At 49.7% G+C, this 49,958-nt stretch carries 45 protein-coding genes and 2 pseudogenes (1 of these 47 cut by a window edge); 11 read left to right on the top strand and 36 right to left on the bottom strand.

Features of this window, described 5'->3' with window-relative positions:
- Positions 1–75: 75 nt before the first annotated feature.
- From HMPREF2871_RS00585 to HMPREF2871_RS00560, 6 genes are all read right to left on the bottom strand, one after another.
- Positions 76–648: a hypothetical protein gene (locus tag HMPREF2871_RS00585; protein WP_004520009.1), complete on the bottom strand. Its 573-nt coding sequence runs from the start codon at positions 646–648 to the stop codon at positions 76–78.
- A 90-nt stretch (positions 649–738) separates the two neighbouring features.
- Positions 739–1,245, bottom strand: a complete 507-nt coding sequence (locus tag HMPREF2871_RS00580) for a hypothetical protein (RefSeq protein WP_003685697.1) — start codon at positions 1,243–1,245, stop codon at positions 739–741.
- Positions 1,246–1,694: 449 nt separating this feature from the next.
- A complete protein-coding gene (locus tag HMPREF2871_RS00575; protein WP_049344187.1) occupies positions 1,695–3,485 on the bottom strand; it encodes an assimilatory sulfite reductase (NADPH) flavoprotein subunit in 1,791 nt (596 codons plus the stop codon).
- A gap of 190 nt (positions 3,486–3,675) precedes the next feature.
- Positions 3,676–3,999, bottom strand: coding sequence for a DMT family transporter (locus HMPREF2871_RS00570; RefSeq protein ID WP_004520006.1), 324 nt, complete (start codon positions 3,997–3,999; stop codon positions 3,676–3,678).
- A gap of 27 nt (positions 4,000–4,026) precedes the next feature.
- A complete protein-coding gene (locus tag HMPREF2871_RS00565) occupies positions 4,027–4,896 on the bottom strand; it encodes an ABC transporter six-transmembrane domain-containing protein (protein WP_049344189.1) in 870 nt (289 codons plus the stop codon).
- Between the two features lie 11 nt (positions 4,897–4,907).
- Positions 4,908–5,333, bottom strand: coding sequence for a MarR family winged helix-turn-helix transcriptional regulator (locus tag HMPREF2871_RS00560; RefSeq protein ID WP_070647842.1), 426 nt, complete (start codon positions 5,331–5,333; stop codon positions 4,908–4,910).
- A gap of 182 nt (positions 5,334–5,515) precedes the next feature.
- Between HMPREF2871_RS00560 and yddG the strand changes: the two genes are divergently transcribed.
- Both yddG and HMPREF2871_RS00550 read left to right on the top strand, forming a co-directional pair.
- Complete coding sequence (gene yddG, locus HMPREF2871_RS00555; protein ID WP_049344252.1) at positions 5,516–6,430, top strand: aromatic amino acid DMT transporter YddG; 915 nt, start codon at positions 5,516–5,518, stop codon at positions 6,428–6,430.
- Between the two features lie 129 nt (positions 6,431–6,559).
- The gene (locus HMPREF2871_RS00550) at positions 6,560–7,870 is read left to right on the top strand and encodes a sulfate adenylyltransferase subunit 1 (protein WP_049344193.1); all 1,311 of its coding nucleotides are present in this window, start codon (positions 6,560–6,562) and stop codon (positions 7,868–7,870) included.
- Between the two features lie 74 nt (positions 7,871–7,944).
- On the opposite strand, the gene glyA is transcribed toward HMPREF2871_RS00550, so the two are convergent.
- Both glyA and HMPREF2871_RS00540 read right to left on the bottom strand, forming a co-directional pair.
- The gene (gene glyA, locus HMPREF2871_RS00545) at positions 7,945–9,195 is read right to left on the bottom strand and encodes a serine hydroxymethyltransferase (protein WP_004520001.1); all 1,251 of its coding nucleotides are present in this window, start codon (positions 9,193–9,195) and stop codon (positions 7,945–7,947) included.
- A gap of 133 nt (positions 9,196–9,328) precedes the next feature.
- A complete protein-coding gene (locus tag HMPREF2871_RS00540; protein ID WP_039862199.1) occupies positions 9,329–9,703 on the bottom strand; it encodes a hypothetical protein in 375 nt (124 codons plus the stop codon).
- 221 nt (positions 9,704–9,924) lie between these two features.
- Here HMPREF2871_RS00540 and HMPREF2871_RS00535 point away from each other — a divergent pair, with 221 nt between their 5' ends.
- Both HMPREF2871_RS00535 and HMPREF2871_RS00530 read left to right on the top strand, forming a co-directional pair.
- A complete protein-coding gene (locus HMPREF2871_RS00535; RefSeq protein ID WP_003746288.1) occupies positions 9,925–10,143 on the top strand; it encodes an HP1242/YdcH family protein in 219 nt (72 codons plus the stop codon).
- Positions 10,144–10,374: 231 nt separating this feature from the next.
- Positions 10,375–12,576: a FepA family TonB-dependent siderophore receptor gene (locus HMPREF2871_RS00530; RefSeq protein ID WP_049344195.1), complete on the top strand. Its 2,202-nt coding sequence runs from the start codon at positions 10,375–10,377 to the stop codon at positions 12,574–12,576.
- A 180-nt stretch (positions 12,577–12,756) separates the two neighbouring features.
- Here the strand turns inward: HMPREF2871_RS00530 and HMPREF2871_RS00525 are convergent.
- The 4 genes and pseudogenes from HMPREF2871_RS00525 to HMPREF2871_RS11830 form a co-directional block, all read right to left on the bottom strand.
- Positions 12,757–13,418 (bottom strand): annotated as a pseudogene (locus tag HMPREF2871_RS00525) (NAD(P)H-dependent oxidoreductase).
- A gap of 236 nt (positions 13,419–13,654) precedes the next feature.
- The gene (aspA, locus tag HMPREF2871_RS00520; RefSeq protein ID WP_049344197.1) at positions 13,655–15,052 is read right to left on the bottom strand and encodes an aspartate ammonia-lyase; all 1,398 of its coding nucleotides are present in this window, start codon (positions 15,050–15,052) and stop codon (positions 13,655–13,657) included.
- Positions 15,053–15,141: 89 nt separating this feature from the next.
- A complete protein-coding gene (locus HMPREF2871_RS00515; RefSeq protein ID WP_004519993.1) occupies positions 15,142–15,342 on the bottom strand; it encodes a hypothetical protein in 201 nt (66 codons plus the stop codon).
- 191 nt (positions 15,343–15,533) lie between these two features.
- Positions 15,534–15,680, bottom strand: coding sequence for a hypothetical protein (locus HMPREF2871_RS11830; protein WP_049336812.1), 147 nt, complete (start codon positions 15,678–15,680; stop codon positions 15,534–15,536).
- 297 nt (positions 15,681–15,977) lie between these two features.
- Here HMPREF2871_RS11830 and HMPREF2871_RS00510 point away from each other — a divergent pair, with 297 nt between their 5' ends.
- The 3 genes from HMPREF2871_RS00510 (at position 15,978) to HMPREF2871_RS00500 (ending at position 20,940) form a co-directional block, all read left to right on the top strand.
- A complete protein-coding gene (locus tag HMPREF2871_RS00510; RefSeq protein ID WP_004519991.1) occupies positions 15,978–16,670 on the top strand; it encodes a VIT1/CCC1 transporter family protein in 693 nt (230 codons plus the stop codon).
- Positions 16,671–16,801: 131 nt separating this feature from the next.
- Positions 16,802–20,206, top strand: coding sequence for a transcription-repair coupling factor (gene mfd, locus HMPREF2871_RS00505; protein WP_049336826.1), 3,405 nt, complete (start codon positions 16,802–16,804; stop codon positions 20,204–20,206).
- A 269-nt stretch (positions 20,207–20,475) separates the two neighbouring features.
- Positions 20,476–20,940 (top strand): hypothetical protein, encoded by a 465-nt coding sequence (locus HMPREF2871_RS00500; RefSeq protein ID WP_049336811.1) that lies wholly within the window; start codon positions 20,476–20,478, stop codon positions 20,938–20,940.
- A 208-nt stretch (positions 20,941–21,148) separates the two neighbouring features.
- Here HMPREF2871_RS00500 and HMPREF2871_RS00495 read toward each other — a convergent pair whose 3' ends face one another.
- The 13 genes and pseudogenes from HMPREF2871_RS00495 to HMPREF2871_RS00440 form a co-directional block, all read right to left on the bottom strand.
- Positions 21,149–21,451, bottom strand: coding sequence for an ArsR/SmtB family transcription factor (locus tag HMPREF2871_RS00495; protein ID WP_049336810.1), 303 nt, complete (start codon positions 21,449–21,451; stop codon positions 21,149–21,151).
- Positions 21,452–21,530: 79 nt separating this feature from the next.
- Complete coding sequence (locus tag HMPREF2871_RS00490) at positions 21,531–22,052, bottom strand: rhodanese-like domain-containing protein (RefSeq protein WP_049336809.1); 522 nt, start codon at positions 22,050–22,052, stop codon at positions 21,531–21,533.
- 12 nt (positions 22,053–22,064) lie between these two features.
- Positions 22,065–22,259 carry a YgaP family membrane protein gene (locus HMPREF2871_RS00485; protein WP_003746314.1) on the bottom strand — a complete coding sequence of 65 codons (195 nt, stop codon included), beginning with the start codon at positions 22,257–22,259 and terminating at the stop codon, positions 22,065–22,067.
- 445 nt (positions 22,260–22,704) lie between these two features.
- Complete coding sequence (locus HMPREF2871_RS00480) at positions 22,705–24,801, bottom strand: TonB-dependent receptor plug domain-containing protein (protein WP_049344199.1); 2,097 nt, start codon at positions 24,799–24,801, stop codon at positions 22,705–22,707.
- 311 nt (positions 24,802–25,112) lie between these two features.
- The gene (cls, locus tag HMPREF2871_RS00475; protein WP_049344201.1) at positions 25,113–26,606 is read right to left on the bottom strand and encodes a cardiolipin synthase; all 1,494 of its coding nucleotides are present in this window, start codon (positions 26,604–26,606) and stop codon (positions 25,113–25,115) included.
- 144 nt (positions 26,607–26,750) lie between these two features.
- Positions 26,751–27,812: a uroporphyrinogen decarboxylase gene (hemE, locus tag HMPREF2871_RS00470; protein ID WP_049344254.1), complete on the bottom strand. Its 1,062-nt coding sequence runs from the start codon at positions 27,810–27,812 to the stop codon at positions 26,751–26,753.
- A 134-nt stretch (positions 27,813–27,946) separates the two neighbouring features.
- Positions 27,947–29,170, bottom strand: coding sequence for a heme biosynthesis protein HemY (locus HMPREF2871_RS00465; protein WP_049344203.1), 1,224 nt, complete (start codon positions 29,168–29,170; stop codon positions 27,947–27,949).
- Positions 29,167–30,438, bottom strand: a complete 1,272-nt coding sequence (locus HMPREF2871_RS12030) for a uroporphyrinogen-III C-methyltransferase (protein ID WP_239665347.1) — start codon at positions 30,436–30,438, stop codon at positions 29,167–29,169. Before HMPREF2871_RS12030 ends, HMPREF2871_RS00465 begins: the two co-directional genes overlap by 4 nt.
- Positions 30,439–30,597: 159 nt before the next feature.
- A pseudogene (locus HMPREF2871_RS12025) lies at positions 30,598–31,290 on the bottom strand (uroporphyrinogen-III synthase); the annotation flags it as partial.
- A gap of 71 nt (positions 31,291–31,361) precedes the next feature.
- A complete protein-coding gene (locus HMPREF2871_RS00455; RefSeq protein ID WP_003679792.1) occupies positions 31,362–32,138 on the bottom strand; it encodes a ferredoxin--NADP reductase in 777 nt (258 codons plus the stop codon).
- Positions 32,139–32,223: 85 nt separating this feature from the next.
- Positions 32,224–33,990 (bottom strand): lipid A export permease/ATP-binding protein MsbA, encoded by a 1,767-nt coding sequence (gene msbA / locus HMPREF2871_RS00450; protein ID WP_004519977.1) that lies wholly within the window; start codon positions 33,988–33,990, stop codon positions 32,224–32,226.
- A 228-nt stretch (positions 33,991–34,218) separates the two neighbouring features.
- Positions 34,219–35,628, bottom strand: coding sequence for a threonine synthase (thrC, locus tag HMPREF2871_RS00445; protein ID WP_004519976.1), 1,410 nt, complete (start codon positions 35,626–35,628; stop codon positions 34,219–34,221).
- Between the two features lie 86 nt (positions 35,629–35,714).
- Positions 35,715–36,089: a hypothetical protein gene (locus tag HMPREF2871_RS00440; protein ID WP_004519975.1), complete on the bottom strand. Its 375-nt coding sequence runs from the start codon at positions 36,087–36,089 to the stop codon at positions 35,715–35,717.
- Between the two features lie 151 nt (positions 36,090–36,240).
- On the opposite strand from HMPREF2871_RS00440, the gene HMPREF2871_RS00435 reads away from it, so the two are divergent.
- From HMPREF2871_RS00435 to HMPREF2871_RS00420, 4 genes are all read left to right on the top strand, one after another.
- Positions 36,241–37,548, top strand: a complete 1,308-nt coding sequence (locus HMPREF2871_RS00435; RefSeq protein ID WP_049336804.1) for a replication-associated recombination protein A — start codon at positions 36,241–36,243, stop codon at positions 37,546–37,548.
- Between the two features lie 103 nt (positions 37,549–37,651).
- Positions 37,652–38,953 carry a polyamine export protein PaeA gene (locus tag HMPREF2871_RS00430; protein WP_049336803.1) on the top strand — a complete coding sequence of 434 codons (1,302 nt, stop codon included), beginning with the start codon at positions 37,652–37,654 and terminating at the stop codon, positions 38,951–38,953.
- A gap of 59 nt (positions 38,954–39,012) precedes the next feature.
- Complete coding sequence (locus HMPREF2871_RS00425) at positions 39,013–39,816, top strand: RNA ligase family protein (RefSeq protein WP_004519970.1); 804 nt, start codon at positions 39,013–39,015, stop codon at positions 39,814–39,816.
- Positions 39,817–39,848: 32 nt separating this feature from the next.
- Positions 39,849–40,982, top strand: a complete 1,134-nt coding sequence (locus tag HMPREF2871_RS00420; RefSeq protein WP_004519969.1) for an AAA family ATPase — start codon at positions 39,849–39,851, stop codon at positions 40,980–40,982.
- A 98-nt stretch (positions 40,983–41,080) separates the two neighbouring features.
- Here the strand turns inward: HMPREF2871_RS00420 and HMPREF2871_RS00415 are convergent, their stop codons facing one another.
- The 11 genes from HMPREF2871_RS00415 to HMPREF2871_RS00365 all read right to left on the bottom strand — a co-directional run.
- Complete coding sequence (locus HMPREF2871_RS00415; protein ID WP_003746349.1) at positions 41,081–41,386, bottom strand: hypothetical protein; 306 nt, start codon at positions 41,384–41,386, stop codon at positions 41,081–41,083.
- Positions 41,387–41,412: 26 nt separating this feature from the next.
- Positions 41,413–42,303, bottom strand: a complete 891-nt coding sequence (locus tag HMPREF2871_RS00410; RefSeq protein ID WP_036491160.1) for an NAD(+) kinase — start codon at positions 42,301–42,303, stop codon at positions 41,413–41,415.
- A 27-nt stretch (positions 42,304–42,330) separates the two neighbouring features.
- Positions 42,331–42,903 carry a ubiquinone biosynthesis accessory factor UbiJ gene (locus HMPREF2871_RS00405; RefSeq protein WP_004519967.1) on the bottom strand — a complete coding sequence of 191 codons (573 nt, stop codon included), beginning with the start codon at positions 42,901–42,903 and terminating at the stop codon, positions 42,331–42,333.
- A 50-nt stretch (positions 42,904–42,953) separates the two neighbouring features.
- The gene (locus HMPREF2871_RS00400; protein ID WP_049344207.1) at positions 42,954–43,727 is read right to left on the bottom strand and encodes an SDR family oxidoreductase; all 774 of its coding nucleotides are present in this window, start codon (positions 43,725–43,727) and stop codon (positions 42,954–42,956) included.
- Positions 43,728–43,816: 89 nt separating this feature from the next.
- A complete protein-coding gene (locus tag HMPREF2871_RS00395; RefSeq protein WP_036491149.1) occupies positions 43,817–44,458 on the bottom strand; it encodes a TetR/AcrR family transcriptional regulator in 642 nt (213 codons plus the stop codon).
- Between the two features lie 18 nt (positions 44,459–44,476).
- Positions 44,477–45,517 (bottom strand): UDP-N-acetylmuramate dehydrogenase, encoded by a 1,041-nt coding sequence (gene murB / locus HMPREF2871_RS00390; protein ID WP_049344255.1) that lies wholly within the window; start codon positions 45,515–45,517, stop codon positions 44,477–44,479.
- Between the two features lie 47 nt (positions 45,518–45,564).
- Entirely contained in the window at positions 45,565–46,338 is a 774-nt protein-coding gene (locus HMPREF2871_RS00385) for an LEM-3-like GIY-YIG domain-containing protein (RefSeq protein WP_049344209.1), read from the bottom strand.
- Between the two features lie 63 nt (positions 46,339–46,401).
- Positions 46,402–47,781, bottom strand: coding sequence for an MATE family efflux transporter (locus tag HMPREF2871_RS00380; protein WP_049344211.1), 1,380 nt, complete (start codon positions 47,779–47,781; stop codon positions 46,402–46,404).
- Between the two features lie 103 nt (positions 47,782–47,884).
- Complete coding sequence (locus HMPREF2871_RS00375) at positions 47,885–48,322, bottom strand: acyl-CoA thioesterase (RefSeq protein ID WP_049344213.1); 438 nt, start codon at positions 48,320–48,322, stop codon at positions 47,885–47,887.
- A gap of 26 nt (positions 48,323–48,348) precedes the next feature.
- Positions 48,349–49,278 (bottom strand): LpxL/LpxP family acyltransferase, encoded by a 930-nt coding sequence (locus HMPREF2871_RS00370; protein ID WP_049344214.1) that lies wholly within the window; start codon positions 49,276–49,278, stop codon positions 48,349–48,351.
- 4 nt (positions 49,279–49,282) lie between these two features.
- Positions 49,283–49,958, bottom strand: the 3' portion of a protein-coding gene (locus tag HMPREF2871_RS00365; RefSeq protein WP_039862192.1) for a glycosyltransferase family 2 protein. It continues 50 nt past the right edge of the window; 676 of the gene's 726 nt are visible here — the last part of the coding sequence; the start codon falls outside the window, past its right edge — the gene reads right to left on this strand; the stop codon is at positions 49,283–49,285.

Raw genomic sequence — 49,958 nt, 5'->3', positions numbered from 1 at the left:
GCCGTCTGAAAATCAGATTTTCAGACGGCCTTTTATATTGTGCGTATTTATATTAAAGATGGAATATAAACCGAATCAGCGACGGCGGCCAAAGCCCCGACCCATACTTGGGCGGCGGTAGTTGGAAGGCTGACGCGCGGTTTCGCGGTAACGCTGTTGCTGTTGAGCGTTTTGTTGCTGGGCACGCAGGGTGCGCGTATTCAGCTGTTGGCTGGTGCGTCTGTTTGGACGTGCGGTTTGATAATAGTTGGCACGGGCTTGACGTGCAATCGGGCTGTTTTGATTGCTTGCCTGTGTGAATTTGTTGGCCAATGCGTTGCCGATAAATGCACCGGCTGCCGCGCCCACCAAGCTTTGCAGCAGCCAGCTGCCGGTGGATTGGTCGTAGATATATTGTTGGCCGTCTGTACCGGTTACCGGTTGGCCGTTGTTGCCGTTGGCTTGTGCCTCGGCAGGAATGGTGTCTTTCACGGCTTCAGGCGTGAGCTGGTAAACCGTATTGTCTTCTTGTTGGCCGTTTTGTTGTGCCAACTGTTGTTGTAATGCTTCGATTTGTTTTTGTTGCTGCTCAAGCTGCGCTTGGGTATTGTCTTTGCAGGCAGCAAGGGCAAAAGTGGAAAGGGCGGCTAAGGCAATCAGTTTTTTCATTGTTTTTCCTGAGAGAAGTTTGTCTTTGCCGAGATTTCGGCGGAGTGTGTTCGCCTAATATTAAACCATTTCCCTGTTTTTCAAGTAGTTTTACAAAATAATATTGGAAAGTTGCGCTGCAAATGCACGGCTGTTGGCAGCCAGATTGCCCAGTGCGGGCATTTCGTGTTCGGTTTCGATAATCAGCAGGTTGGCAGGGCGGCGGGTGTGCAGGGACATTTGCATTTCAGCGGGAGAGAAGGGCATGTGATGGCGTTTGGCGAAAGCTTCGGCGCGTTTGTTGGCGGTTTTGAGCATAGGCAGCAGGGTAATGTCCAAATGGAAACGGCGTACGCCCAAAACCAAAATACGCGCTGCGAAGAAATCCGCTTCATCAGTAAAAACGTTGGGGCTGCTTTGATTGAAGTCGTGGCGCTCTGCGGCAATCAAGGTCGCGATGGTGCGTACTTGCGGAATCAGGGCTTCGCTGATGAGGCTGTCAGGCGAATCAGGCAAAGTGTGCATGTTGAGCATGCTGTGGTGGCTGTTGCTGTCAACGACCATGCGGCAGGTGTGTAACATTTGTGTTTGGCTGTGGATTTTAGTTGAGGCAGTCATGGCTGTATTCCTTATTTCTTAAAAATGGGTGGATTTAAGCGGCCATGGTGGGTATAAAAAAAGCCGCTCAAATGAGGCGGCTCTAATTTGCGTATTTTCAATTTGGTCTGTTTTAGACAAGCGCAAAAAAGTACCGCACGTTTGTGTGGTACCAATAGAAGAAAGTAGCAGAGCGTTGCGCGGTTTGCATGATGAAAATACGTCTTTAATGTATAAAAGAATGGAACGTAGTTTAAAACAAGAATGCCAGTAATTTCAATATCCAATCGACAAAACCCACCAATAAATCTACAAGTTGTTGTAATCCTTCCAATTTATTTTCTTTCGAGTGAGTCAAATTTGCACAATTATAATGCAAAACCGGGTGAATTGATAACAATCCGAGCAGGCTCTTTAAAAAGGCCGTCTGAAAACTGAATTTCAGACGGCCTTTATTTTTGTTTATCCAATCAATAAATGTCGCGTTGGTAGCGTTTGTCTTCGCGCAGGTCGTTGAGGTAGTCTTCGGCTTCGTCACGGCTGAGTTTGCCTTGGGTTTCGATGACTTCGATCAGGGCGTTTTCGACATCGCGTGCCATGCGTGTAGCGTCGCCGCAGACGTAGATGTGTGCGCCTTGTTGCAGCCAGTTCCAAACTTCGGCGGCGCGTTCGGTGATTTTGTGTTGGACATAGACTTTGTGTTCGCCTTGTCGGCTCCATGCGAGGTCGGCGCGGGTGAGGAGGCCGTCTTTGCGCCAATCGCTCCATTCGAGTTGGTAGAGGAAGTCGTCGGCTAGGCGTTGGTTGCCGAAGAAGAGCCAGTTTTTGCCGCTGTCGCCATTGGCGGCGCGTTGTTGCATGAAGGAGCGGAAGGGGGCAACACCTGTGCCTGCGCCGATCATGATGATGGGTGTATCGCCCTTTTGGGGCAGGCAGAAGTTGGGGTTGGGTTCGACAAAGACACGGATTTCGCTGCCTTCTTCGAGGCGTTCGCCCAAGTAGCCGGAAGCTGCACCGGTGTAGGTGTGGTCGTGGTGGTCGAAACGGACGACGCCGATGGTGAGGTGGACTTCTTCGCCGACTTCATCTTGTGCGGAGGCGATGGAGTAAAGGCGAGGGGTTTGTGGACGGAAGAGGCTGTATAGGGTTTGTGCGTCCAGTGGGTGCGGATAGGCGGCAAGTACGCCTACGGGCGGTGTGGCGGCGAGGTAGGCATCCAGTTGGGCTTTATCTGCAACTATGGTTTTGAGTTCCTCGTTGTTTGTTAATTCGGCGTATTGTTGGACGAATGCCGGTGTGTTTTGGGTGATGTCTGCGGATTCGGTCAGGGCGGTGCGGATGTCGGTTTCGCGGCCGTCTGAAAGTTGGACGGTTTCGTTGCCGTTCAGTTGGTTGAGGTCGAGGATTTCTTGAACGAGGTCGGCGGAATTAAGCGGCCATACGCCGAGCGCGTCGCCTGCCTGATAATACAAACCTGAGCCGCTGAGATCGATTTCGATGTGTTCGACGTCTTTTTCCGCGTCGCGCGAGGTGATTTTTTGGCGCACGGATAGGGTGGCTATGTAGGGGTTTTCTTTGGTGTAGATGGCATCGTTGCTTGGTGTGGCTGAGCTGTTTGGTGCAGCGGTTGTACTTGGACTTGTTGCTTGGGCGGTTAACTCAGCCACTTTGGGTACGACGGCGGCAATCCATGCGTCGGCATCGGCCTGGAATTCTAAGTCGCAAATGCCCAAGTCGTTCAGACGGCCTGCACCCAGTTCGGCAAATTTGGCATCAAAGTCTTTGCCTGCTTGGCAGAAGTTGGGATAGGAGGAATCGCCAAGGCCCAAGACGGCAAAGGTGAGTTTGCTGAGATCAGGTTTCTTTTTGCCGTAGATGAATTTGTACAAGGGTAGGGCTTCTTCGGGCGGTTCGCCTTCGCCTTGGGTGGAGGTAACCAAAAGGACGATGTCTTCGTCGGGCAGGGTTTTGCTTTTGAAATCGCCTGCGCTGCTGAGGCGGGCTTCTACGCCGGCGGCTTGAAGTTTGGCGTGTAGGGATTCGGCAACGCTGCGGGCATTGCCGGTTTGGGAGGCGGAGAGGACTAACACGCGGCGGCTGACTGCCGAAGCGGCCGTTTGCAGGGCAGATGGTTCGGCTACTATACCGGATACGCCTTGGCTTTGCGCCCAGCAATAGCCGGAGAGCCAGGCAAGTTGGGTGGGGGATAGTGTGGAGAGTTGGACGGAGAGTTCGGGGGGAAGCGGATTGGCTTGGCTCATTTGGATTCCTTTATTGGACGGCTATAACCGATTGTTTGAATAATGGACAGTCGCCACTTTAAACAGGCCGTCTGAAAAAAGGAAAGAATGCTTGGTTTTAATTTAAGATGATTTCGTTATATTCGGGAAGGTATTAGGCCGTCTGAGCATACCTGTTCAGACGGCCTTGGATTGGATAGAAACGAGATTTTCAGTTTCCGCTGGAGAGTTTCATCACTACGACGCCGGAGATGATGAGAAATGCGCCAAGCCAGCGGCCGAAGTTGGCAGCATCGTTGAAAAATACAACGCCTACCAAAAAAGCCCCTGCCGCGCCTATGCCTGTCCAGACGGCGTAGGCTGTACCCATCGGAATACTTTTTTGGGCAAGGTAAAGGAAGTATCCGCTGCCGACGATGCAGGCAAGCGCGGCGGCAAAGCCATGCCAGCGGTAGCCTTCCTGTTGTGCCAGCTTCAAGCCCAATGGCCAGCCGATTTCCAGCATACCGGCTAAGATTAAATAAAACCAACTCATAATATGTCCTGATAGTGTGTTAAGGTTTCAGACGGCCTTAGAAAGATTGTTTTCTTCCGAGAGTTCAACGCGTTGTCCGATATCTTTTAGATTGGAGTATTGTTCGACCAAGCGCGGTACATCGTCCAAGCTCATTGCAAACATCCATAAATAAGTGCTGACGGAATAGATATGGCCGGCGCTTCCGTAGCCTTTAAGCGTCATGTGTATAAAGGCGAAGCCGAACAATACGCTCATCGCCATACCGATACTGAGATAGCCTAAGGCTTCGCGGTTGGAAATCAGCACGCGTAGTTTGGCAAACCAGCCATAGTGGCGGTAGAGCTGATGCTCGTTGCCGTCGCGAATAAGGTGGTTGTCGCGTTCAAGCCGGTTGTTTAAACGGAAATATAGGTTTTCGCTGATGGCGGCAAAACGCGGCAGCAACCATAAAAACAGGGCAAGTATCGCGACAGCCAATACGCCCACCCAAAATTCCAGTATCAGCAACATCATACATGCACCGAAGATGGAGACCAGCGAAGTAGCAGCGATGGGCAGGTGTTCTTCAAAAAAACTGACAAACTCACGCGATAGGGCGACGCGTGCGGTAATGGCGGAATGCGGTACTTCTCGTTTGCGCTGTTCCAAGACGACCGGGACGGCGATTTCGGTATAGATTTGGGTAAATGTGCGCGTATCGGCTGCTCGGCGGGCGGCTCCGATTATCCACATTAATAAAACCACCACACCATACAACATTGCCTGCCAGACGTTGCCTTCCATAACGGCATTAATTGCCCAGCCGCCAAACACGGGATATACCAGTAAGAGCAGATTATCCAAGCCGACGAGAGAGAAGGTTGTGATGAGTTTGCGGCGGTGTGTCTGACCGATGTGTTTCAACATTTTCCACATGGTTGCCCTCCTTATTTAGTATTGAGGGTTTGCGCCATTAATTCGGCCAACGCGTCCAAATCGGTAAACAGTCGGGCTGCACGTTTTTCACCGAAGGCGGTAAAAATTCGTTTGCTGAATTCCTGCATGTTTTGCACCAATGGTGCAGCGGATTCTTTGCCTTGCTCGGTCAGCGACAATAAGCGTTCGCGTTTGTCTTGTTCGCTTTCTTGAAATGTCAGCAAGCCTTGTTCCGCCAGCGTTTTGCATGTGCCGGAAACGGTTTGCTTGGGCAGGCTCCATTCTTCGCCTATGTATTTTTGAGTGCGGCTGCCTTCGGTGGCCAAGGTGTAGAGAACGGCGAAGGTATTGTAGTTGGTGTTTTGCTGTTTAATCCATTGGTCAAATGCGCTGTCTATGTGGCTGATACGCATGCCAAGTTGGTCGAGCTGATTCATAAATTGGTCTCAATATTGACTAATTGAATGCGGATTATAGTCATGTTTAGGACTAATTGCAAATAGAGGGCCGTCTGAAACAATCATTTTCAGACGGCCTTGAAACCGTTAAAATAATTAATGTAGAAACGATATATTCAAACTACGATAAATCTAATAAAACCATCTTCAGCACATACGCCATGATTCATTTCTTATCTCAAAACATCTCCTCCAAACAAGCCACTGCCATCGGGTTGCTTGCCGTTGCTTTGTGGAGCTTCGTCATTTCTCTGATACGCTCTTTGAGCCTGCATATGGGGGCAGTGGGCGGCGCGGCAATGATGTACACACTGTCCACCGTATTGATTTGGCTGATTTTCGGCCGACCGCATTTGCGTAATTACAATCGCAGCTATCTGTTTTGGGCGAGCGTGTTTTTTGTTGGCTGCGAACTGTGTTTGTCGCTATCGGTCGGTTTTGCGCAAAACGCGAGACAGGCGGTGGAGATCGGCATGGTCAATTATTTGTGGCCGACGTTTACCATCGTTGGAGCGGTATATTTCAACAAACAGCCGTCAAAATGGTGGATAGTCATCGGCTTTGTGCTGTCGTTTTTAGGGATTGCCACTGTATTGGGCGGCGATGTCGGCTTGTCGATTTCCGGCATCTACCACAATGTCCGCACTAATCCCGGCGGCTACATCATGGCATTTGCGGACGCAGTGTTTTGGGCGGCATATTGCACGCTGACGGCGCGCGTGAAAGCGGAAGGCAGCAGCGTCGGCTTTTTCTTTGCGCTGGTGTCGATACTGTTGTGGATAGAGTATTTTCTCAGCGGCGCGGATACGTTGAGTTTTGATTCCGTATCGCTCGGCTATGCCGTTGCCGCCGCGTCTTGTATGGGCTTGGGCTATGCAGTGTGGAATATCGGTATTTCGCGCGGCAACCTGACCGTATTGGCGGGCGCATCTTATTTCATTCCGGTATTGTCTGCGGTAGTGTCCTCGTTTTTGATCAGCGCGCCTTTGTCCATGACGTTTTGGCAGGGGGCGGGAATGGTGTGTTTAGGATCGATTGTATGTTGGTTGGCGACCCGGAGAAAACAGATGGTGTGAAGCAATATCCCATAGCTTTGCGATATAACGAAAACAGCTTTTTTAACAACCAAACATTCTTTCCCATTTTCAGACGGCCTGTTTAAAGTAGCAGTCAGTTTGAGAAATCACGAGAAATGGGAAAGAATCATGACCGCAGCTTCCGCTCCACTTTTACGCTTCATTACCGCCGGCAGTGTCGATGACGGCAAATCCACCCTCATCGGCCGCCTGCTCTACGACAGCAAAACCCTGCTGACCGACCAGCTTGACAAGCTCAACCGCGCTGCTGAAAACGGCGAAACGCCTGATTTTGCCAGCCTGACAGACGGCCTTGCCGCCGAGCGCGAACAAGGCATTACCATTGACGTGGCCTACCGTTATTTCGCCACGCCCAAACGCAAATTCATCATTGCCGATACGCCGGGACATGAGCAATACACGCGTAATATGGTTACCGGCGCATCGACTGCCGATGCAGCCATTATTTTGGTCGATGCCACGCGCGTCGATTTTTCCGGCAACGAACCTGTCCTCCTTCCGCAAACCAAACGCCACAGCGCGATTCTGAAACTCTTGGGCTGCCCCAACATCATCGTCGCCGTCAACAAACTCGACCTGCTCGACTTTGACGAAGCCAAATATCAAGCCATTACCGAGGCCTACCGCAAACTGGCGGAACAAATCGGCCTCAAAGCACAAATCCACTTCCTGCCCATCAGCGCCTTAAAAGGCGACAATATCGTCAATGCCAGCAGCCAAACCCCATGGTATCAAGGGTTGCCGCTTTTGCCTTTGCTTGAAAGCCTGCCCGTCAACCGTCAAAATGCCGCCGACCAAGCCGCGCACTTTCCCGTACAACGCGTGGCGCGCCAAGACGGCAGCAGCAGTGACGACTTCCGCGGCTATCAAGGCAGATTGGAAGCGGGCCGTCTGAAAGTGGGCGATGAAGTCAAAGTTTTACCCAGCGGCCATGTTGCCAAAGTTGCCGAAATCTATAATGCCAACGGTAAAACCGAATCTGCCGAGGCAGGGGAAGTGTTGACTGTTGTTTTGGATACGGACATCGATATTTCACGCGGCAACAGCATTGTTTCAGCCGACAGCGGCATTGTTCCCGAACAACAATTTCAAGCCGCGCTTTGCTGGTTTGACGATATTCCGCTCAATCTGCGCCGTAAATATTTGCTGAAACACACTACCCAAGCCATGCCCGTAAAAATCAGCGAAATTTCCTATGTTTGGGACGTGAACACCCTCAGCCGTGTCGAATCCGCCGAAACGCTCAAGCTCAACGACATCGGCAGCGTCAGCTTCAAAACCCAGCAGCCGCTTGCTGCTGCCGCATACGAAGACAACCATGCACAAGGCGCGTTTATTTTGATTGACGAAGCCACCAACCATACTGTCGCGGCAGGCATGATACGCAAAGTCAGCAAGGCAAACAGTTTTGAAATTTAAAAGAAAAGTTGCAATAAAAAAAAAGGCCGTCTGAAGTTTCAGACGGCCTGTTATTTTATCCAAGTCGGAAATGCTTATGCGCCGTAAACCGGATATTTATTGCACAAAGCAGTCACTTGTTCGCGGACTTTGGCGAGGTTGGCTTCGTCTTCAGGATTGGCTAATACGTCGGCAACCAAGTTCGCCAATACGCGCGCGTCAGCTTCGTTAAAGCCGCGTGTGGTCATGGCGGCGGAGCCGATGCGGATGCCGGAGGTAACGAATGGTTTTTCCGGATCATTCGGGATGGCGTTTTTGTTGACGGTAATGTGAGCTTTGCCCAAAGCGGCTTCGGCGGCTTTGCCGGTGATTTTCATCGGTTGCAGGTCAACGAGGAAAACGTGGCTTTCAGTACGGCCGGAAACGATGCGCAAACCGCGTTTGACCAACTCTTCCGCCATGGCGGCAGCATTGATTTTCACTTGTTTTGCGTATTGTTTGAACTCAGGTTGCAACGCTTCTTTAAACGCTACGGCTTTGGCAGCGATAACGTGCATCAACGGACCGCCTTGCAGGCTTGGGAAGATGGAAGAGTTCAGCGCTTTTTCGTGGGTATTGTCACGGCACAAAATCACACCGCCGCGAGGACCGCGCAGGGTTTTGTGGGTGGTGGTGGTCACGAAGTCGCAGAATGGCACCGGGTTAGGATATTCGCCGCCGGCAATCAGACCCGCATAGTGCGCCATGTCGACAAAAAGGTATGCGCCGACTTTATCGGCGATTTCGCGGAATTTTGCCCAGTCGATTTGCAACGCGTAGGCAGATGCACCGGCCACAATCATTTTAGGTTTATGTTCAAGAGCCAAGCGTTCCACTTCGGCATAATCGAGAACTTCGTTTTCATCCAAACCATAAGTAATGGCGTTGTAGAGTTTGCCGGAGATGTTAACGCTTGCGCCATGGGTCAAGTGGCCGCCGTGTGCCAGAGACATGCCCAAAATGGTGTCGCCCGGTTTCAAAACTGAAGCATATACGGCTTGGTTGGCTTGCGAGCCGGAGTGCGGTTGGACATTGACATATTCTGCGCCAAACAACTCTTTAGCGCGGTCAATCGCCAATTGTTCGACAATATCAACGTATTCGCAGCCACCGTAGTAGCGTTTGCCAGGATAGCCTTCGGCGTATTTGTTGGTCAATTGCGAACCTTGGGCTTCCATAACGGCACAGCTGACGTAGTTTTCAGAGGCGATTAGCTCGACGTGGTCTTGCTGGCGCTTGTCTTCTTGGGCGATGGCTGCTGCCAAATCGGGGTCATATTGTGCGAGGGTAACGCTTTTTGAAAACATGTTCTCGATTCCTTTGTGATGGGCTGAAAATATGGGATGGAGTGCTGCGGATTGGTTCAAGATGAACTATTTTTCTTGCATTGTCAACAATTGTGTCGGGTGTTTGGTTTCAGACGGCCTGAGATTGAAGGGTTTATTTGAAAATATCATCTTGTTTTAAATGAAAATCCATTTTTTCCAGAAGTGCGACCAAATCGGATTCGGCTTGGGCGGCTTTAAGATTTTTTGCCAGTTCTACCAAGGCTACTGCATTTAATCGTTCTTTCTCCAACCGTAGAGCTTCTTCGCTGAAGATTTTGATATTGTCTGCCGATTCGGCGGCATCTATTTTTTCAAATGGATAAAATGATTCTTCGTGCACGGCCAAGCCGTCGGGCAGGGGCGCGGCATGGTTGAAATCGGCATCATTGACCGGCATCCATGAAGGATGGTTTTCAAGCAGGATAAATTGTCCGTCCATGCCGTTGATATGACGGAATAGGGTGGTTCGGCCATTGTGTAAACGCATAAGCCCGATTGTATGCCCAAGTCGGCAAACCGTCTATAAACCCGTTTCTTTCCATTGGGACGATGGCTGATGGTGATATTATTAATTTTGACATAAAACAGTTTCGGCTTAAAAAAGACTGGATAAAACGCCCGTGTTTGTTATAATGAAGCTAAAGATTAATTCGTCCTAGTTTTTGGCAGCAGTACTTTTTTATTTAATTAACAAGAGAGGAAAACAAAATGTTTCCAGAATATCGCGATCTGATTTCTAAACTGAAACAAGAGGATGCACACTTTGCCCGTTTGTTTGAGGAGCACAACGAGCTGGACGATAAAATTACCGGTTTGGTGAATAATGTGGTAACCAGCGGCGCCGAAGAAATCGAGGAGCTGAAAAAAGCCAAACTCAAACTCAAAGACGAATTGTATGCCCTTTTGCAAAAAGCAGCAGGCAAATAATTAAAATTTGAATAAGGCCGTCTGAACGGTATGATGGAAATCTCAGATTCCCTTTCATGCCGGTTCAGACGGCCTTTTTAATTATTAGGCATTTGGTTATTTTTATTAGCTTAATTTAACGAATAATTGTAAATCACTCTTAATTGCATTGAAAACTCTGTTAAGTTTATTTAAAATCTCGAATAATTTTTATTTTGATTTTAAACAAACAAAACCAAGAGAAACAATGCAATGAAAACATTCACACTCGCCATTTTGCCTTTGGCGTTAATCAGCGCATTCTCACACGCAGCTGAAGAGAAAGCAGTTGAACAGGCTGAAGTCGATACCGTTTACGTTACTGCTGAGAAGCAACTGCAACAGTCGCTTGGCGTATCGCGTATTTCTAAAGACGATATCGACAAGCGTCCGGCCGTCAACGATATTTCCGAATTTGTCCGCACCATGCCGGGTGTCAACCTGACCGGCAATACAGCAACAGGTCAGCGTGGCAACAAACGCCAAATCGACTTGCGCGGTATGGGCCCTGAAAACACATTGATTCTGATTGACGGCAAGCCTGTGAACTCGCGCCAATCCGAGCGTATCAGTATGCGCGGTGAACGCAATACGCGCGGCGATAGCAACTGGGTGCCGGTTGAAGAAATTGAATCCATCACCGTTTTGCGCGGCCCGGCGGCAACACGTTACGGTTCCGGCGCGATGGGCGGCGTGGTCAATATCGTTACCAAAAAAGTGTCTAAAGAATTTAAAGGCCAGGTCAATCTTTACGCCAATCAGCCGCAAGACAGCAAAGAAGGCGCAACCCGCCGTATCGGCTTCAATTTGAGCGGCCCGATTATCCAAGATACTTTGGGCTTCCGCATTTACGGCAACCTGAATAAAACGGATGCAGATGCAGCCGATATCAATGCCGGACACGGCAACGACAGCGCGGCTGGTGTCGAAGGCGTACGCAATAAAGACATTGCCGGCCGTCTGCAATGGAAAATCAGCCCTGCGCAAACATTGATTTTAGACAGCAGCTACAGCCGTCAGGGCAATATCTACAACGGCGATACGCAAAACAGCAATCCACGTTCCGCTTTAGTTAATTCTTTGGCCGACAGCAAAGCTGAAACTGCCCGTTTATATCGTTCCGCTTATTCTTTAACGCATGACGGCGCATGGGAATGGGGCGATACCAAAAACGTGATCAGTTATGAGCGTACAGTCAACAGCCACTTGCCGGAAGGTTTGGCCGGTGGTCCTGAAGGCAGCTATACAGGCTTGGATTTTGTTCAAAGCCGTCTGAAAAACCTGCGTTTCAGCAGCGAAGCGAATATTCCGTTTAAACTCGGTGTTGATAATGTATTGACGGTCGGCGCAGAATTTACGGACAGTAAGTTGGATGATCCTGCTTCCAATAGTCAGGGATTTAAAGACCAAGGTAAAACTGATGTGTTTGACGGTATTTCAGCGGTACGCGGCGGTAAGGCATCGCAACGTAACTGGGCAGCTTACGTTGAAGACAATATTTCGTTGACCGACAAAACCCATCTGATTCCGGCCATCCGTTTCGACCACAACAGTGACAGCGGCAGCAACTGGAGTCCGGCGTTGAACTTCTCGCATCAAATCGGCGAAAACTGGTTGGTCAAAGGCGGTATTGCCCGTGCGTATAAAGCGCCAAATCTGTATCAAACCAATCCTGACTTTATCCTGTACACGCGCGGTCAAGGTTGTCCGATTGATGCGCCGGGCAGTGTCCGTTGCTACTACATGGGTAATAATAATTTGAAACCCGAAACCAGTATTAATAAAGAGATTGGTCTTGAGTTCAATAAAAACGGCTGGCAGGCATCCGCGACTTATTTCCACAACGCGTACCGCAACAAAATCGTGATTGGTGAAAATATCATTGCCACCAGCAATATCGGCAACTGGCTTTTGCAATGGGAAAATACGCCGAAAGCGACTATTTCGGGTATCGAAGGCAACTTGGTGATTCCGTTGCATGACACACTTAAGTGGAGCAACAATTTCACTTATATGCACAAATCTGAAGATTATCAAGGCAATCCATTGTCTTTGGTGCCGAAGCATACCCTTAACAGCACGCTGTCTTGGACACCAAACGAACGTTTTGATGCCAACCTGACCTTTACCCACTACGGCCGTACCAAACCGCGTGGCGTGGCGATCAATAAACTGGAGCAAAACGGCAATCCGCGTGCAGGCGTGGCAGCGTTGTCTTCCGAACATAGCCAAACCCAAGTCGGCTCTTACGGTATTTGGGGCATTAATGCCGGCTACAACTGGAACAAACGCGTGGCCGTCCGTGGCGGTGTCAGCAACCTGTTCAATAAAAAACTGTACCGCACAACTGCCGGCGCACAAACATACAACGAACATGGCCGTGCTTTCTACGGCAGTTTGAAAGTATCGTTTTAAGTAGTAGCGTATTAAATCAGGCCGTCTGAAACGCTGTGAAATGAAATCTAGGATTTCTGACACAGGGTTTCAGACCGCCTTTTTATTTGGATTTGTAGCAGTCTTTGTTGTTACGGAATTTGCTTCTCTTTTAGAAAAAAATAAAAGGGCGGCATGGGCCGCCCTGAAAATCCAAACCGCTTATTCAACCCAAGTTACCATTTCTTCAATCGGTTTGCGTGCTTTTTTGGTAATTTCTTTGGCGCGATAGCCGAATGTTGCCGCTACGGATACGCCCCATTCGTTGGCATCAAACAGGCCTTCTGCCGCCAATACTTCGTTCATTTTGTCGTAGTTGAAGCCTTCGATTGGGCAGGAATCGATGCCGATGGCGGCTGCGCCAGTGAGCATATTGGCCAAAGCGATATAGGTTTGCTTGCTGCTCCAGTCGAAGAGCGCGCGTTGGTCGTCGGCAATTTTAATATCGGTTTCTTGGAAGCTTTTATATTTTGCCAACGCTTTTTCCAGCTGCTCGCCTTGCAAGCCCCTGCGTTCGGCAACGCTGCGGAAGAACGGGGTATCGTAACGGGCATTTTTCTTGGCAAGGATAATGACCAGATGGCTGCAGTCGTCCAGTTGCGATTGCATACCCCAGCTAAAAGGTTTGAGCTTTTCTCTCAAGGCTTTGTTTTGGATAACCAAAAATTTCCATGGCTCGGAACCGACAGAACTGGGCGAGAGGCGGGCAAATTCTAAAATCGCTGCAAAATTTTCTTGGCTGATTTTTTGTCGGGATCGTAATAACGGGTGGAGCAGCGATTTTCGAATACTTGCAGCATTTGTTCGCGTGTAATTTTACTCATTGGTTTTTCCTAATAAATGAAGATGTTATTTTGACCGTTTTGCCAATATCCGGTTTGCGTGAATTGGAGGAGGAAACAGGATAGGGCAGCACCATGTTAAATCAAACCCTGCGGTTAGGCTATCTTTTAATTTTGAATTCCGCAGAAAAAATCGATTAAGCATCAATATGAATATGAAAAGGCCGTCTGAAATTTTAAAAGTAAAGTTTCAGACGGCCTTTGATTTTAAACCCTGGTTACAGATGCGGATTCATCAGGTTTTCAGGAGAGAGGATGCGGTTGAGCTCTTCTTCGCTCAACAGGCCGCGCTCCAGTACGACTTCGCGCACGCCTTTGCCGGTTTGGGCGCAGATTTTGCCGACCAAATCGCCGTTGTGGTGGCCGATGTACGGATTCAGATAAGTGACCAAACCGATGGAGTTGAAAACATAGCGTTCGCAGATTTCGCGGTTGACCGTAATGCCTTTGACGCATTTTTCGGACAGGTTGACTGCGGCGTTGCCCAAGAGGGAAATGGTTTCAAACATACATTGGGCGATGACCGGCTCCATAACGTTCAGCTGTAACTGACCTGCTTCGGCTGCGAAAGTGATGGTGGTGTCGTTGCCGATGACTTTGAAGCAGACTTGGTTGACGACTTCGGGAATCACGGGATTGACTTTGGCAGGCATAATGGAAGAACCGGCCTGCAATTCAGGCAGGTTGATTTCTTTCAAACCAGCGCGCGGACCGGAAGAGAGCAGGCGCAAGTCGTTACAGATTTTAGACAGTTTGACGGCTGTGCGTTTCAATGCGCCGTGTACCATCACATATGCGCCGCAGTCGGAGGTCGCTTCGATCAGGTTTTCAGTCAGTTTGCAAGGCAGGCCGCTGACTTCGGAGAGTTTCTCAACAACCAAAGCCGCATAGCCTTTAGGCGTATTCACGCCGGTACCGATGGCTGTGGCGCCGAGGTTGACTTCAAGCAGTAGGGAGCGGGTACGGTCGAGGTTGAGGATTTCTTCTTCCAACAACACTTGGAAAGATTGAAACTCTTGTCCGGCAGTCATCGGCACGGCATCTTGAAGCTGGGTGCGGCCCATTTTCAAAACATCTTTAAACTCTTCGGCTTTTGCGGCAAAAGAGTTTTTCAAGATGGCCAGTTTGTCGAGCAATTCGCCGATGCTGTAATACACGGCAAGGCGGAAGCCGGTAGGGTAGGCGTCGTTGGTGGATTGGCTGGCGTTAACATGGTCCATCGGATTGACGATGTCGTAGTGGCCTTTTTCGTGACCCAAGACTTCTAATGCGAGGTTGGCAATGACTTCGTTGGTATTCATGTTGACCGAAGTACCGGCGCCGCCTTGATAAACGTCGGACGGGAATTGGTCGAGGCAGCGGCCTTTGACCAATACTTCATCGCAGGCTTTTTCGATGGCGGCCGCGATTTCCGGCTTGATGGCACCCAATGCGCCGTTGGCTTGCGCGGTGGCTTTTTTAACCATGACCATGCTGCGGACAAATTGCGGTACGTCGGAAATTTTTTGCGTGGAAATTTTAAAGTTTTCAATGGCGCGCAAAGTATGGATGCCCCAATATACTTCAGCAGGGATCTCGCGGTCGCCCAATAAATCGTGTTCGATTCGTACAGTCATTTCTCTTACCTTCTCGTATAGTTGTGTTGGTGTGCGTTATGCGTTTGGAACATTAGCCCAGTTTGGCAAGATTGTCCAGTCGGTAAGGCTTAATCGTCAGGGTGAAGGCGCGCTGCTTCGCGTTCCTTGGCAACCGTATCTTTGTCTTTCAGCTTCGCACCCAGGCCCAACATTTTTTCATATTCGGATTGTGGCGTTCCGTCATCCTGCATACCGAACGCGCTGGCGTTGACCCAGAGGGCGAGCAGGGAAACGATAATGGCGAAAAAGCTGACGATATACCAAAACATTTTTTTCTTCCTTGTGTGTCTGCGTGTGCAGATTGTTGTGGTTTGTAAAGATGTGAATGTAGCACAAACGCGGTTGGGTTTAAATTCTTCTCCCGCATCCTTTCATTGATTTACCTGTAATTGTTTAGAAAGGAAAAGGCCGTCTGAAAAGTAAGACTTTTCAGACGGCCTTGGGGGCTTTGTCGGGAAGATTAGCCGCCGCATGCGCCGCAGCAACCGCCTTCGCCATGACCGCCGCGTTTTTCTTCGTTGTTGATAACGGGCAGCTCGGTTTCTTCGGTTTGCTCTTTTTTATCTTCAGGCAAATCGTTTACTTTGATTTTGTTTTCTTCGGCCATGATACATCCTTTCAATGGATTGAGGAGTGGAAAGATTCATAAAGATAGCATCTTTAAACGAATAAACCAAGCAGCACAAAACTGCCTTGTGATAATGCCATGACTTGGAACAATAAATTTGCTTGTAAAAGCGTTAAGGCCGTCTGAAAAAATCCAAAGAGGAGTGTTGGTTTTATGGTTTGAAATGGCAGCAGAAAGATTTAAGAATGCTTGATTTGAAGGGATAAACTGACATTGATTTCAAAAAACAATACAATGTTATCATCATCTGGAAACAGCCAATTTATCGGAGCATATATGTATTCACACCACAGCGAACGCCATTTCAGCGACCGCAACAACTGGCTTCGGGCAAGCGTATTGGGTGCCAATGACGGCCTGATTTCCACTGCCTCGCTGTTGACGGGCGTAGCCGCTGCCGCGCCTGATTTCCAAACCCTGCTGTTGACGGGCGTTTCGGCGCTTATCGGGGGCGCAGTATCAATGGCGGCGGGGGAGTACGTTTCTGTGTCCAGCCAATCGGATACGGAAAAAGCCGATTTACACAAAGAGCGTTTTGAGTTGGCAAATAATCCTGATGCGGAGTTGGAAGAGCTGACGGAAATTTACCGCCTCCGCGGTTTGTCCGATGCGCTTGCCGCAGAGGTGGCCAAAGCCTTGATGGAACACGATGCGCTCGCCGCCCACGCGCGTGACGAAATCGGCATTACCGAAGCTTCTTCCGCCCGTCCCATGCAGGCTGCGCTGGCTTCTGCCGCTTCATTTTGTGCCGGCGCGATTTTGCCGTTACTGGTCGCATTGACAGCTTCTAGCGCCATTGTTCCGGCCTTGGCAGTTTCCACTTTGTGCGGACTGGCAGGACTAGGCTATGTCTCCGCCAAACTCGGTGGCGCGCCTGTTGTTCCCGCCGTTTTGCGCGTGTGCCTATGGGGCGTTGCGGCATTGGTGATAACCGGATTTATTGGAAAACTGGCCGGCGTGGCCGTCTGAATGTAAGGGCTTATATTCTTTTAAACCTGTATCCAGTAAAATTGAAAATCTATTTGATCGCTAAAGGCCGTCTGAAAATTTTTCAGACGGCCTATGGTGCTTGTATTTACTTACTTACAAACTGTTTTGTCATGACCTATCCGATTCCCAAACCTCGTGAAAAATCCCGTTGGCTCAATCTGTCTCAAGGCTCGCTGCCCTTGGCTTTGGCGCGTTATCTGCCGCATAAGCAGCTCAAGGTTGTCTTGACCCAAGATGCGGAACAGGCGCTACGCCTTCAGACGGCCTGGCTGTTTTTCCGTCCGCACGATACGGCGGTATTCCTGCCGGACTGGGAAACGCTGCCTTACGAGCGTTTTTCACCGCATCAGGATTTGGTGTCGGAGCGCTTGTCAGCATTGTGGCAGATTAAAAGCGGCACTGCGGATGTGTTGTTCGTACCGGTTGCCACGGCGATGCAGAAGCTGCCACCCGTGCCGTTTCTGGCAGGGCGTACGTTTTGGCTGAAAACAGGGCAGACTTTGGATATAGGCCGTCTGAAAAGTGATTTGGTGGATGCAGGTTATAACCATGTTTCCCATGTTGTCGCGGCAGGCGAGTTTGCCGTGCGCGGCGGTATAGTCGATTTGTTCCCGATGGGCAGCGAAATACCGTACCGCATCGATTTGTTTGACGATGAAATCGACAGCATTAAAACCTTCGATACTGAAACGCAACGCACCATTTCCCCCGTTTCCGAAATCCGCCTGCTACCGGCGCACGAGTTTCCCACCGACAGCGAGGCGCAAAAGATTTTCCGCAGCCGCTTTCGTGAGGAAGTCGATGGCAATCCGAACGATGCCGCTGTGTACAAAGCCGTCAGCAACGGCCACTTCGGCGCGGGCGTGGAATATTATCTGCCGCTGTTTTTTGAAAACGAGCTGGAAACGCTGTTTGACTATATCGGCGAAGATGCGCTGTTTGTCTCTTTGGGCGATGTTCATGCCGAGGCAAACCGTTTTTGGAGCGACGTCAAATCGCGTTACGCCATGGCACAGGGCGATGAAACATATCCGCCTTTGCTTCCACAGCATTTGTATCTCTCTTCTGATGTCTTTGCAGGCCATCTGAAAAACTACGGACAAGTGCTGCCCGATGTTTCCGGCAAGGAACACACCCTGCCCGACCTTGCCGTCAACCGCCAATCCGACGAGCCGTTGCAGGCATTGAAGGATTTTCAGACGGCCTTTGAAGGACGGATTTTGCTGTGTGCCGAAAGTCTGGGACGGCGCGAAACCATGCTCGGTTTCTTGCAGCAAAACGGCTTAAAAGTCAAAAGTGTATCCGACTGGCAGGGCTTTTTGTCGGCACATGAGCCGCTGATGATTACAGTGGCGCCGTTGGCTTACGGGTTTAAATTAGAAGATCAAAACATCGCGGTCATTACCGAATCCGATCTTTATCAATATGTTGCCCGCTCACGCAAACATCATCGTAAGAAACACGCCGCCGTTTCAGACGGCCTGTTGCGCGACCTTGCCGAAATCAATATCGGCGATCCTGTTGTACACGAAGAACACGGCATCGGGCGCTATATGGGCTTGGTCACAATGGACTTGGGCGATGAAACCAACGAAATGATGTTGCTCGAATACGCGGGCGAAGCGCAGCTTTATGTGCCTGTTTCGCAGCTGCATTTAATCAGCCGCTACTCCGGTCAGGCGCATGAAAACGTTACTTTGCACAAGCTCGGCAGCGGCGCGTGGAACAAAGCAAAACGCAAAGCTGCCGAAAAAGCGCGCGATACCGCCGCCGAGTTGCTCAATCTCTACGCCCAACGCGCTGCCCAATCGGGATACAAGTTTGAAATCAACGAGATGGACTATCAGGCGTTTGCCGACGGTTTCGGCTATGAAGAAACCGAAGACCAGGCCGCCGCCATTGCCGCCGTGATTAAAGATTTGACGCAGGCGAAACCTATGGATCGCCTCGTGTGCGGCGATGTCGGCTTCGGCAAAACCGAGGTCGCCCTGCGCGCCGCGTTTGTGGCGGTAATGGGCGGCAAACAGGTCGCCGTACTTGCCCCGACCACGCTTCTGGTCGAGCAGCACGCGCAAAACTTCGCCGACCGCTTCGCCGATTTCCCCGTGAAAGTCGCCAGCCTTTCGCGTTTCAACAACAGCAAAGCCACCAAAGCCGCGCTGGAAGGCATGGCGGACGGTACGGTCGATATCGTTATCGGCACGCACAAATTGGTGCAGGACGACATCAAATTCAAAAATTTAGGTTTAGTGATTATCGATGAAGAACACCGCTTCGGCGTGCGCCAAAAAGAGCAGCTCAAACGCCTGCGCGCCAATGTCGATATCCTCACCATGACCGCCACGCCAATTCCGCGCACCCTCAGCATGGCGCTCGAAGGTCTGCGCGACTTCTCGCTGATTACCACCGCACCCAGCCGCCGCCTCGCCGTCAAAACCTTTGTCAAACCCTTCAGCGAAGGCAGCGTGCGCGAAGCCGTGTTGCGCGAACTCAAACGCGGAGGACAAGTGTTTTTCCTGCACAACGAAGTGGATACCATCGAAAACATGCGCGAGCGGCTGGAAACCCTGCTACCCGAAGCCCGCATCGGCGTGGCGCACGGACAACTGCGCGAGCGCGAGCTGGAGCAAGTCATGCGCGACTTTTTGCAGCAAAGATTCAACGTGTTACTCTGTTCCACCATCATCGAAACCGGTATCGACATCCCCAACGCCAACACCATCATCATCAACCGCGCCGATAAATTCGGGCTGGCGCAACTGCATCAGCTTCGCGGGCGCGTCGGCCGCAGCCATCACCAAGCCTACGCCTACCTGCTCACGCCCGAATACATCACCAAAGACGCAGAAAAACGCCTCGACGCCATCGCGGCGGCAGACGAACTCGGCGCAGGTTTCACCCTCGCCATGCAGGATTTGGAAATCCGCGGCGCCGGCGAAATCCTCGGCGAAGGGCAGTCCGGCGAAATGATACAGGTCGGCTTCACACTCTATACCGAAATGCTCAAACAAGCCGTGCGCGACCTCAAAAAAGGCCGCCAGCCCGACCTCGACGCGCCGCTGGGCATCACCACCGAAATCAAACTGCACAGCCCCGCCCTGCTGCCCGAAAGCTACTGCCCCGACATCCACGAACGGCTCGTCCTCTACAAACGCCTTGCCGTCTGCGAAACCGTGCAGCAAATCAACGCCATACACGAAGAACTCGTCGACCGCTTCGGCCTGCCCGAACAACCCGTCAAAACCCTCATCGAAAGCCACCACTTACGGCTTGCGGCAAAAGAATTAGGCATTGATGCCATTGATGCGACCAGCGAAGCGGTAACGGTAACCTTTGGTAAAAATAACAATGTCGATCCAACCGAAATCATCCTGCTGATTCAAAAAGATAAAAAATACCGCCTTGCCGGAGCCGATAAGCTGCGATTTACCGCAGAGATGGAAAATATCGAAGTGCGGATTAATACGGTGAAGAACGTATTGAAGACTTTGAAAGACAGGGTGATAGCAAAGTAGAGGCTAGTGAAAAAAGGTCGTCTGAAATGATTTTTCAGCTTTCAGACGACCCTTTATAAAGACGATATGGAATATAAAAGCAATTAATCTTGTCAAATCTTTTAACCGCGTGCGTCCCAAACGTTCACTATAAATAGACTTCATGTAGGCTATGACTTGCTTAAACGCTCCGTCATCGCAATTTATTGTTATTTCAACGATAATATCGGGTTACAATCTAACATTTAGATTAAATTTATTCAGACAAACAATTATTTGGAGACAATAAAATGCTAGATGAAAAAAATAAGCTAATTTTTCAAACTTGTTTATTGCTGGTTCGTCATATTACAAATTTAGTTGAACACGAAAAGAGTACAGGAGTACGAATAGGTTACCATAGCCGAATATTCGATTCTTTATTACACCCACAAGAGTATTTTATTTCTTTAGGGAAATCAGAAAAATTATTAGATGGGGTTCAGGGTCGTATTGAGCACGTTGTCCCTTGTGCGTATATAGTTGAAAAGCTTGAAGAGTTAATTAAGGAGCAAAAATATACACAAGAAGAATTGGCGCATGCATTACAGAAAAATTGGAAGGTGGCACATATTACGAAAGAAGAAGCAAAGTTTATGGACTTCAATTTAAAACTCAAATCCACCATGCCAAAAGATTGGGATTTTATGACAGGAAGGCCTGAAATTAGATTGGAAGCAGCAGGAATCAGATTAGTCCCTAACAATCCACATTAAACAACACACGCTCATATTTACGTTGTTTATTTCAAGTGGCACACGATAGCAAGCCATAGCCTGCATTAAACCTGTAGGCAGGGTGTGTGCGGTACGCACGCGAGCTTTAAGTGTAAATATAGAAGCAGTATAAAAAGGTCATCTGAAAATAAATACAATAAAGGCCGTCTGAAAAATTTTCAGACGGCCTTCCTATTCCGGCAATATTTCAAGATTTTTCTGCGCAGAAAAAGGAATACAGCAACTGTATCATCTTGGTTACCCTCGGGTCGGCAATGTAATATTGCCGTTCCCGATGGTTCACTTCAAACGATACCAAACCGGCTTCACGCAGTAGGGCTAATTGGCTGGACATTGCCGCTTGTGGCAGTCCGGATGATTCAGCCAACTCGGTTACATTGTGCGGCCTTTCATGTAGTTTGCACAATACGGCGAGGCGGTTGGGATTGGCCAGTAGTTTGAGAAAAGCGGTGGCTTCTTCGTAGGGTGGTTGATTGTCGGCAGTGGTCATTTTTCACGCTTGTCGGCAAATGAGGAGGTCGAATTATCAGTCATAATAGTCTTAGCAGCAACTTTCAGACGGCCTTTGCTTAATGATTCCATGGCATTTTGGCCAGCAGGCGTGCCATGCCGCAGAATCCGGTTAACCCCGCCGTTAACAGGCCTGCACCGACCATTACGTCTATCAGATAAAACCAAGGCGATACCAGCCAACCTGCCAGCACGCCCAACAGAATCAAACTGCCCGCAATGGTTTGCACCTGCCGCATGATGTCCGGTGCGGCACGGTCGGCAACAGTAGGAAGCCCTGCAGCCTTCCATGCCTGTAAGCCGCCTTCTAGAATATAGCATTCTCGACCTTGGCCAAGCACTGACAATATTGTTTCTGCCCGTGTTGTACGTTTGCCGCTCAGGCAATAAAAAATCAGGCATGGGGCTGTATCATCGGGCAGTTTGTCTCGCTGCTGTTCAGGCGGAAGGGATAATGCACCGCCAATATGCCCGCCCCGATATTCGGCTTGGCTTCGGATATCGACTGCCAACGCGTCCTCACGGATTTTTGCCGTAGCTTCGGAAGGCGTGATTCGCGGGAGTTGTCCGACCGTACTCATGTTTTGTCTTCGTTATTTTTTGTTGATGCGGCAGGTGTTGATGCCCAATAAGCTGTACAGTGCGCAGTTGCCAATCAGTGCTGTGCCCAGAGGGACGATGCCCAGCCAACCCCACCAGCCAATTTGTCCGGTAGCGGCTGCAGCAATCAGCGCTACGCCGATAACAATACGGATTACGCGATCCAAAGTACCCAAGTTTCGTTTCATTTTATTGCTCCTTGTTTCAGAATGAATTGTCTATCAATAAATATATATAACAAAAATCATATATGAGAAATATTATAGCTTTAAAGATGACTTTGTCAAATGGTTTACAGTAAAAGTGTAATGAATATTTGGATTGTATTTTTAAACTCCAACGTCATGGTTAAATGTAAAAATACAGCCTTATATTTTCAGACGGCACTGGAGATGATCTATATAATATTTTATTTATATTGGAAGAATTGGTAGTCAGTTTTCAGAAGGAATCAAATCATGACCGATTTGGAAAAGAAGCCCAATGGAGAAGATTTGAAGACTGGATAATCCGTTGTGTAACTAGAAAGGGAGAGGAGATACTTTAAAATCAAATTGTCTACGAATTATAAAAGGCCGTCTGAAAACTGAATTTCAGACGGCCTTTGGTTTCTTTATAACGTCGTTCGTATCATCAGAAACGATAGTTCACGCCCAAGGCAAACTCGCGGCCGCGTTCGTAGAAGGGCATGCGTCCGTTGCCGTCAGGGAAGCGTTGGCTGTGCGAACGGTATTGCTTGTTGCCGATGTTGTTGACGGCGAAGTTGACGTTCAGGTTGTCTTTTTTCAGCGGCTGCCAGTTGGCGTAGATGTCGTGTACGCCGTAGCCTGATTTCTTGCCGTGTATCGTGCCTTGTCCGCGGGCGACGTCGGTGTATTTCACGCTTTGGGCGTAGCGGCCGCGCCAGCCGATTTCGAGTTTGGGGTTTTCAAACTGATAAGACAGACCGGTCAGCCATTGGCGGCCGGTGTTCCAGAAGGTGAACGAGCTTTCGTGGTCTTCCGCTTGAATCGGGCTTTCGCCGTAGTACATTTCGCCGTTCAGACGGGGTTTGACGTAGGACACGCCGGCGCGCGCGGTCAGACCGCCCCAGCGGTAGGATGCGTCAAGTTCGTAGCCGTAGGTTTTGAGCGTGCCGCCGTTGTAAATCTTGCCGCGTTCGGTGATGGAGGCGGTGTTGTTGTTGATTTTTGCCCAACGGTAGACGATGAGGTCTTTGATGCGTTGGTGGAACACGCTGCCGCTGACGTTGAAGTTATCGTTGCGCCATTTGAAGCCGAGTTCGGCACGGCGGGCGGTTTCGGCTTTGAGGTTGCTGTCCAAATCGGCGGCGGCGCCTGCGCGTTCGTTAGCCAACAGGGCTTCGTTCAGGCGGGGCGCGCGGCTTGCCTGATTGAGGTTTGCCAAGAGCGAGAAGTTGTCGTTGATGTCCCAAATCGCGCCGATGCTGGGGTTGAGCTGGCCGTGGGACGCGCTTTGTCTGCTGGCGGCGTTGTATTTGAAATGGTCGTAACGCAGGCCGGTGGTCAGGGTAACGGGGTGCAGGTTCCAGATACCTTCCGCGTACACGCCGTATTCGGATTTCTTCTCTTTGTCGCGGTCATACAGGCCGAGAATCTTCAGCCACGCGCCTTTGTCGGACGGCTCGGAGGTTTCGTGGCGGTAGTTGACGCCGTATTTCACCATGTGTCCGTCGCCGAAAGAGCTGGCGAGGTTCAGATTCGCGCCGGTTGCTTTGATTTTGCTTAACTCAAGCTGGCCAATGGGAACGCCGCCTTGCGCCGTGCCGGAAGCTTGGGCTTTTGGAGAAGGAGCGCCTTTAGGCGGTTTGGTGTCGTCGGTGTTGATTTGGAAGACATTGGCGTCGATTTTGTCGATGAAGCCGACGTTGCGGCCACGGTATTCCAGATTGTAGGTCTGCTCTTTTTGATAAGTGCCGTCCACGCCGACGTAGCTGTCAACGTTTTGGAACTCGGCTTTATCGGTGCGGTTGCCTTTTTGGTATTCCTGACGGTAGGTCAGGCGGATGCCGTGGTCGTCGTTGAAGTCGTAGCCGATTTTGGCGAGGTAGCTGTGCTGTTTCAGACGACTGCCGTGGTTGACATTGCCGTTGCCGTCTTTGTAGTCGCGGTTGTTGAGGAAGTTGCCTGCAAACAGGGCATCGAAGCCGTTTTGATAGCCGTAAACCGCCGCGTTGCCGGTTGAGCCTTTATTGCTGCTCAAGCCCGCGCCGAGTTTGAAACCGAAAGGTTTGCCGTCGGTCAGCAGGTCTTTCGCGTCAACCGTCGTCACGCGGATGGTACCGCCGACCGCGCCCAAGCCCGCGCTCGCCGCGCCCGTGCCTTTTTCGACGTTGATGCTTTTCACCAAAGCAGGGTCAAGCTGGAAGCGGCTTTGGTGGTGGAAAATTTTGGTGGATTGGCTGGTGCCGTCCACTTCCAGATTAATTTTGTCCTCGCCGACGCCGCGGATGCTGTAAAACTGCGCCACGCCGTTGCCACCGCCGACATCCATACCGATTTGGTCTTTCATGACTTGTTTCAAATCGGTCGAAGTCTCGCGGTCAAGCTGGTTGCGGGTAACGCGGGTCGGTACGGCGGTACCGGTAACCTTAATTTCATTCAGTTCGGCAGTTTCTGCGGGGTGCGTATTTTCGGCATGGGCGAAGCCTGTTGATAGTGCGAGTGTAATGAGACTAAGGCGGAATACAGGAAAAGAGGTTTTATTCATGATTTTTCCCAAGGAATAAAAAATTGACCGCTTATTCTAATTATTTTAATAATGATTATCAAACTACAAATAAATGTAAAAGAACATATTGGTCTCATTTTGATTTGTAGTTTGAATATTTTTATAAATATCAATCGGTTTATTTATGGTTAAATTTTGTAAAACTATTTTAAGAGAAAATATAGTGAGGCTTACTTTTTTGAAACTGAAGAAAAGGGATGAGTTGAATATTTATCGATGATCAATATTGTGTATAGGTGTTTTAAAAGGCCGTCTGAACAGTGCTTTCAGACGGCCTCACTACTTCTTTTTTACAGCAAAGGACTCATCAGGCGGACGGCATTTTCTACGAGGCCGCGGAGTTTGGAGCGTTGTTGCCATGATTTGATGGCAATGTAGCTGCTGTTTTTGAGGTAGTCACGTTGGAGGTTGCAGATTTGTTTGGTGGTGTCGCGATCGTAGATGGCGAGGCTGATTTCTAGGTTGAGGAAGAAACTGCGCATGTCCATGTTGACCGTACCGAAGAGGGAGTAGTCTTCGTCAATAGTCATGGTTTTGGCATGTAGAAGACCACCTTCAAACATGGCGATTTTGACGCCGGCTTCCAGCAGCATAGGGTAGTAGGCGCGTGAGGCGTAGCGTACCATCAGTGAATCGACTTTGGCGGGCAGTATCAGGGTTACTTTGACGCCGCGTTTGGCGGCGACGGTTAATGCCATGAGAAGCGGCTCGTCAGGGACGAAGTAGGGGGTGGTAATTGTGATTTGTTTGGTAGCGGCATAGATGGCGCTGATGATGGTTTCGTAGATGACGAAGCTGCTTTGCTCGGGGGCGGAGGGAATGATTTGGGCAACAATATTGCCTTGCTGCATTTTTTCGGGAAGGATTTGGGGCAGCAGGTTTTTTGCTTGGTTGAGGTATGTTTGTACGTTTTGGAGGTTTTTATCGGTTTCGACGGCAAGGTCGGCGAAGAAGACGGCTGACAGCTCCAGTACCATAGGCCCTGTGCAACGCATCATGGCATCTATCCATTCTCCGACGCCAGAGTTTTGTTTGAAATAGCGTGGGTCGACAAGGTTGAAGCTGCCGGTGTAACCGATTTTGCTGTCGATAACGAGGATTTTGCGGTGGTTGCGCAGGTCGGTGCGCGTGAATAATGTACGCCAGATGCCGACAGGTAATGAGGTATGTACTTCAATGCCTGCTTGGCGCAGTATCTCTACCCAATCGCTTTCAAAAAAGCTCCTGCTGCCGACGGCATCGGCCAGTATGGAGCAGTCTACGCCTCTGGCTTTGGCGGCAAGAATTTCATTTAGAATTTCTTCAATGCGGCCTTTGGGTTCGATAATGTAAAAGGCCAGTAGGCAGGAATGGGTTGCGGCGCGTATGTCTGCGAGCATGCTGTCGATGATTGCATCGGTGGTCGAGAGCAGGCTCATGGCGTTGCCTTTGGTGGCACCCAGCCCCGTTCCTTTTTCGGCAACTTTACTGATGCCGTGGTAACGTGATTTGACTTGGTCGGCAATGTCGAGATAGATATCGGCTAGATGGGTGGCGGCAAAGTTGCGGTAGAAGCGGTTCATTTCGCCGGTACGTTTGGCGCGGGCGGTGCCTAGACGAGGCTCTCCGATAAGGATGTAGGCGATGGTTCCGAATACGGGGAAAAGGAATAGGATAATCAGCCAGGCAAAGGTTGAGCCGATGTTTTTTTGTTTGTACAACACGCGCAGCATGCAGATGAGTGCGGCGCAGGTGTGGGCGAAGATAAAAATTTCGGTCCAGGTAATGTCTTTTAAAAAATTCATATTCGGTAGCGGGAGTAGATGTGTTTTAAGTTTGAAGGTGTCAGCTGATAAGCTTCAAATATTAAGTATATAGAAAAACTGTCTAAAAACAAATTTACACGATAATCGTGTTTTTGCTTTCAGACGGCCTTTGAGTTGCTTTAATTAACGGTGATACTGACGGGATAATTCATGTACGGTATCGACCAAAATTTTGGCGTGTTCGGGGTCGGCGTGTTGGTTGATGCCATGGCCGAGGTTGAATACATGGCCGCTGCCGTTGCCGTAGTCGGCGAGGATGCGTGCGACCTCGGTGCGGATAGATTCCGGTGTACCGAAGAGGGCAAACGGGTCGAAGTTGCCTTGCAAGGCAACTTGTTCGCCGACGCGACGACGTGCTTCGCCGATGTTGCAGGTCCAGTCTAAGCCCAATGCGTCTGCGCCGATTTCTGCCATACTTTCCAGCCATAAGCCGCCGCCTTTGACAAATACGATAACAGGCACGCGGCGGCCTTCGCTTTCGCGTTTGAGTCCGGCAACGATTTGTCGGATGTACTTCAGGCTGAATTCTTTAAATGCTGCATCGCTCAACACGCCACCCCAAGTGTCGAAAATTTGTACGGCTTGTGCGCCGGCATCGATTTGGGCGTTGAGATAAGCGGTAACGGCTTGGGCATTGGTGTCGAGGATTTTATGCAGCAAATCAGGGCGCGAATATATCATGGTTTTGATGGTGCGGAATTCTTTACTGCTGCCGCCTTCGACCATGTAGCAGGCGAGTGTGAACGGGCTACCGGAGAAGCCGATGAGTGGAACGCGGCCGTCCAGTGCTTTGCGGATGGAAGTTACCGCATCAAAGACGTATTGCAGTTTTTCCATGTCGGGAACTTGCAGTTTGGCGATGTCGGCTTCGTGTTGCAAGGCGCGTTCAAATTTTGGGCCTTCCCCTTCGGCAAAATATAGGCCCAAACCCATGGCATCGGGTACGGTCAGAATGTCGGAAAACAGAATCGCTGCGTCCAGATCGAAGCGGTCTAAAGGCTGGATGGTAACTTCAGTCGCCAGCTGGGTGTTTTTGCACAAATCGAGAAAGCTACCTGCGCGTGCGCGCGTGGCTTTGTATTCAGGCAGATAGCGTCCGGCTTGGCGCATCATCCAGATGGGCGTGTATTCGACAGGCTGTTTGAGCAGGGCGCGGAGGAAAGTGTCGTTTTTCAGAGCAGTCATGATCAATAGGCTTTCTGATTTGGTATGTTGGAACAAAGTTCAGACGGCCTTAGTTGTTTATTCAGGCCGTCTGAAATAATTAAATAGAAGCTGGTATGAAAGATTTCATGAGTTGTTAATGTGAAGCCGGCACATCAATTTGGTTGAGGAAGGGCTGCCGGATGTTCTTCCTCGGCCACGCTTTCCAAAACCAGATTGCGTTGTTCTTGCGCTTTTTGCGGCTGATCGGTTTCATCAAACACGCGCGCTAGGACTAAATGTGCGGATACGCTGGGTTGCAGGGCGATGCTGGCTTCGAGGTAGCCTTGGGCTTTGCCCCAAAGTTTGCGGCCGTAAGCCAGTTGGCCGAGATACATCAATAGTAGCGCATTGTTCGGTTGTTCCTGCAGCCAAGAATCTGCCAAATCGATGGCTTTTTGCTGGTCGCGCTCGCTTAGGAAACGAACGGATTCGACAAATGCTTCCAATAGCTCGGGCTGGCGGTTTTGCGGATAATGGGTTTTTACCCATTTGACCGCTTCGGCATACAAGCCCAAACGCTCGTATTTCTCGGCAATCGCGACGCACAATTCGCCAGATTTCACGCTTTCGGGAATCTGTTTCAAACAGGCTTTCAGACGGCCTGCATCGGTTACTTCGCTCAAGAGGCGGCGATATGCCCAGTTTTGATACTGTTCGGCTTCATAATCGTTGATGGCGCCGGCTTTGACCAGTTTTTCCGCTTTTGTCAAGACATCTGAGGCATCGCCGTGATCAAAGGCATAACGCAATTGCAGGCGGACCAGGCGACTTAAGTTGCTATTGATTTTTGCTGCTGCTTCAAGGTTTTGTGTGGCAGTCGGATAATCGCGGCGGCTCAGTGCAGATTCGACCAGCAAAAGATGACGGGAAAGCTGTTGTTTTTGTGGCAGCTGTTCGATTTCGTGCAGATAGCGGTCGCGTAATTCAAAGTTTTCCATTTGGTCGGCTGCGTGCGCGCCCAACATCAAAGCCAGGGTACGGTTGTCGCCTGCTTCTTTGTTTTGCAAGACTTTGGCGGCTTCTTGTTCGGCTTTTTCAAAACGGCCTTCAAAATATGCCAAACCTGCGCTGTTCAAAGAGGCGGAAGCCTGACGGCCTTTGCGGGCGATGCCGAAGCGTTGCATACGCGCCGGAATGTTCAAGAGGCCGAACACGAATTTAATCAGGAAATACAAGACGAATACGCTCAACAGCAGGCCTAAAACAAAGGCATGCAGATTGATACGCAGCATGGTTTGTTCAACCACGACATACACGTTGCCGGTATAAATGCCGGAAGCCAAGGCTAAACCGACGGCAGCGGCAAACAGAATGACAATCCAAACGACGGTTTTCATGCTTGCTCTCCTTTAATTTTGGCAGCAGGCTTGGTTTGGTTTTGTGGTTTGGCAGCTTCAGCGGCCGGTTCTTTTTTGTTTTCAGACGGCAATGCAGGTGCTTCCAGAGATTGAGGGGCAGAAGCGGCAGCCGGTGCGGAAGTTGTGGCTTGTTCGGTAGTCGCAGCCGGAGCGGAAGCGGTTTGCTCGGCAGCTTGGGTTTGTGCAGCTTCCTCGGTTGTCATTTGTGTACGCGAACCTTCTTGATAAGCGCGAACGGCGCTCAAGCTGGCTTTCAGGCTGTCGTCTGAAATCATACGGACATCAAGGGCTTTGAGTTCGGCTAACTCTTTCAACCATGACTGGGTAGCAGGGGATTTGCTATCGAAGTATTGTTTCACGGTTGCTTCAACGTTGTTCAAATCGCTTTGATACACTTCGCCGTTGTGTTGCAACAGGGCAATGCGCGCATCCAAAAGGCGCAGGCGCAGGTTTTCACGGATGAAGTAGGTTTGATCGGGGGAAATCAACATGGCGTCGTTGCTGTCCAGATGACGGACTTCAACCAAGCCTTTGAGGGCATTGAGGGATTTTTCCCATGTATTTTCCCACCAAGTTCCTGAATTAGCAGCTTCGACAGGCGCGGCACCTGGTTTCAATACGCCGTCCAAAACCAAAGGCAGGCCGGAAATACCGGTTTCCAAACGGTCGATACGCAAGGCAGTGGCGGAAATATCGACATAAGGACGGTTTTTCAGCGCGGCCAAATCATTGCTGATGGCTTGCTTGATGGGGATAAGCTCAGGCTGTTCAAAACGGCTTAAGCGGCTGTCGATGTGTTCCAATACGCTGACCGCGCCTTGGAGGTTGCCTGACAGCATCAATTGTTGCGAAGCAGTGTTCAACATGGATTCGGCTTCATCGACCAGCCAGTTGATACGGCCTTTGAGTAACTCTTGATAAGCTTTCTGCATTTGCAGGATTTGCTCGCTATTGCTTTTTTGACCGTTGTTCAGGCGGTCTAACTCGGCCTGAATAGCGGTTTGGCGGTTGAGGTTGTCTTTTAAAAGGCTGGCGTTTTCAGATTCGCCCAACGCAGCTTTGTCGATTTTTTGGTTGAATTCGAGTTCTTGGTTTTTTAAAACATTTTGACCCTGTACGAACAGGAATCCGCTCGCGCCCAAGCCAAGCAGTGCCAAGACAGTTGCACCTGCGGCCAAGGCTTTGCCGCCAGATTGTTTGATGATAACAGGGGCGTTGTTTTGTGGGAGATTGTTGGACTCGGGCATGCTCGCCTCCACTTGCTGAGGTTGGGTAGGTTTGATTTGTTCAGACGGCCTGGTGTTTTCAGAACGTTCAGGTGCCGGAGCTGCCGTATTGGCAACTTGTTGGGTATCTTTATTGTCTTCGACTGGGTTCACTGCTTGGCTCCTTTGTGGCATGGATGAAAGTGCAACGGATAAAGAAGTGACGGTTTCTACATGTTTGGCGCCGACAATGCGAAGCGCATCGGCAATGCGCGGATGATGGGTAAAGTATAGCAAGGATTCGAAGAATCGGGAAAATTGCGGCGGAATCTGATGGAAAAATTCGCGCGCGAGTTCGCCGGATGTGACGTAGGCGGCGGCGATGTCTTCGGTTTTAAAGTTCTGCCAATCGATGGGGTGTGGCCGTCTGAAATAGATTTCGGCGATGTCGATTTGGAAACCCAGTTCGGTCAGTTTGTCTGCCAGAAAATCACGGCCGCCATGGCCTCGAATGATTAGAACTCGGGCGTTGGGTGGCAGGGTTTTCCAAATAGGCATTCTCAAGACGGCTTCGCTGTCGTTACCATCTTCGGGAGAGAAGGCGGGATAGGGGGAGAATTGTGCCAAAGTATGTTGGCTGGTTTGGCCGACGGTAATGTGTACTTTAGGGCCGTCTGAAAAGGTCAGACACGGTACTGCAGTTTCAATAGCGGTCGGGCTGACCCAAAACACCACATCGGCTTGCTTGAATTGTTCGGGAAGTTTTTTTAGCGCCGAATGATCCAACTCTATTTCAATCGGACTCAATACCTGAGCCTGCCAACCGGCTGCATGGCAGGTTTGGATATCTTGCTGTGGACGGTTGGACGGACGGATGATGAGTAGAGTAGGCATAATGTGGGATAAATTATTAAGGTTTAGGCCGTCTGAAAGAAGGGTTTCAGACGGCCTGTTGCTGACGTACGTTATTGATCGACGAATGCGCGCTCAATCAGGTAGTCGCCGCGAACGCCGGTTTTCGGAGAAACGGTCAGGCCGAATTCGTCCAAGACGCTGCAGGTGTCTTTCAACATGGCAGGGCTGCCGCACAGCATGGCGCGGTCGTCTTGCGGATTGATTTTAGGCAGGCCGATGTCTTCAAAGAGTTTGCCGCTGCGCATCAAATCGGTCAGACGGCCTTGATGTACATATTCTTCGCGTGAAACGATCGGGTAGTAAATCAATTTTTCTTTAACCAAATCGCCCAAGTATTCGTGTTCGGGCAATTCTTTGGTGAAGCGGTCGTAGTATGCCAAGTCTTTTTTGTAGCGTACACCGTGAACCAAGATGATTTTTTCGAATTGCTCGTAAACATCAGGGTCTTTGGTAATGCTCAAGAAAGGTGCGATGCCGGTACCGGTGCTCAAGAGGTAGAGGTGTTTGCCCGGATTCAGGTCGCCGGCAACCAATGTACCGGTCGGTTTTTTACTGATGAGGACATCATCACCGACTTTAAGGTGTTGCAGGCGGCTGGTCAATGGGCCGTCTTGTACTTTAATGCTGAAAAATTCCAGATGCTCTTCCCAGTTGGCAGAAGCCACGCTGTATGCGCGCATCAGCGGTTTGCCGTCAACCATCAGGCCGACCATGACGAACTGGCCGTTTTCAAAGCGCAAAGATTCGTCACGGGTGCAGGTGAAAGTGAAGTAAGCGTCGGTCCAGTGGTGTACGGACAAGACTTTCTGGGTGTTGAATGCTGCCATTGATATTTCCTGTCGGATAAGGCCGTCTGAAAAGGATAGGTCGGGGCGGCCAAGGTTAATAAAAAGAATGGAATATGCTGTTCAGCTACTTACTTGCCGGTTTGGCTGATTTTTCGCTGAGGCTGTGCAGGTCGGAATAGCGTCCGCCTGCGTTGATCAATTCATGATGAGTGCCTTGTTCGACTACATTGCCTTCATGCATCACAACGATGTTGTCGGCTTTTTCGATGGTCGAAAGTCGGTGGGCAATCACTAATGTGGTACGGTTTTGCATCAGGTTTTCCAATGCGGTTTGTACCAAACGTTCGGATTCATTATCCAATGCACTGGTGGCTTCGTCCAAAATCAAAATCGGTGCATTTTTCAAAAGCGCACGCGCAATGGCGAGGCGTTGACGTTGGCCGCCAGACAGTTTTAAACCGTTTTCGCCAACTTCAGTGTGCAGGCTTTGCGGCATTTTTTGGATAAATTCCCAAGCATTGGCGGCTTTTGCAGCATTGATAATTTCTTCTTCGCTGAAGTTACCGGCTTGAGCATAGGCAATGTTTTCAGCAATCGTACCATTAAACAGGACAACGTTCTGGCCGACGAAAGCCATGCGGCTGCGTAGGCTTTCGAGTGTATATTCATTGATGTTGATGCCGCTAATCAAAACCTTACCTTCATCCGGATTAAGGAAGCGCGGCAACATATTGGCCAAGGTGGTTTTGCCGCAGCCTGATGCGCCGACCAATGCGGTCACTTTGCCTTGCGGTACAAGCAGGTTGATGTGGTTCAAGCTGTTGCGTTCGGCTTCAGGATAGCGGTGTACAACGTCGCAAAATTCGATATCGCCAGGGTTTGGGCTGAGGATTTGTTTGCCTTCGTTGCTCTCTTCGGGTTGATCCAAAAAGGTGAAGACACTTTCAGCCGCCGCCAAACCGCGTTGAAGGGATTGCATCACGCCGGTCATGCGTTTGATGGGATCAAACATCATGATCATACTGGACAAAAACGACATAAAATCGCCTGCGCTGAAGCCGGAAAGCCCTGCTTGGCGTGCGGCTGCGTAAATAATCGCAGCCAGAGCAACCGAGGCCATTAATTGCGTAATGCCGGTACCGGCAGAGCTGGCGGAAACCTGTTTGAGCAGGTTGCGGCGAACATCATTGGCAATACGGTCGAAGCGGCGGTTTTCATAATCTTGACCGCCGTAGATTTTTACAACGCGTTCACCATTAATGCTTTCGCCCAAGACCTGCATCAGCTGGCCAAGATAAATTTGGTTGTTGGCAGACAGTTTGCGCAGGCGTTTGCTGACTGTTTGGATACATACAGCAACAACCGGCAAGATGATAAAAGTAATCAGGGTCAAACGCCAGTTCAGATAAGTCAGCAAGCCCAATAGGCCGACTACGCTCACGCCGTCTTTAGCAATCACGGTAATGACGTTAAACCCTGCATCGGTAATTTGATTGACGTCGTTCAAGATACGAGACATCAAACGGCCGCCGGTATTGCTGCTGAAATACGAAGTCGGCAGGTGCATCATTTTGTTGAACATTTCACCGCGCAAGCGCTGCACCAAGTGGCTGGACAGATACGTCGTGCAATATTCGTTGATGAAGTTAAACAGGCCGCGAACGAAAAACAGCGCCACAATTGCCAGCGGCAACCATGACATGCTTTTCATGTTTTTATCGACAAAACCTTCATTGATCAAAGGTTTGAGCAAGTAACCGAAAGCCGGCATCGTACCGGCGACAATCAGCATGGCCACTACGGAGACGATAAACATCTTCCAATAGCTTTTCAAATATCCAAGCAAGCGCTTGTATAGCTCCCAGTTGGATGTGGCTTGTGTTGTCTGCATATCAATCCAAATTTAGAGCAAACATGCAATTCTAAACGAAAATATCTGTCATTACAATGTTTGCAATTGAAAGTCAAAAGGAGTTGGTATTGTTTTAACACCTTGATTTTATATTAGGAACGACTGCGGCGTGGTGGGTTTGGCAATAATGTTACCCACTTCTCAAATATCGGTTGCGGCCGTCTGAAACTTTTTCAGACGGCCTGTGCAGTCGTCAAGGACGGCCGGTTAAGCCAGGGCTTCCTTAATGATGTCTTTCACTGCTGTTGCATTATTAGGGACAACACGGACACGTTGCGGCAGGTTTTCCAAGCCTTCCAATGCGGCCGGACGAGGGATGGAAACTTCGCCGACAGCCTCATGGATGGTGGCTTCAAATTTGGCGGCCAGTGCGGTTTCGAGGCAGACGATGGTTTCGCCGGCTTCGCGGACTTCACGCGCTACTTTGACACCATCAGCTGTATGCGGATCAATCAATTCACGGTCTTGCTCGTAAACCTGTTTGATGGTGGCAAGGCGGTTGGCATGGGTCGATTTGCCGGAAACAAAGCCATATTGTTGATGTACTTTGTTTAAGACAAATTCCAAATTGAAACCTTTGCCGGAACCTACTTCCGCCCATAAGGTTTTGATTTCGTCTGCATCGCGGTCCATCAGGTCAAACACAAAACGCTCGAAGTTGGAGGCTTTGGAAATATCCATAGACGGGCTGGAAGTAACGTGGGTGTGTTCGCTGTTGCGCGGGCGGTATGCACCGGTTTTGAAAAATTCGTCCAATACGTCGTTTTCGTTAGTGGCGACAATCAAGCGGTGGATGGGTAGGCCCATTTGACGGGCGATATGACCGGCGCAGACATTACCGAAGTTGCCGCTTGGTACGCAGAAGCTGACTTTTTCGTCATTGCTCGAAGTGGCGTTGAAATAACCGGCAAAGTAGTACACGACTTGGGCGACAATGCGGCCCCAGTTGATGGAGTTGACTGTGCCGATGTGGTATTTGGCTTTGAATTCGGCATCGTTTTGTACGGCTTTGACGATGTCTTGGCAGTCGTCAAACATACCTTCAACGGCGATATTGTGGATGTTGGCATCTTGCAAGCTGAACATTTGCGCGCGTTGGAATGCGCTCATTTTGCCTTCCGGAGACAGCATGAAGACATTGATGCCTTTTTTACCGCGCAGGGCATATTCGGCGGCAGAGCCGGTGTCGCCACTGGTGGCGCCTAAGATATTGAGTTCTTTGCCTTCTTTGTTCAATACATATTCAAACGCATTGCCCAAGAATTGCATGGCCATGTCTTTGAATGCCAAAGTCGGGCCGTTGGAGAGGGCTTGGATTTTGATGCCGTCTGAAAGTGTGCGCACCGGAGTGATGGCTTTGGTACCGAATACTTCTTCGGTGTAGGTACGGTTGATGATGTCGCGTAAATCATCAGCAGGGATGTCGGTAGCAAACAGGCTCATAACTTCAAACGCCAGCTCAGGATAGCTGAGTGTGCGCCATTGGTCTAAAGTAGCACGGTCGATTTGAGGGTATTGCTCAGGCAGCATCAAACCGCCGTCAGGAGCCAAACCCATCAATAAAACTTCGCTGAATTGCTTGCGTGCGGTCGCACCGCGGGTGCTGATGTATTTCATGGTTTCTTCTCTATGTATTTAAAATTCAAATAGAAAGTCAAAACGAATTCAGACGGCCTCGATATTAAAAAAGGCCGTCTGAACGATTATTTGTAGAGTCGTTTGAAGCAGGCGGTAACCGTTTTCGCAGTAACGGACGCAATGGCCTGATCGCGGGTTGCCGGGCTCAAGACTTGCATCATTTCGGTTGCAGTCAATTGGTTTGGTGCTTCTTCGCTGGCGCAGCCGCAGATTTTATTTTCCCATTCGGCTTGTTTTTCCGCACTCATGGCCAAAGCAATGACACGCCATTCGTTACGTTTGTTCAATTCGGTACGGCATTGGCTGTCTACCGCCATTTTCACTACGCTGCTGCCGATACCTGTACCGCTGCCCAAGCCGCCGAAAGATTCGCCGCCGGTAGCGCATGCACCCAATAAGAAAGCTGATGTAACAGCTGCCAAAAGAGTTTTTGAAGTCATGATGTTTCCTGTTAGCAAGGCCGTCTGAAACGCCCGAAGAGTTCTCAAAATAGCATGTATTATACCGTAATGCGGCCCGATATGTGAGTTTGCGAAACTGCCGTATAATGCTAGCGAGTTTTCTTTTTAATCAATCAGCACGAAAGCCGCTATGTCCGACCTTTTCGCCCGCCAACCCGAAGCCCCTTTAGCCGAACGCTTGCGCCCGCATTCTTTAGATGATGTCATCGGGCAGCAGCACTTAATCGGCGAAGGTAAACCTTTGCGCGTGGCGGTGGAAGGCGGGAAGCCGCATTCTATGTTGCTATGGGGGCCGCCGGGTGTAGGCAAAACCACGCTGGCACGGATTTTGGCGCAGAGTTTCAATGCCCAGTTTCTGCCGGTTTCCGCCGTATTTTCCGGCGTGAAAGACATACGCGAGGCAATCGAGAAAGCTGAAATTGCCTTGCAGCAAGGGCGCGCGACAATTTTGTTTGTTGACGAGGTACACCGCTTCAACAAAGCGCAGCAGGACGCATTTTTGCCTTATGTCGAAAGTGGCTTATTAACCTTTATCGGCGCCACCACGGAAAATCCGTCATTTGAAGTCAATCCGGCTTTACTTAGCAGGGCGCAGGTGTATGTCTTGCAATCCTTGTCTTCAGACGACCTGAAGAAGCTGATTACCAAAGTATTGGCTTTGCCTGAATACCAAGATTTCACGATTGAAGCAGATGCGCAAGAATTGCTTGTGAATACCGCCGATGGCGATGCGCGCAGATTGTTGAACTTGATCGAGCAGCTTTTACGCGCTGCTAATACACGTCGTCTGAAAACCCTGACCGCCGAATTTCTTGCCGACAGTTTGGGTGCGCAAATCCGTCGTTTTGATAAGGGTGGCGAGAGTTTCTACAATCAGATTTCCGCGCTGCACAAATCCGTGCGCGGTTCGCATCCTAACGCGGCCTTGTATTGGTTCTGCCGTATGCTCGACGGCGGTACCGACCCGCGCTATCTTGCCCGCCGCATTGTCCGCATGGCATGGGAAGACATCGGCTTGGCCGATCCGCGTGCCTTAACGATTGCCAATGATGCCGCCGCTACTTATGAGCGCTTAGGCTCGCCCGAAGGGGAGCTCGCACTGGCGCAAGCCGTGTTGTATCTCGCCGCCGCCGCGAAATCCAACGCGGGCTACAAGGCATACAACCAAATGCGCCGTTTCGTCAAAGAAAATGCCAGCGACGAAGTGCCTGTCCATCTGCGCAATGCGCCGACCAAACTGATGAAAGAATTGGGTTATGGACGCGAATACCGCTATGCCCATGACGAACCTAATGCCTACGCCGCTGGCGAAAGCTATATGCCCGACGGCTTGGATGAACCCGATTTCTATCAACCTGTCCCTCGTGGATTGGAAATCAAAATTGGCGAAAAGCTGAAATGGTTGAAATCCTTGGATGAAGATGCACTGGATGATTAAAACAATAAATGTACATAATACAAATCTAAGATCAAATTGAATTTTTCAGACGGCCTTTGCTGTTTGAATATTTTTAACCTATACCATACACACACACTTTTTCATGAATATTTTTGAAGCCTTACTATTATTGTGCCTGCTGATTGTCATTAGCGCGTTTGTATCCTGTTCCGAACTTGCGCTGGCTTCGGCACGCAAAATCAAATTGCAGGTCATGGCGAAAGACGGCGGCGATACGCGTGCGCTTGACGTAATCAATATGCAGCAGCAGCCGGGCAGTTTTATTACCGTTGTCCAAATCGGTTTGAACGCCGTCGCCATTCTTGCCGGTATTGTCGGCGAGGCAGCAATACGTCCGTATTTTGGCAAACTATTGGAGAACGCAGGTAGTTGGGGCAGCACAGTTGCCTCTTTGCTGACATTCTCGCTGGTTACAGGCAGCTTTATTTTAATTGCCGACCTGATGCCCAAGCGTATGGCAATGACCCATCCCGAAGCGGTGGCGGTACGCATTGTGCGTCCGATGATGTTTTTGATTTTTATCTTAAAGCCGTTTATTTTGATTTTTGACGGATTGGCAAACGCAATATTCAAGCTCTTCAAAATTTCCACCGTCCGTCAGGAACAACTGACTTCGGAAGACATTTACGCCGTCGTCGATGCCGGTGCGCAGGCTGGTGTGTTGAAAGAACAAGAACACTATCTGATTGAAAACATTTTCGATATGCAAGAGCGCAAGGTAACTTCCACCATGAGCACGCGCGAATACATTGTCTATTTTGATAAAAACGACAACAGCGATACCGTGTTGGAAATGATGTCGGACAAACCGCACAACAAATTCCTTGTGTGCGACGGCGATTTGGAACGCGTTATCGGCTATATCGAATCGCATACGTTGCTGACCTTATTTTTAAGAGAAAAAGATGTCCGGCTGACCGACAAGCGCGTGTTGCGTAAAGCCTTGTTTATCCCCGATACGCTGTCGCTTTACGATGTCTTGGAAACCTTCAAGACTTCTGGCGAAGACTTTGCCGTCGTAGTGAACGAATACGCGCTGGTGGTTGGCGTGGTAACGCTGAAAGATGTGATGAGCATTGTGATGGGCGAGCTGGTCAATACCGAAGAAGAGCCGCAAATCATCCGCCGTACCGAAGACACATGGTTGGTGGACGGCGCGACCCCGCTCGCCGATGTCATGCGTGCGTTGGATATCGAAGAGTTTCCCGATTCGGAAAACTACGAAACCATCGCCGGCTTTATGATGTATTCCCTGCGCAAAATCCCGAAACGTACAGATTTTCTGGTTTATGCCGGTTATAAGTTTGAAATTATCGATACTGAAAATTTGAAAATCGACCAGCTTTTGGTTTCCAAACAAGGAAATATGGTGGGAAAAATGTAACGGGTTGCTGGGAACACTTGAAAAGAAAATTAAAAAATGAATAAAAAGGAAAAAATATTATGACGACAACTGAACCTCAAAAATACGCCCGCAGCCTGCACGCGCCCATCAGCCTCGGCACGACTTCAGACGACCGCTTTATGCCGCGCGGCTTTCTTTCATATTTTGCCTCGCTGCCGAAATTGGTTTTAACCGAAAAATTAGATGGGCAAAACAACTGCTTTGCCGCGCACGGCCTCTATGCCCGTAGTCATGCTGCACCTACCCAGCATCCGTGGGATAAACCTTTGCTGCAACGATGGCAGCAAATCAAAGATGATTTGGGCGATCTCGAACTTTTTGGCGAGAATATGTACGGCATTCATTCGATTGCCTATTCTCAACTGGAAAGCTATTTTTATCTATTCGCCGTCCGCCGTGGCGGACATTGGCTTTCATGGGAAGAGGTTAAATTTTATGCGCAGCTGTTTGATTTTCCGACTGTGCCAGAAATCCCAATTGTCCAGCCGCTTGCAGATTCCACTCAAAAATACGCCAATGAAGATATTGCTTTAGCGCAATGGCTTGCCGCTAATTTGGGAGAGCCGTGGACAGACAGCGTACAAACTGCCGGTAAGCTTGGCGGCTACGATCCGAAAACAGGAGCGGCATGCAGTGAAGGTTTCGTTATCCGGAACGCCGCTGATTTTGCCACCAACAACGGCAACCTGCCTGTTCAATTCAATGAATTTGATAATCTTTTCAAATTGGTGCGAGCCAAACACGTTAAAACCGACGTTCATTGGACGAAAACTTGGAAGCCTGCCCGTCTTATCGATTACGACAAATACCATTGGCAAAGCTGGCAGTTTCAGACGGCCTGAAGTCCAATTATCCAATAATAAGAAAGACAATTATGTGGACATTCCCAGATTACATACCCGGTCAACTTCCTGATTGGCAAGCCTTAGAACGTCGTTTCAGCTGGTTTGCCGATATGAAGGATGTTCTGCAAGACCCTGAGTGGCATGCTGAAGGCGATGTATTTACGCATACCAAAATGGTGTGCGAAGCCCTTTTACAACTGCCCGAGTTTCAAGCGCTTGATGAACAGGAGCAACATATTCTGTTTGCTGCCGCCATACTGCATGATGTGGAAAAACGCAGTACGACCAAGCGTGAAATAGAAAACGGTAAAGAGCGTATCGTTTCGCCGCATCACGCAAAAAAAGGCGAGCATACTGCCCGTACTTTACTGTATACCGAATTTGCCGCTCCATTTGCCGTAAGAGAAGCAATCGCCAAACTTGTGCGCTTGCACGGATTGCCTTTATGGGCAATTAACAAGCCTAATCCTGATCGAGCTGTCATAGCGGCCAGTTTGCAGGTTAACACTGCACATCTTGCCATGCTGGCTAAAGCCGATGTCCTGGGTCGTATATGTTGCGACCAACAGGATATTTTGCTGCGCGTTGATTTGTTTCGTGAACTCTGTGAAGAAAATGCTTGTTGGGGTAAGGCACGTACGTTCGCCAGCGATTACGGACGCTATCTCTATCTTAACGGCCGTAGCGAAATGCCGGATTATCAGCCATTTGATGATCAGACCTTTGAGGTGTACGCCATGTGCGCCATAGCAGGTAGCGGCAAAGACAGCTACATCAGGCAACATCTTGCCCATTTACCTATGCTGTCGCTCGATGAGATTCGCCGTGAGCGTAAACTCAATCCCGCAGATTCCAAACATACCGCCGAAGCAGTGCGTTTGGGTAAAGAGCAGGCAAAAGAATACCTGCGAGCCCGTACGTCATTTGTCTTCAATGCGACCAATCTCAACCGCGACTTGCGCAGTAAATGGCTGCCGATGTTTGCCGATTACGGCGCACGTGTGCATCTCATTTATTTGGAAGTGCCTTACACGCAATTACTATCGCAAAACCGTAACCGCGAACATTCTGTTCCGAATGATGTGTTGCACCGCATGATAGAAAAGCTGGAAATCCCTGATTACAGTGAAGCGCATACGGTAGATTTTGTGGTCTCTTCTTAAAAAGTAAAGGGTTTTTGTAAGTAGGCCGTCTGAAACAATCTAATGTTTCAGACGGCCTTTTTATGAAATTAAAATTACTAGAGCTAAGGGGAAGGTCTTTATTCGCAATTTAAGCCTTTTGTTTTTTCAGCGAATGTATCCATGGCAATTTGGCACATGCGTTCACGTTGGCCTACGTCGGCAGCAGGCAGGATTTGGCGCAGGTATTTTGTGTTGTCACGTTGGAACGATGCTTTATCGCCTGCTTTTTGGTAACACGCATCCGCACGGGTAAAGTATTGCTGGCAGATTTTCGGCAATTCTTCAAAGGACAAGGGTTTGCTTTTGTGCATGCCGTGTGCGGAGACGGAGAGGGAGGAAAGGGCGCACAGCGCGATGATTAAGGTTTGGGAAATGGTTTTCATGGTAAGCCTATTTATTGAAGTGGTGTTTAAATCAATTGTTCGCCCCAATGCAGCTTTTGGCGCAGGGTTTTGAAGTATTGGTAATCGGTGGGATGGAGGACGCGCAAGGGATTGTGATAGCGGCGAATGATGATGCGGTCGAAGTTTTGCACGTCGATATGGGATTGTCCGTCAAAATGTGCGCGTGCGTCGCCGCTTTTGGTAATGAGGATTTCGATTACGCTGGTGTCGGAGATGGCAATCGGGCGGTTGGTCATGGATTGCGGACAGATAGGCACAAGCGTGAAGGCGTGCAGACCGGCTTGCATGATGGGGCCGCCGGCGGCAAGTGCATAAGCGGTCGAACCTGTCGGCGTGGAAATAATCAGGCCGTCCGAACGTTGGGTATAGACAAATTCTTGATTGATAAATACTTCAAATTCAATCATTTGGCCTGCACCGCCACGAGACAGTACGGTGTCGTTGAGGGCTAGGGCGCGTTCGATGGTTTCGCCGTCACGAATGATACTGGCTTCAATGAGGATGCGCTCTTCGGGCAGATATTTGCCTTCCAGTACGGGGCGGATACCCTCAACCATGGTGTCGCGTGAGATTTGGGTGAGAAAGCCTAAGTGGCCTTGATTGATGCCGATGATAGGAACGGCGCGCGGAGCAACTTCGCGGGCAGCGGAGAGGAAGGTACCGTCGCCGCCGAGCACAATGACGAGGTCGCAATATTTGCCCAGTTGGGCTTTGTTTACGGTTTCGCAGTAGGCGGAATCTTGGATATAGACGCAGTGTTCTTCTACGCTCAATTCATCCAGATAGATGGTGAAGCCGTTTTCGCGCAGAAAAGAAACCAATGTGTGGACGGTATCTTGAATTTCGGGCGTATTGGGACGTGTAACGATACCGATGTTTTTAAATGGGCTTTTCATGATAGTAGGCCGTCTGAAATTAAGTGTCTAATCTATCCAGATATCGCGCTCGAGGCGATCGAGGCGTTCGTTTAGGCGGGCAACGTCGTCACGCAGTTTGTCCACTTCTTCCAACCATGCGGCAAGCGTGGCTTGGTCGATAACAGGGGATTCGGGTTCGCGTGAAAAGTCGCTGATTTGCTCGGCAATGCTTTTGCCGATTTTTTTCATGGTGCGGCCGATGTCGCCGGCGCGCGAGCTGATACTTTCTGCGGCCACATGACCGAATACACGCGCCAAATCTTCGCTCGGATAATAGCGCAGTCCACCCAAAATAGGAAGGACGGACATGCCCAAGACCAAGTCGCCTTCGAGGCTGATGTCGCCCACGCCGGGCTGGCCGCCTTGGAGGATTTTTTGGATGGCGCTGTTGTGGAATGTGATGTTGGTGTCGGCGGTTTCATTTGCGGTTTCAAGAAAACCTTGTTCGCTGATGCGTCCGGTCAGTCTGAAACCGGTCAGGCTGATGCAGATGATGCTGCCTGCAAATTCAGACAGCTCGCGCTGTTGCTCTGGATTTTGCTGTATCAGGTGGTTGATAAGGGGAAATAGGGCGGACATGGTTTACTCTAAATGCCGTCTGAAACGGATGAATGGGTTGAGTCGCAATTTTACAGGCTTAGCCCGTCTGCGCAAACGGTATTTACAATTTTGCCGTTGCTTTCATCATCAACGATGAAATCAGGAGCGGGCAGGCCGAGTTTGGCCGCTTCGGCAGTATAAAATTCGGCCCGGCTTGGGTGGCGGGGTTCGACAATATTGCGGATACGTTTGCCGTCTGCTTGGCAGGCCGTCTGAAAAAGGATTTGGACGGCAAGATCCTTATGAAGAATATTAACGGGTTGATTGCCGCCTTGAATGTGTGTTTTTTGAACCAGCTTAGTAACGGGGTGACGGTCGGCAGAGTAAAGTCCGCCCAGTCGCAATATGTCGATATGGGGGACGGCGCTTTCCAGCAGGACTTGCTCAACCGCGAGGATTTGACGGGCGGATTCGGTTTGCGGATCAGGAGGCGTGGTTTCATCGCATACGCGTGCTTGGTTGCCATACACGCTGGTGCTGCTGGTAAAGATGATGTGTTGTACCTTGCATTGCTCGGCAAGTCGAATCCATTTTTTCAGGGTGTCGGCGTAATGGTTTAATGACGAAGGCGGAAGCAGGCAGAACCATGTCGGCTTGTTGATGTGGTTTTGCCACAAGGCCGAACTGTGAAAAATATCGTTTTGATTCAAATCGATGATGTCGAGCTCAATCGGCAGATTAATGTCGTCGGAGGTCAGGTTGCGTTTGACGGCGGCTACCTGACTGCCTTGCTCATAAAATTTTTGTGCCAGCGGTAGGCCGAGATAGCCTAAGCCGAGAATGGAAATATCGGGAAGGTGCATAAAGAAAGCATCCGAAAATTAACAGGCCGTCTGAAAATAGCTTTAACTTGGTTAAAGCCACGTTTTCAGACGGCCTTTGTATGGAAAAATTAATGGTTGCTGCCGATTTTTTGGTCAAATTCGGCACGGTGTTCCGGAAGGAGGTAAGGGCGCAACAGGCTGAGTGTGCGGCTGATGCCCCGTACTTTAGAATCTTCGGTCAACTTGGCGCGACCGCGCAGGGAGCTGTCGAAGTCGAACCAGTATTTCGTCACCATCCACATATTGACGGCAAGGTCGTTCATGGCGGTTTGGTCTGCACTGATGATGTTCAACCCGTTGAGCTGGGTCAGCAGGTTAACCAACAGCGGGGACACTTTGGCTTGGGTAAAGGTATTGTGTTCGCCCAATAATTCGGCACTGCGGGCAAGCAGGGTGTTCACATCGCTGAAAAGGAAACGGTATTCCCACATCACATCATAAATACCGGCCATGTAGTTGATGGAGTCTTCCACATTAGACGGCAATACGGCTTCATTAAGGTAGGCAAGCAGGGCCTCGCTGTAACGTTTGAACAATTGGACGATGATTTCGTCTTTGTTGCGGAAATGGTAGTAGAGGTTGCCCGGGCTGATACCTAAGTGGGCGGCAATATGGTTGGTGCTAATATTGCGCTCGCCTTCTTCGTTGAACAAGGCGAGGCTGGCATTGATGATTCGTGTGTAAGTGTTGACTTTAGCAATGCGCGGCATGGAATACACTCCTTTGTTTTATAGGCTGTATGAAGTAGGCAGCCAGTTGGGTTCTGCGTGTAATTCTACCTGAAATTGAGTAAATACTGTATTACAAACATATTGTGCCAGCTGGTGGACATCTTGCGCGGATGCATTGTTTTTATTCACCAAAACCAAAGCCTGTCTGTCATGCACTGCCGCACCGCCGATCTGATGACCTTTCAGACGGCATTGGTCAATCAGCCAGCCGGCCGCGAGTTTGACCGAACCGTCAGGCTGCGGATAGCGTGGCATATTGGGGTATTGCTGCAACAAATCGGCAGCTTTTTCAGCGCTGACAACAGGGTTTTTAAAGAAACTTCCGACATTACCAAGCACATTAGGATTAGGCAGTTTACTGTTGCGGATTGCACACACTGCGTCGGAAACATCTTTGGCCGTTGCTTCTCTGCCTTGGCTCAGTTCGGCAACCGCTGCTGCCAAATCGCCATAGCCCAAGTTCGGCACAAAATGCTCTTTTAGCGCAAATACAACCGAAACAATCACATAACGTCCCTTGCCTTCCTGTTTGAACAGGCTTTCACGATAGGCAAAGTCACAGTCGGAATTAGAAAGCTCGACAAAGGTTTCCGTATCCAAATCAAAGCAGCGTACGCTATGGATAACATCTTTCGCTTCAACACCATATGCACCGATGTTTTGTACCGGAGACGCGCCGACCGTGCCCGGAATCAGGCTGAGGTTTTCCAGCCCGCTTAAACCCAGTCCAACCGTATGCAAAACAAAATCATGCCAAATTTCCCCGGCTTGCGCTTCGATATAAACCAGGCCGTCTGAACGCTCAATTTCACGAATTCCCTTGTTTTCCATATGCACAACCAGACCGGCGTAGTCCTCCATCAAAAGGATATTGCTGCCGCCGCCGAGCCATAAAACAGTATCTCGGTTGAACTCGGGCAGCCGGACGATGTCGCGTAATTCATCGGCATGTTTGAGTGAAACAAATGCTTGGGCTTGGGCTTTCAGGCCGAAAGTGTTGTAGGGAGTGAGGTCGGTTTGGTATTGGATGGGTTGCATGATGATTTGTAATTTCGTGGATTTCAGGTCATCTGAAAATTTACTATTTAACAATTACGATAGGTAATGGGGTTTTGGGGGGCTTTATAGTTTTCTTGGGAAGAATAGGTCAGCTTGTCCACGATTTCTTGATAAATCTTGGATTCTTCTGGTAGTGGCTTGCCTTCAAACATCCAGCGGCCTTTAATAATATCATCGGCGGAAATCCATCTTTTGATTTCATATACTGCCAATGTCCAGCCGCGATAGACTGCAACTGCATATTTTGCTTTTTCACGTCGGTTTCCGATTTTCCAATATTTCCGTGTGCGCTCATAAATTTCCTTATGCCTATCGGCTTCAGGAATATTCCCTGATCTGATGTCTTTTTTCAGTTTCTCGTATTCTTTATTAATCGTAATTAAAACAATAGGTTCACCAGTTTTTAATTCTTGTGCATCATATTTTCGTTTTAATTCGGACAAGCTCATCAGTCCTACTTCAGAAGAATGCGTGCCGCCTTGAATATTAGTCAGCGGCTGCTGGCTCGGTTTGACTAGGGAGAGTAGGTCTATTGCCATCGCTTCATATTGTTCAGCTTGGTCGCTGGTTTTGATGCCGTGCCGTAGAATGTAATACACAGGCTGGTTCCCACTTTTATGTATTTCCCTAATCAAGGCAATTTTATCACTTGGCTTTTCTGTTTCTTGTAATGAGGCTTGGGCATGATGGAAAACGCGATTGTTCAAGCCTTTACCTACATAGAAAATATTGCCGTCTCTAGGGTCAATCAGGCAATAAATATAGTAAGCAAGTTTTTCTATAATGGAAGTTGAAAACATTTTTTTCCTTAAAAGTGAATAAGCCGTAAATAAAACATCAATAGAGGCCGTCTGAAAGAAATTTCAGACGGCCTGATGCGATTTGACCATCTCTTTACTGCAAAGCTCCAAGCACCATACCAATGCTATGGCGGCAATCGTCAGTGAAACGGTCAGCGCGGTCCAGAAGCCGTAAATGCCCATATCGACATGATAGGCAAGCAGGTAGCCGGGCAACAGGCCGCAGCCCCAGAAAGCGGCGGCATGGATGAACATCGGCATTTTGGTCACTTTATAGCCGCGCAGCGCATATGAAGCGATACATTGGGTGGCGTCTGCCAGTTGGAATAGGGAGGCGAAAAACAAAACAGTCGCGGCAATGCCTAATACTGCCGCATCGTTGGTGTACATACCGGCCAACTGAAAACGAAAGATGACCAAGAGTAGCGCGGTACAGGTGGCAAGTACCCAGCCTAACACCAGCGAAACGCCTGAAATATAACGCGTCCGCAAAAACTCGCGTCGTCCGAGCGAAAAGCCTACGCGCACCGTGCTTGCAGAGCCGACACTTTGTGGAATCATATACAAAATGCCTGACAGGCTGATGACGACTTGTTGCGCGGCGACATAATCCTCGCCGAATGGCGCCACCAAAAAGACGATAAACGAAAACGCGCTGGCTTCTAGAAAATAAGACAAGCCGATGGGTGCGCCGATTTTCCAAATCTGTTTGAAAGCCGCCAAATCGGGTTTGCCGATTTTTGCCGTCAAGCCAAACGGGCGGAAGAATTTTTCTTTGGCAATATAAAGCCACAAAGCCAATGCGCTGAACCAAAATACCGCTGCCGTTGCCACGCCGCAACCTGCGCCGCCCAAAGCAGGCATACCGAATTTGCCGTAAACGAACACATAGTTTAGCGGCACATTCAACACAAATGCCGCAAAGCTGACCAACATAATCACGCGCGGACGGTTCAAGCTGGAGGCATAGGCGTGCAGGGCGCGGTGTATCATGGCGGCCGGCATTGCCAAGCTGGTAAAGAACATATATTGCGCCATCGTATCTTCGACATAATCGCTCAATGTCAGCCAATGACGGAAAGGCATAATCATCGCCCACATCAACAGCATGCCGAATACGCCCAAACACAAGCCAAACCAAATGCCCTGCATTCCTGTTTTGCCGACTTCTTCGGTTTTACCTGCGCCGTACAGCTGGGCAATCATCGGGTTTAACGCCGCCATCACGCCCATAAAGGTAATGTAAATCGTGGAAAACGCGCTGCTGCCCAAAGCCACTGCGGCTAAATCTTCCTTACCTGCGCCACCGGCCATCACCGTATCGACAAAACCAATACCCACTTGCGCCACTTGTGCTAACAGCATAGGCAGGGCGAGGGCAGTAAGCAGGCGGGTTTCTTTTAAGAAAACAGGGAAGGCAAAGCGGTTGAGGTTTAGTAGCATAATTGTGTGTGGATTGAGGATAAAGGCCGTCTGAAATGGAAACTTTAAATTATAAAGGGTAAAGCTGATAAGCAGGCAATATGTTGTTTAATCGATAAATTTTTCAGACGGCCTTAAATGTCGGATGTCTTTTTACTGCTTCCAACCAGCTGTCCGGCGTTTGAAACTGCATCAGGCCGTCTGAAAGCGACACTGCGGCTTGGGTAGTCGAAGCGCGGGTCAGTTTTTCATTGGTTTTAACATCGTAAATGGTGTAATCGATACGCAGGCAGCTTTCGATTTCGACAATGTCCATATCAACGCGGATTTTTTGGCCGAAACGGGCAGGGCGGATGTATTTGAGGTTCATCTGCACAATCGGCCAGCTGTACCCCTGCTGCCCCATTTCGTTGTAGTCATAACCGATGGAAGACAGAAAAGCACAACGTGCGGTTTCAAGGTATTTGACATAGTTGCCGTGCCACACGATGTGCATGGCATCTACGTCAAAAAAAGGAACTTCAGTTTCAAAGCTGTGTTGGCAGTAGATGTGTTTTTTCATGGTTTAAAAGAGTAAGTGTGATGGTTTCAGACGGCGTCTTCGCCCCAAAAATCATAAAAATTGAACCATTGTAGCGGATTTTGCGCACATTCTTGCGCCAAAATGTCGGCAAAACCCTGCATCGCGTCTTTGACGGCAGACTCGCGGTTGCCGCGTTTCCAGCTGGAAGTATCGGCAAAGCGGCGCAGTTTCAAATGATAGCGGCCGTTTTGTTTAACGCAAAACAGCGTGTTTACCTGCGTTTTTAAGAGCGCAGCCAATAGCCATGCGCCTTGCGGCATAGGGGCGGTATGGCCTAAGAAATTAATGTCGGCGGTTTTCTCGCCGCGTACAGGCACGCGGTCGGCCGCGATGGCAATCCATTCGCCGTTTTCGATACGGCTGTTCAATTCCATCATCAGGGTGGTGTCCAAATCTGTTACCTGAATCAGACGGATATGATCTGCGCCGGCTTTTTGCAATGCCTCGTTAAATGCCTGTGCGTGCTTGCTGTGCACCAATACATTGAGTCTGAAATTTTTATGGTGCGACACCAGCGCACGGCAAACTTCGGTATTGCCCAAGTGCGAACAGGCAAAAATCTGGCCGCGTTCGTTGCGTTTGACTTGCGAATAGATGTCGTCAGGATCTTCAATCACCAAATCTTCATAACGGATTTTGCGTTGCCACACGGCAAAACGGTCGCAAACTGCTTCGCCAAATGCAACGAATTGTTTGAATACGCTGTGTTTCGGCAGGACGGTATGGGGAAAGGCCGTCTGAAGACGGGTTTGATAGCGTAAGACATGACGGCGCGGCTTGGGCGCGGTGGCATAAAAATACAGCACCACAAACCAAATGCACGGCCTCATCAAAAAGGCCGGCAGATGGCGCACCATCAATGTAGTCAGGGCGAGAAACAGGCGGCTGCCGCGTTCGGGCTGCGCCGCCCAATGGGTTTGTTTATTGTCGGCCATGGTTTCAGACGGCCTTTCCGAAAACTTTACCCAATCGGTGTTTCAACATACCGAAAAACAGCCGTGTGTGCATTTTGCTGATGCGGACATTGTCGGCAAAGGCATCGAAATGGGACACGCCGTCGGCGGCGTATTGGACGGGCGTTTTAATCCAAACCGGTTTGACGTTGCGCCAGTAGAGGCGAATAAGGATTTCCGTATCGAAGTCCATGCGGTCGCCTACGGTTTCTTCGCGGACAACGGACAGTGCGGGTGCAAGCGGATAGAGGCGGAAGCCGCACATGCCGTCTTTGATGTCGCATGACCAAGTGTGCAGCATATTCCAAAAGTCGGTAATTTTGCGTCCGTAAAGCCGTGCTTTAGGCGCGTCATCGCCGTATTGCGGCCAGCCGCAAACAACGGCTTCGGGATTTTGTTCTGCTGCGGCGAGGAGTTTGAGTGTGTCGTTCAAGCAGTGTTGGCCGTCTGCATCAACCTGTAAGACGTGGGTATAGCCATGTTCTTCGGCGTATTCCAAACCGGTTTTGACCGCTGCGCCTTTGCCGCCGTTGATGGGGCGGTAAAGGACATCAATGCCGTCTGAAACCAAAGCCTGCAATACAGGTTTGCATTCTTCGCGTGAACCGTCGTCCACAATTAAAACGTTTAAACCAAAGCCACGCATGGTTTGGGCAACGTGG

The organism is Neisseria sp. HMSC067G12 (assembly GCF_001812725.1).
GTDB lineage: Bacteria > Pseudomonadota > Gammaproteobacteria > Burkholderiales > Neisseriaceae > Neisseria > Neisseria perflava.
Note: the sequence above shows the minus strand (reverse complement) of the source record. Positions and strands in the feature narration are given on the sequence as shown.

What these genes read in the sequence shown, in the direction of transcription:
- HMPREF2871_RS00585 (WP_004520009.1), bottom strand. Translation starts at nt 648, where the DNA reads ATGAAAAAACTGATTGCCTTAGCCGCCCTTTCCACTTTTGCCCTTGCT.
- HMPREF2871_RS00580 (WP_003685697.1), bottom strand. Translation starts at nt 1,245, where the DNA reads ATGACTGCCTCAACTAAAATCCACAGCCAAACACAAATGTTACACACC.
- HMPREF2871_RS00575 (WP_049344187.1), bottom strand. Translation starts at nt 3,485, where the DNA reads ATGAGCCAAGCCAATCCGCTTCCCCCCGAACTCTCCGTCCAACTCTCC.
- HMPREF2871_RS00570 (WP_004520006.1), bottom strand. Translation starts at nt 3,999, where the DNA reads ATGAGTTGGTTTTATTTAATCTTAGCCGGTATGCTGGAAATCGGCTGG.
- HMPREF2871_RS00565 (WP_049344189.1), bottom strand. Translation starts at nt 4,896, where the DNA reads ATGTGGAAAATGTTGAAACACATCGGTCAGACACACCGCCGCAAACTC.
- HMPREF2871_RS00560 (WP_070647842.1), bottom strand. Translation starts at nt 5,333, where the DNA reads ATGAATCAGCTCGACCAACTTGGCATGCGTATCAGCCACATAGACAGC.
- yddG (WP_049344252.1), top strand. Translation starts at nt 5,516, where the DNA reads ATGATTCATTTCTTATCTCAAAACATCTCCTCCAAACAAGCCACTGCC.
- HMPREF2871_RS00550 (WP_049344193.1), top strand. Translation starts at nt 6,560, where the DNA reads ATGACCGCAGCTTCCGCTCCACTTTTACGCTTCATTACCGCCGGCAGT.
- glyA (WP_004520001.1), bottom strand. Translation starts at nt 9,195, where the DNA reads ATGTTTTCAAAAAGCGTTACCCTCGCACAATATGACCCCGATTTGGCA.
- HMPREF2871_RS00540 (WP_039862199.1), bottom strand. Translation starts at nt 9,703, where the DNA reads ATGCGTTTACACAATGGCCGAACCACCCTATTCCGTCATATCAACGGC.
- HMPREF2871_RS00535 (WP_003746288.1), top strand. Translation starts at nt 9,925, where the DNA reads ATGTTTCCAGAATATCGCGATCTGATTTCTAAACTGAAACAAGAGGAT.
- HMPREF2871_RS00530 (WP_049344195.1), top strand. Translation starts at nt 10,375, where the DNA reads ATGAAAACATTCACACTCGCCATTTTGCCTTTGGCGTTAATCAGCGCA.
- aspA (WP_049344197.1), bottom strand. Translation starts at nt 15,052, where the DNA reads ATGACTGTACGAATCGAACACGATTTATTGGGCGACCGCGAGATCCCT.
- HMPREF2871_RS00515 (WP_004519993.1), bottom strand. Translation starts at nt 15,342, where the DNA reads ATGTTTTGGTATATCGTCAGCTTTTTCGCCATTATCGTTTCCCTGCTC.
- HMPREF2871_RS11830 (WP_049336812.1), bottom strand. Translation starts at nt 15,680, where the DNA reads ATGGCCGAAGAAAACAAAATCAAAGTAAACGATTTGCCTGAAGATAAA.
- HMPREF2871_RS00510 (WP_004519991.1), top strand. Translation starts at nt 15,978, where the DNA reads ATGTATTCACACCACAGCGAACGCCATTTCAGCGACCGCAACAACTGG.
- mfd (WP_049336826.1), top strand. Translation starts at nt 16,802, where the DNA reads ATGACCTATCCGATTCCCAAACCTCGTGAAAAATCCCGTTGGCTCAAT.
- HMPREF2871_RS00500 (WP_049336811.1), top strand. Translation starts at nt 20,476, where the DNA reads ATGCTAGATGAAAAAAATAAGCTAATTTTTCAAACTTGTTTATTGCTG.
- HMPREF2871_RS00495 (WP_049336810.1), bottom strand. Translation starts at nt 21,451, where the DNA reads ATGACCACTGCCGACAATCAACCACCCTACGAAGAAGCCACCGCTTTT.
- HMPREF2871_RS00490 (WP_049336809.1), bottom strand. Translation starts at nt 22,052, where the DNA reads ATGAGTACGGTCGGACAACTCCCGCGAATCACGCCTTCCGAAGCTACG.
- HMPREF2871_RS00485 (WP_003746314.1), bottom strand. Translation starts at nt 22,259, where the DNA reads ATGAAACGAAACTTGGGTACTTTGGATCGCGTAATCCGTATTGTTATC.
- HMPREF2871_RS00480 (WP_049344199.1), bottom strand. Translation starts at nt 24,801, where the DNA reads ATGAATAAAACCTCTTTTCCTGTATTCCGCCTTAGTCTCATTACACTC.
- cls (WP_049344201.1), bottom strand. Translation starts at nt 26,606, where the DNA reads ATGAATTTTTTAAAAGACATTACCTGGACCGAAATTTTTATCTTCGCC.
- hemE (WP_049344254.1), bottom strand. Translation starts at nt 27,812, where the DNA reads ATGACTGCTCTGAAAAACGACACTTTCCTCCGCGCCCTGCTCAAACAG.
- HMPREF2871_RS00465 (WP_049344203.1), bottom strand. Translation starts at nt 29,170, where the DNA reads ATGAAAACCGTCGTTTGGATTGTCATTCTGTTTGCCGCTGCCGTCGGT.
- HMPREF2871_RS12030 (WP_239665347.1), bottom strand. Translation starts at nt 30,438, where the DNA reads ATGCCCGAGTCCAACAATCTCCCACAAAACAACGCCCCTGTTATCATC.
- HMPREF2871_RS00455 (WP_003679792.1), bottom strand. Translation starts at nt 32,138, where the DNA reads ATGGCAGCATTCAACACCCAGAAAGTCTTGTCCGTACACCACTGGACC.
- msbA (WP_004519977.1), bottom strand. Translation starts at nt 33,990, where the DNA reads ATGCAGACAACACAAGCCACATCCAACTGGGAGCTATACAAGCGCTTG.
- thrC (WP_004519976.1), bottom strand. Translation starts at nt 35,628, where the DNA reads ATGAAATACATCAGCACCCGCGGTGCGACCGCACGCAAGCAATTCAGC.
- HMPREF2871_RS00440 (WP_004519975.1), bottom strand. Translation starts at nt 36,089, where the DNA reads ATGACTTCAAAAACTCTTTTGGCAGCTGTTACATCAGCTTTCTTATTG.
- HMPREF2871_RS00435 (WP_049336804.1), top strand. Translation starts at nt 36,241, where the DNA reads ATGTCCGACCTTTTCGCCCGCCAACCCGAAGCCCCTTTAGCCGAACGC.
- HMPREF2871_RS00430 (WP_049336803.1), top strand. Translation starts at nt 37,652, where the DNA reads ATGAATATTTTTGAAGCCTTACTATTATTGTGCCTGCTGATTGTCATT.
- HMPREF2871_RS00425 (WP_004519970.1), top strand. Translation starts at nt 39,013, where the DNA reads ATGACGACAACTGAACCTCAAAAATACGCCCGCAGCCTGCACGCGCCC.
- HMPREF2871_RS00420 (WP_004519969.1), top strand. Translation starts at nt 39,849, where the DNA reads ATGTGGACATTCCCAGATTACATACCCGGTCAACTTCCTGATTGGCAA.
- HMPREF2871_RS00415 (WP_003746349.1), bottom strand. Translation starts at nt 41,386, where the DNA reads ATGAAAACCATTTCCCAAACCTTAATCATCGCGCTGTGCGCCCTTTCC.
- HMPREF2871_RS00410 (WP_036491160.1), bottom strand. Translation starts at nt 42,303, where the DNA reads ATGAAAAGCCCATTTAAAAACATCGGTATCGTTACACGTCCCAATACG.
- HMPREF2871_RS00405 (WP_004519967.1), bottom strand. Translation starts at nt 42,903, where the DNA reads ATGTCCGCCCTATTTCCCCTTATCAACCACCTGATACAGCAAAATCCA.
- HMPREF2871_RS00400 (WP_049344207.1), bottom strand. Translation starts at nt 43,727, where the DNA reads ATGCACCTTCCCGATATTTCCATTCTCGGCTTAGGCTATCTCGGCCTA.
- HMPREF2871_RS00395 (WP_036491149.1), bottom strand. Translation starts at nt 44,458, where the DNA reads ATGCCGCGCATTGCTAAAGTCAACACTTACACACGAATCATCAATGCC.
- murB (WP_049344255.1), bottom strand. Translation starts at nt 45,517, where the DNA reads ATGCAACCCATCCAATACCAAACCGACCTCACTCCCTACAACACTTTC.
- HMPREF2871_RS00385 (WP_049344209.1), bottom strand. Translation starts at nt 46,338, where the DNA reads ATGTTTTCAACTTCCATTATAGAAAAACTTGCTTACTATATTTATTGC.
- HMPREF2871_RS00380 (WP_049344211.1), bottom strand. Translation starts at nt 47,781, where the DNA reads ATGCTACTAAACCTCAACCGCTTTGCCTTCCCTGTTTTCTTAAAAGAA.
- HMPREF2871_RS00375 (WP_049344213.1), bottom strand. Translation starts at nt 48,322, where the DNA reads ATGAAAAAACACATCTACTGCCAACACAGCTTTGAAACTGAAGTTCCT.
- HMPREF2871_RS00370 (WP_049344214.1), bottom strand. Translation starts at nt 49,278, where the DNA reads ATGGCCGACAATAAACAAACCCATTGGGCGGCGCAGCCCGAACGCGGC.